The sequence below is a fragment of the Faucicola sp. SE7633 genome, assembly GCF_059264685.1.
Map to the genome: position 1 here is coordinate 1 of NZ_JCADBW010000017.1, position 48,167 is coordinate 48,167.

Below are 48,167 nucleotides of genomic sequence, written 5' to 3' on the forward strand. Positions count from 1 at the left end.
AATAAGGCTCGTCACCTTGGGTTAATGCAATTTCATACCAGTACTTTGCTTGCTAGCATAGTGCATAATTTAAAAACTGCCCTAGGCTTGAAGCGAAAATATGGGGTCGCTTAGGGTTATTGTGTCTGTTGGTTGGTAAAACTAGCCAATAGACGTTAATTTACGGCAATTTAGGAGGCTTTTATGCCAATTCGGTGACTTTTTTCGCTTCTTTAACACCAATTCCTGTTTTTAGTTGAGTTTGAAATTGGTGTCGAGAGATGGTCGCTGGTTTGTGCAAAGGTCTCTTTAATAAAATCGTTAAAATAATGCTTAGCACCAACATGCTGATAAATGGGGCATACACGCGCACGTTTTTGTTTTGTGATTCATAATGCACGTCGCCTGGCAGGTGACCAAACCAACCCAATGCATTAGGAAATACCCACATCACAAGTCCCACCAACAACAGCACCGCACCAACCACCAAGAATATTTTTGCCATTTTATGCTCACTTTATCATCTGCTTATGATGATGTTGTCATCAGATTGACTAACTTTTTTACTAACTTTATTGTAGACAAGTTGTGTTCAATGATTTGTTATTTAAGCGGTGTAATCGTTTGAAATTTTTTGACAGTTTTGTGATTTTTGTGTCGGTTTTTTCATTTTTTTGTCATCTTAGCCCATTACACTGTCGCAGTTTTTAATCGATAATTTTTAACGGATTTAACTTTAATCGGTTAATCATTACCGTTCATCAAAATATTTTTGGCAAGCATGTCTTTTTTATCAAAAATTTTTAATGCAATAACCAAAGTTTTAGCCAGTTAAAACTTTGGGTTTTTGTTGTGGGTCTGGATGGTCACAGGTAGGTAACCATCCAACGCGGTGAGCAGCATGGGTACAACGTAATTGGGCAATGGTAGGTGTCGGGCGGTCGTTATGAAGGTATCGGGCTTTAGTTTTACAAGCTTAGCGTCACGGGTGCTAACGATTTTGCTGCTGGTGTTTGTGGTTACACTGGCGATTGTGTATTTTATTATTGAGCAACGCGCCAAGCCTGAGGTGACAGACTTGGCATCTAAGGCCGTCATCGCAACGGGTGATGAGGCGGTCAATGGCATTATGGCGGATTTGGTGCAGATTGATAGCTTGTCAGATGCCGCGGCACGTCTAAGCGAAAGCCTGCCCAAAGATGCCGCGCTAATCAACACCAGTATCGGGCATTTGTTTGCCAATACCGAAGATCGCGTGATTGGCGGTGGGCTTTGGTATGACCCAACCATGTACCGTGCCGATGCCGAAGAGCAAGCTTTTGCATGGCGACGCGACAACAACGGAGCGATGCAGCCAAACCCAAGCTACGCTGACATCAACCCTGCCCGCGGCGGTAAAGGCGTGGTCAATGTGTTGGGGCTGACAAACGACGACACGGCCACCCCCAACAGCGCGGCAAATGGTGCGCCTGCCCAGATGGCAACGCCGTATTACCGCGATTGGTGGTATGTGCCTGCCATGTACGCCAACCATGACCACTGCGTATGGAGCCGTGCGTATATCCAAGCCGACAGCAAATTGCCGATGGTGACCTGTGCGCGCGCGATTTTTAACCCCAACACCCAAGGTTTTGAGGGTGTGTTGAGCTTTGATGTATTGCTTGAAAACCTGCAAGCCACCGTCAAAAAATGGCAAGACAAAACGGGCGGCTATGCGTTTTTGGTCGATATGAACAACAACTTTTTGACCTTTCCTGATGAGTCACTGGTCAAACAAGTCACCCAAGCCAATCCGCAAGGCGAGATGATGGACGTCAGCAGTTTTGCGCAAAAACACCCCAACTTTACACCGATTGCCCAAAGCCTTGAGCGCATCAACACTCAGCTGATTGATAAAGCCAAAAAGATGGATACAGGGCGGTTTGAGCACATTTCAAACAACATCGTCAGTAGCACCAATTTGCAGCGCACCACACAAAAAGAAGCCGATATCCTAACCGCGCTGTTGTTCACCAATGCGCAAGAAGACATTGATTTAAGCCAAGAGCATTTTGTCGAGCGCGTCGCATTGGATGATGATTTGTTGCTCAATCAGCCCTCAACGGCGTTTGTGTTCTCCATGCCGTTTATCAACTGGAAAATGGTTATTGTCAAGCCCAACAGCGAGCTTGTGGCATTTGCCAACGATTTGGGGCGGCAATTGTTCTGGTGGATTTTGCTGAGTATCATTCCGATTATGGCACTTAGCTGGTATTTGGTACGCCGTTTTGCCACCAATCCGCTACGCCGCGTGGCAACCGAAGTCGATGAAATGGGTGAATTGATTGAGCGCAAGCGCTACACCGAGCTTACCAAACACCAACTGCCTGAAGAAAATGTCAGTGAAATCAACACGATTTCTCGCGCGATGAACAATTTGATTCATCGCGTGGTCGAAAACGAGGGCGCACTGGCGGTGGCGTATGCTGATTTGGAAGCGGCCAACGAGGGCTTGGAGCAAAAAGTCGCCGAGCGTACTGAAGATTTGCAGATGGCGCTCAAAGAGCTAAAAGCCTCACAAGTGCAACTGGTGCAGTCTGAAAAAATGGCAACGCTGGGTCAGATGGTGGCAGGTGTGGCGCATGAAGTCAATACACCGCTGGGCTATGTGCGCAGTAACTTAGATTTGATTGGCGATAACCTATCGCGCTATGACGAATTGGTCGCCAGCACGTTTGCCCTAAAAGAACTGATGGCGGACGAGGCAGCCAACAATGACGACGTGGAAGCCGCACTCACAACAACGCTCAACATCAGCGATGATATCGTCAATGACCAAGTGGCAGATGATCTCAACGGCTTGATTGATGATGCCAAGTTTGGTGTGGAGCAGATTTCTGAATTGGTGGTCAATTTGCGCGACTTCTCACGCCTTGACCAAGCCAAGGTCAAAGAAGTCAATATCAACGACTGCGTACAAAGCTCCTTGACGATTGCGCGCAACAACATCAAGTACTTGGATGTGACCACCGATTTGCAAGCGACCACACCAATTAGCTGCAACCCATCGCAAATCAACCAAGTGCTCTTAAACCTATTCAACAACGCTGCGCAAGCCATGCCCGAGGGGCATCAAGGCAACATTCATATCAAAACTTATGAAAGCGCGGATGATGTGTTTGTCGATGTGGCGGATAACGGCACGGGGATGCCACCTGATGTCATTGCCAAGATTTTTGAGCCGTTTTTCACCACCAAAGCAGCAGGCGAAGGCACAGGTTTGGGCTTGGCGATTTCTACCCAAATCATGGAGCAGCACGGCGGTGCGCTAAGCGTTGAGTCTGAAGTGGGCAAAGGCACATGTTTTACCTTGCGCCTGCCTAAGCAACGTGCCGCCCAGAACACCGCGCCTACCAGCCAAGCCAAGCTATTGATTAGCGAGTAGCCGCGCTTTAACTGTATTTGCCCATCAACATCGAAGGTTAGCTTTAGCCTTCGATTGATTTTTTAGCCGACTAACTGCCAGCGACTGCTGAAACCGACAGATTACCGAGGAAACCATGGACACCAAACCTAAGATTGCGTTTATCGACGATGAAGAGCGTATTTTACGCAGCTTGCGGATGCACTTTCGTGATACCCATGACGTGTTTATCACCACCGATCCCGACCAGTTGATCGAATATCTAAAAAACAACGACGTGCAAGTCGTCGTTAGTGACCAACGTATGCCACAAAAGCTTGGCGTTGAGGTGCTCAAAGATGTCAAAGAAGTATCACCGCACACCGTGCGTATTTTGCTGACAGGCTATGCCGATTTGAACGCGGTGGTCAATTCCATCAATGAAGGTGAAATTTATCGCTACATCACCAAGCCGTGGCAAACCGACCAGCTCAAGCATACCATCAACCAAGCTACTGACATCGCGCTACAAACCAAGTCGGTGTTTAGCGAGCAGCCACAGGTAACTTACCAAGACGTCAGCAACCGCCATGTGTTGGTGCTTGATGACCATGAAGCGGTATATCAGCAGATGCAAAACGCGTTTGGACAATATGACATCCAATGGGCAAACTCACTGGATCAGGCGCAAGAATTGCTGGAGAAAACCAAATTTGGCGTGATGATTAGCGATGTATCATTGGGCGGTGAAAACATCGCGCCGATTATTTATTCGCTCAAACAAAACTACCCCGATTTGGCAATTTTGGTTTTGACTGAATTTAAAGACGCGCACACACTGATTGATTTGATTAACAAAGGACAAGTGTACCGTTATTTGCCGCGCCCGACCAATTTGGCATTGCTGCAGCTGAGCATCCAACGCGCATTTGAGCATCACGAACAGCTGGTTGCTCAGCCCAAACTACAAATGCGCCACCAAGTCGCCGAGGTCAGCGAAACCGAGAAACGCAGTTTTTCGGACAAGGTCAAGGGCTTTTTGTCACGTTTTCGCGGCAAAAAAACGCAAACCGCTTAGTACCAGCGGCTTGCCATCAGCGTTTATGGGTCGCCTATAAGCGCTTTTTTGTGTTATTTTGGCACAGTTAGGCGCGTGATACGACACGGCTTTTGTTTAATTTTAGCCAAGTTAAAGATATATTTCTTAATGTTGGTTAAGAAATGTCACCAATTAACCATGACACTTGCGCACCAAGACGTAAACCTTTTACACTAATTCAAAACAATAAGTTATCGATGTGTGGGTGGCTACACCCACCGACCTGCCAGTATTTGTCTAGGCAATTGTAAAGCTTTTATTTAAAAAACGTTTATTTAAAATAAATGCTAAGCCAAATACCAGCGTTTGACAATTTTCATCCATTATTTTTTAGCCAGCATTTTTAGCCAGAGAACTTACTATGAACGCGCCCAATAGCGAACCCATCACGCACAGCGGTGAGCATATCACCACCGCCGATTTTAGTATGACTATCAACGGACAAACCTATGATTTAAAAGGTGTGGATACGCGCACATCGTTGCTTGATTTATGCCGCAACACCTTGGCATTGACAGGCAGCAAAAAAGGCTGCGACCACGGGCAGTGCGGTGCGTGCACGATGTTGGTCAATGGCGTGCGCGTCAATAGCTGTTTGACGTTTGCCGTCATGCACGATGGCGATGAGATTACCACCATTGAAGGTATCGCACCGCCCAATGATTTAGAAAACGACACCGCGCCTGCCAAATTAGCACCCATTCAACAGGCGTTTTTGGACAATGATGCGTTTCAATGCGGCTACTGCACATCGGGGCAAATCTGCTCTGCTACTGCACTGTTCAACGAACTGCGCGAACGCTTGCCCAGCTATGTTTCGGTCAATCTTGACCAGCCGCTGCCCGATGATTTGACCCAAGCCATCAACCAGCACGCGCTACGCCAAGAAATTCGTGAGCGTATGAGCGGCAATTTGTGCCGCTGCTCGGCGTACCCCAATATCGTGCGCGCCATTGAGCAAGCGTTTGCCATCGAGCTTGACGCGCTTAAGCCGACCGATTTGACCGACAACCAATCAACCACGGAGGCAGATGTATGAAAGCCTTTGCCTATGAGCGTGCGCAAGACGTGCAGGACGCGGTTGCCCGTGCGCGTGACAGTATAACGCCTGTGCGCAGTTATTTTATCGCAGGTGGTACCAATTTGATCGACTTGATGCGCTATGACATCGAGCAGCCCGAGCGTTTGATTGATATTACCCATTTACCACTCAATGCCATTGAGCCTACCCCCGAGGGTGGTTTAAAAATCGGCGCGTTGGTCAGCAACACTGCCCTTGCCAGCCACCCAACGGTACGCCGCGATTATGCTGTGTTGTCACGCGCGTTGTTGGCAGGTGCGTCACAGCAGCTACGCAACAAGGCAAGCACGGCTGGCAATTTACTTCAGCGCACACGCTGCAATTACTTTTATCAATCCGACAGCCCATGCAACAAACGCCAGCCGCATTCTGGCTGCCCTGCCAAAGGCGGCGCACACCGTCAGTTGGGTATTTTGGGCATCAGCGATGCGTGTATCGCCACCCACCCATCGGATATGGCGGTTGCCATGCGTGCATTGGGCGCGCAGGTTGTTATCGCGCGTGCCAATGGTGAGCAAGACATCGTTGAGTTGGGCGAATTTTATCGTTTGCCCGAGGATACGCCACACATCGAGAACATTTTGCAAGCAGGCGATTTGATTACCCATGTGATTTTGCCGCCGCCTGCCCCATCAGCACAAGACAGCGTCCACGCTTATGACAAGGTACGTGACCGTGCGTCTTACGCGTTTGCTTTGGTATCCGTGGCATCGGCGATTGCCCACGACAACGGCAAAATCACCGCGATTCGACTGGCGTTTGGTGGTCTTGCCCCCATGCCGTGGCGTGATGCAGCGGTTGAGGATGCGCTGTTGGGCACGACTGGCGATGCGGTCAGCATTGAATACGCCGTCGCGCTATTACTCAAAGACGCGGTAACCGACGCGCAAACTGAATACAAAGCCATGTTGGTTCAACGCTTGCTACATCACGTTGTCACGCGTGCGCTGGCCACCCCAGCAGGTGTATCACCGCTATCTAGCGGCGTGAGTGATGTCACAGATCACCCGCTAAACGATCACCAAACCACCGCCAATGCAGCCGACCAACACGGAGGTGACGCATGAACTTGACCGATTTACTCAGCAATCATCAAGACTTAAGCAAGCAACAAAAGATGGATGAACCCGTCGATTCGCTGCTTGATAAAACCGCCAGTCAATTGGTTGGTAAGCCAATTAACCGCATTGATGGGCATTTAAAAGTCGCTGGCAAAGCACCTTACACGGCTGATTACGTCTTACCCAACATGGCGTACGGTGTGATGGTGGGTGCTACCATCGGTAAAGGCAAGGTCAAAAAAGTGCACGACAACACCGCACTTGCCATCGAAGGCGTGATCGCTGTCTTGCATGATGAGCTGTTTTTGCGCAACCCCCAACAAGGCACGGTCAAGAGAGCACCTGCCCAAACTGCCAGTGAGGTATTTTATCATGGGCAGCCGATTGTGTTGGTGGTCGGTGAGACACTAGAAGCAGCCCAACAAGGCGCGGCGGCATTGCAGATTGATTATGACAATGACGAGGCGCATGGGCATTTTGACTTTGAACAAGAAAAACCCCACAGCCAGTATATCAACTGGGTGACCGACAAAAACCAATATATGGGCAAGCCTGAAAAAACCTTGCCAAAAGCAGACGTTAGCGTTGATGTCACCTACACCACCCCAAGCCAAAGCAACATGGCAATGGAGCCACACGTGTCATTGGCCCAATGGCAAGATGGGCGGTTGGTATTGCACACCGCCAACCAAATGATTGGCGCAAGTCATGTGCAACTGGTCAAAGCCTTAAAAATCAAAGACGATGAAGCGCGCATGCTATCGCCGTATGTCGGTGGCGGGTTTGGTGCAAAATTGGGTATTTCATCGGAGTCTGTTATGGCGGCCTTGGCAGCCAAACAGCTTGATCGCCCTGTGTTGGTGGTGATGACACGCGCGCAGGTCATGGAATCAACCGTGCGCCGCAGCAACACTGAGCAACGCATTGGTTTGGGCGCAGACGCAGATGGCACGCTGCACACCGTGATTCATAACAGCTATGTATCAAGCTTACCAAGTGAGTTATTCTTTGAGCCGTGCGCGGTTTCCACGCATTTTTTATATCAAGGCGAAAACCGCGAAGTCAAATACCGCATGGTACGCATGAATCAAGTCTTATCAGGCTCAATGCGCGCCCCTGGTGAAGCCGCTGGACAACTTGCCCTAGAATGCGCAATGGATGAGTTGGCACATAAGCTTGATATGTGCCCAGTCAAATTACGCATTCACAACGAGCCTAAAGAAAATCCAAGTACAAACGTACCGTTTACCGCGCGTAAACTGGTCGAATGCATGCAGCATGGCGCGAAAGCATTTGGTTGGGACAATCGCCCTGCCGTCGCTAGCCGTATGGAAGGTGATTGGATGATTGGCTATGGCATGGCAGCTGCCGCGCGTAGCGACCAAGTCATGGCATCAGAGGCACGCGTTAGCCTAAACTTGGCAGGTACCGACACAGGCGTGCAAGCCATCGTCGAAACCGACATGACCGACATCGGCACAGGCACCTACACGATTTTGGCACAAATCGCTGCCGATTTATTGGGCTTGCCAATCGATTGCGTGGAGGTCAAATTGGGCGACAGTGACATGCCCACAGCCGCAGGCTCGGGCAGCAGCGCAGGCGCGAGCAGCTCAGGCAGCGCGGTGTATCTTGCCTGCCAAGCACTGCGCGAAGAGATTGCCAAGCTTGCCGATATCCCTGACGATATTTTGCAGCTTGCCAATGGCTGCGTGTACCCACAAGGTGAGCATGAGGCAAGTTTAGCTGAAAAATTAAGCGAAAAAATTGCCGACACCGTCACCGAAACTGTCAGCGATCTTAGCGAGACCATCAGCACCGCCGTCAGTGAGCTTGCCGAGCGCGTCGGCTTGACCGATGGCAATACGCAAAACGATGACCAGCAAGACGAACAAGCCACAGCAGCCCCGAGTAGCACCACGCTAAAGCACTTATTGAGAGAACATGCACCGCACGGCTTGTCAGCCCGAGGCAGTATTAAACCTGGTAAAAACGCCAAAACCCACCACCGTGCAGGCTATGGCGCGCACTTCGTTGAAGTTGGCGTGCACCGCGTAACAGGTGAAGTGCGTGTGCGTCGTATGCTAGGCGTGTTTGCTGCAGGGCGAATTTTAAATGAAAAAACCGCTCGTTCGCAGTGCATCGGCGGCATGACGTTTGGTGTGGGCGCGGCATTGATGGAACAAATGATGTACGACACCCGCAACGGACGACTATGCAACCACGACTTTGCCGAATACCACGTGCCAACCAACGCCGATATTCCTGACCTTGAAGTAGTATTTTTACCCGAGCGCGATGAATACGCCAACCCATTGCACGCCAAAGGTATTGGTGAGTTGGCGTTGTCGGGCGCTGGTGCAGCAATCAACAACGCGGTGTTTAATGCAACGGGTATTCGCGTGCGCGAATACCCGATCACCGCCGATAAACTGTTGGCGCAATTGCCATTGCTGTAAGAAACGACCAAGTGTTACGGGCTAAGCGCCGTAGACTCATTGTTATCCAGCGCTTTTTTATCAACCCCAATGACGCTAAGCCTGTACTTAGCGTCATTTTTCTTAGCTGTTTAAAAAAATTTTTGAAAAAATTGCAACGTTGTAAGGTTAAAAACCGTGCAAACTTTTTATGATACGCTAACCAACCTAGCACCCGACGCGCTCAGCGATGTGGTCGTCGCCACCGTCGTGCAAGTAGAAGGCTCTGCCTACCGCCAACCTGCAGCGCGCATGGTGATTTTTGCGGACGGGCAAAGCGTGGGCATGGTCAGCGGCGGCTGTTTAGAAAAACACGTGGTTCAGCGCGCATTTTGGCTGACCCGTGATGGCGCAAGCCTACAAACCTACCAAACCGACGCGCCCAGCGATGATGATTTGACACTCGCTGACATCGAGCACAATTTTGGCTTGGGCTGCCAAGGCACGGTGCATATTTTGTTTGAGCGTTTAAGCCATGCCAACGCTGCGCCACTGCTTGATACATTTGCCCAAGTCATGCACACGCGCGCGCCACAACGCATGGCAACGATTATTCGCGCCACGACTACCAACTGCGCCTTAGCAATCGGGCGGCATGTGGCATTGGCAGATGGTACGGATTTGGCGTGTGGCTTAGGTTTGGGTGATGGTTGGCGTTTGGTCAAACGCACACCTGCCAGCCGCAAAAGCCGTCATAGCATTGAGCATTGGCAGCAAACCAACATGACACAGGCACAGCAGTTTGCGGCACTTGTCGAAACCATCGAGCCGCCACCGCATCTTGTCATATTTGGGGCAGGGCAAGACAGCGCAGCACTGGTACAGCTGGCTAAATGGCAAGGCTGGCACGTCAGCGTCGTCGATGCACGCGCCGATCTGGCAAAACCTAGTCGTTTGCCATTGGCAGACGCGGTGCTGCATTTATCCCTTGATGACATCGAACACAATGCGCAACCTGTGCAAGATTTGCTCACCACCTACCCAAAAACTGCCGTGGCAATTTTGACCCACAGCCTGCGCCAAGACCAAGTTTGGCTCAAACACGCGCTGACCGCTAGCCCGTTGCCGTTGTATATCGGGCAGCTAGGCCCGCGCTATCGCACCGAGCAGCTTTTAACCGATTTGGCACACGCCTATCCCGAACTGCAACCAATTTTTGCACAGGCACAGCAGATATTGCACGCACCGATGGGTTTGCCGATTGGTGGCGACACGCCCGAAGCCGTCGCGCTCTCAACCGTGGCGCAAATTCAAGCCGCACTCAGTCAGCTTGCTGCCCCTACCTTGGCTTAATCTGATGCCGCGTTTGTTTGTCATCATTTTAGCCGCAGGTTTAAGCCAACGCTTGGGCATACCCAAGCAGTTAATCCACCAACACGGCATCAGCCTAATCAGCAAAACCGTGCAACAAGCACAAGCGTTATCCCCTGCCGCCATGCTTGTCGTCGCGCCTGCCTTAAATACGGCATGGGCAAAGCAGATATATGCCGAATTAGCTGGCTTATGCGTGACGATCATCGATAATCCGCAGCCATCTGCTGGCATGGCGCATTCGCTCAAGCTTGCCATTCATGTTTTGGCAAATACCACTTGCCGACGCGATGACCGCGTACTTATTTTGACCATCGACCAAGTAGCACTCACGGTAGACGATTTACACACGCTCAACCAAACGGCAGATAGCCATGAGCTCATGCTCAGCCGCTATGGCAAACAACCGATCTTAGGCGTACCTGTGAATTTATCGTGGGGATTTGTATACGATTCTGCTGCACGCCTACAAGGAGATAAGGGCTTGCGCGCGCTGTGGCAACAGCCAGCTGATTTGATTTGCAGCTGCTGTGGGGCAAATTATCGTTTAACAGCCGTAGACTTGCCGCATTTGGCGATAGATATAGACACCATGGCACAGTTTGATGGATTAAAACAGCGATTTAGTTTAACGTTGCCTGTTGTCTAGTTTTTACAAACATTAAAATAAAACTTAAAAGATTGTACGCCCATCAAGGCTCGAACTTGAATCTGTCGCTTAGGAGGCGACTGCTCTATCCTGTTGAGCTATAGGCGTAGGTGGATGATTTTAGCACAAAATCGCGCCAAAATCATGCACGCTATGTTGTGGCGTTATTTTGTGGCAACATGGCGTCTTTTTGTCAAAATTTTAGCCAACAATACCTGTCGCGTCAAATACTTAGCCATCAGCTATTTGTGGATTTTAAGCAAATTTGGCACAAAATTTCTTGCCAAAAACGGTATAATAACCGCCCAAATCAGTTTTAGCAGTAACAAGAATAAGGTACGGCATGGCATTTGTGCATTCTGGTATTCACAGCGAATTTTCGATTACCGATTCGATCGTGCGGATTGGTGAGCTGGTCAAAGCCGCCAAAGCCGATGGGCAACTGGCGTTGGCATTGACCGATGCGTCTAATTTGTACGCCGCTGTCAAATTTTATCGTGCGTGTCTGTCGGCAGGGATCAAGCCTATCATCGGTGCTGAAGTGTTTGTTGATGATGACACGCAAATTGTTACCTTGCTGGCAAGCGACCAAACTGGCTATCGGCATTTGACCCAACTGGTATCGGTGGGTTATACCGATGGCAAAGTATTGGGCAAGCCGATTGTGCCGCGTGAGGCAATTTTTGCCAAACAAGCAGGCGTGATCGCGCTTTTGACCGAAAAATCTGCCGTCGGGCATGCGATGTTGGCAGGCAATGAAACGCGTGCCGATAGCTTACTAACACAGTGGCAGGCGGCGTTTGGTGATCGCGTGTATTTGGCGATTAAACGCACCCAACGCCCCCACGAGGATGTGTTTATTGAGCAAGCGCTGCGCATGGGCGCGGCGTTTGATGTGCCCATTATCGCCCACAACGATGTGCGTTTTTTGACTGCCGAGGACTTTGAGGCGCATGAAGCGCGCGTGTGTATTGCCAATTCGCACGTGCTTGCCGACCCCAACCGTCCGCGTGATTATTCCCCTGAGCAGTATCTTAAAACGCAAGCGCAAATGGCGCAGCTGTTTGATGACATGCCTGCGGTGATTGATAACACACTGGATTTAGCCAAACGCTGCAACGTTACTTTGTCATTGGGCAAGCCTGATCTGCCTGTGTTTCCTGTGCCCGAAGGTGAGACGATCGAGACGTTTTTTCGCCAAACAGCGCAGCAAGGGCTTGAGGCGCGGCTCGATAAGCTCTACCCGACTGACCAACGCGGTGATGACTGGGCAGCCGTGCGTAAGCCGTACGATGAGCGGTTGGATTTTGAAATCAACACGATTTTGCAGATGGGCTTTCCTGGTTATTTTTTGATTGTGATGGATTTTATTCGCTGGGCAAAAGCCAACGATGTGCCCGTGGGGCCAGGACGTGGTTCGGGGGCAGGCTCATTGGTGGCGTACGCGCTTAATATCACCGACCTTGACCCGTTGGCGTATGATTTGCTGTTTGAACGGTTTTTGAATCCTGAGCGTGTGTCGATGCCCGACTTTGACGTGGATTTTTGTATTGATGGGCGTGACCGCGTGATTGATTATGTCGCGCAAAAATACGGGCGCGATGCGGTGTCGCAAATCATCACCTTTGGCACGATGGCGGCAAAAGCGGTGGTGCGTGACGTGGCGCGCGTGCAAGGCAAATCGTATGGTTTGGCGGATAAAATCTCCAAACTCATCCCCAAAACCCCTGGTATGACGCTGGCAGAAGCGGTTAATCAAGAGCCGCAACTCAAAGATTTGCTCAATAATCCCGATAATTTGGACTATGAAGATGCCAATGAAATTTGGGAAATGGCGGTGCGCCTTGAGGGTATTACACGCGGTGTGGGTAAACACGCAGGCGGCGTGCTGATTGCGCCCACCAAAATCACCGATTACAGCGCGATTTATTGCGATGAAGACGGGCATCGCGTTAGCCAGTTTGACAAAGACGATGTCGAAGCTGTCGGGCTGGTCAAGTTTGACTTTTTGGGCTTGCGCAACCTGACGGTGATCCACGCCGCTGTGCGCAATATCAACAAACGCCTACAAGCACAAGGCAAGCCACCGCTGGATTTGGACACCTTGCCGCTTGATGACCCCGATGCGTATGACTTGCTACAGCGCACACACACCACGGCGGTGTTTCAGCTAGAAAGCTCGGGCATGAAAAAATACCTTGGCAAGCTGCAGCCGACCAACATTGAAGACGTGATCGCCATGTGTGCACTGTATCGCCCCGGCCCGTTGGATGCAGGCATGGTGGATATGTACATTGACCGCAAACATGGACGTGAAGAGGTACACTACGACCACGAGCGTCTTGAGCCGATTTTACGAAATACCTACGGCGTGATTGTGTATCAAGAGCAGGTCATGCAGATTTCTCAGGCAATGGCAGGCTATAGCCTTGGTGGAGCAGATATGCTGCGCCGCGCGATGGGTAAGAAAAAACCTGAGGAGATGGCAAAACAGCGTACCATTTTTGTCGATGGGGCGATTGCACAGGGCATTGACCAAGAGCTGGCAGGTGGTGTATTTGACCTGATGGAAAAATTTGCAGGCTATGGGTTTAACAAATCGCACTCGGCGGCGTATGGCGTGTTGGCATACCAAACCGCATACCTAAAAAGCCATTACCCTGCCGAATTTATGGCAGCGGTGATCAGCTCAGACATGAACAACACCGACAGCGTGGTGTTTTTTATCAACGATTGTCGAGAGAATTTTAAACTCACTGTAGAAAACCCCTCGGTCAATGTGTCTGACTGGCAGTTTGTGCCCAAAAATCACTCGACTATCACCTATGGCTTGGGCGGTATCAAAGGCGTGGGTGAATCGGCAGTTGAATCCATCGTACGGGCACGCACAAAAGGCGGTAATTTTAAAGATTTGTACGATTTTTGCCAACGTGTTGATACCAAAAAAGTCACCAAGCGCACGTTGGAGGCGTTGATTAAAGCAGGCTGTTTTGATGACATGGCAACCAACTTACGCGCTGATTTGCCTGCCGAACGTGGCTTTGATATTCGTGGCGCGTTGCTGGCGCAGATTCCGCACGCCATGCAAGCGGCCGAACAACAGCGCAACAATGACAGCATGGGCATTCAGGATTTGTTCAGCGATATTCAAGCCGTCACCGCCGCGCCACCTTTGCCGCGCACGCCCGTTTGGACAGAGGGCGAACGCCTAAAAGCAGAAAAAGACACGCTCGGCTTGTTTTTGACAGGTCACCCGATTGACGACTATCGCAAGGAGCTGACGCGCTATAGCAAAGCCACGCTTGGCAATTTGTCCGAAACCAGCTACGGCGAAACAACGATGTTTGCAGGGTTGGTGATGGACGTGGCAAACTTTGGCAACCGCTCGGTGATTTTGCTGGATGATGGTAGCGCGCGCATTGAAGTCAGCTGCTATGCCGAACGCTTTGCCCGTGTCAAAGACAAGCTTAAGCCTGATAGTGTGATCATCGTTGAAGGCAGCGTGCGCGAACGCGATGGCAAAACCTATGCCAGTTTGCAAGACGTTTTGACCTTGGCCGAGGCGCGGCGGCGCTGGCTAAAACGCTTGTCGGTACGCATTGCCAGCGATAACGTGGCGCTGCTCCATGAGCTGCAAGCCTTACTTGCGCCACACGATACCCAAGCGGCAGGCATTGCGCTGGGTTTGTCGATTTATCACAACTGCGCCCATGGTCAAATCGCCGCCGAATGCACACCGCCGCAGTGGCAGATTTTGCCCGATGAAGACACGATTGGCAAGCTTAAGGCGGTGGCAGGGCAAGATTTGCGGTGGGAGTTTGCTTAGTGACTTGCGCTGTCTGCCGTGCCATCGGCTGCCAGTAGCACGTTTTCGCTTAAGGCAACGGTGTGAAAACCGCCATCAACAAACAGTGTCTCACCCGTGATACCCGATGCCCATGGTGAGAGCAAAAATACCGCAGCGTTGCCCACCTCCTCGATGGTGACGTTGCGTTGTAGCGGTGCGATTTTGGCATTTGCGTCAAGCATTTTGCGAAACGACTTGATACCGCTGGCAGCAAGGGTGCGAATCGGCCCTGCCGAAATTGCATTCACCCGAATGCCGTCTGCCCCCAACGAACTTGCCAAATAGCGCACGCTGGCCTCAAGGCTTGCCTTTGCCAGCCCCATGACGTTGTAATTTGGCAGCACCTGTGTGCTGCCCAGATAGGTCAAAGTCAATAACGCCCCTTGGCGTTTGGCCAGTAGCTCGCGGCTGGCTTTGGCAAGCGCGATAAAGCTGTAGCTACTGATATCATGCGCGATGGCAAAACCCTCGCGCGTGGTCACCTCGGCAAAGTCACCGTCGAGCTGCTCGGCAGGGGCAAAGCCAATCGCATGCACCACACCATCAATGCCGTCACCCCAATGCGCTGCCACCTGCGCAAAACATTCGGCAATTTGCGCATCACAGGTGACATCACACGCCAGCACCTGCTCAGCACCAAACGCTTGTGCCGCAAGCTCAACGCGTTTTTTGATTTTGTCATTGGGATAAGTCAAAATCAATGCCGCGCCCTCACGGTGCAGCGCCTCAGCAATACCCCACGCGATGGACAACTTACTGGCAATCCCTGTGACAACAAAACGCTTGCCTTGTAATAACATGTTGTTTTCCTTGCTAAAATCTAAAAATGTATTGAAAATAAAAAGGCGGTTGGTGGACCGACAACGCTATGAATCAACGCGACCGGGTCTGGCGGTTACAAATTTCACTTTACAATTCGCGCCAAATCGTTAAGCTATAGCCACTTTTTGGCATTGCCGCGCGTTGTGCTGCCACAAAACCACGCGCCGCTTGCCAGTTTCACTGAATTTAAGCCAATAAAAACCCTTATCATACCATGATTGACCCGACGATTTATAGCCAGTTACTCACCGCGATGGGCGAAGACACCCAACGCGCAGGGCTGATTGACACCCCGACCCGTGCCGCCAAAGCGATGGAATTTTTGACCCAAGGCTACACGCAAACGCTGGATGAAGTGACCAATCAAGCACTCTTCCCAACCGACAACAACGAGTTGATTTTGGTAAAAAATATTGAGTTTTATTCGATGTGTGAACACCATTTGTTGCCGTTTTATGGTGTGGCGCATGTGGGTTATGTGCCCAATGGGCGCGTGTTGGGGCTATCAAAAATGGCGCGTATCGTTGATATGTTCGCCAGACGCTTACAAATTCAAGAAAACCTAACCCAACAGATCGCGCAGGCGGTGATGGATGTGACAGGTGCGCAAGGTGCGGCGGTGGTGATGGATGCAGCGCATATGTGCATGATGATGCGTGGGGTGATGCGCCAGCAAGCGCGCACGCGCAGCGTGGCATTGCTTGGCACGATTAAAACCGACCCACAGGCGCGGCAGGAGTTTTTGGCGGCGTTGCCGAGTGTGGACTAACTGATCACCTAATTTTTACCTTTTTGAATTTAAGAAGCTATGAATTTAGCAATCTTTCTTAGGTCTTAAGATTAAAACTCACTATCAGGGATAGTAGTTGTTTGCATATTACCATCTGCCACTTTATATAAAGTCATAGTAATATCGCTAAATTGCGTACCAGCATAGCTTTCAATTTCTTGAACTTCAAAGGGTTCGGATTTGGCTATTTGGTCAGTATCTAAGTCTTTATAACGAATATCATAATTACCTTTTGTTACGTCACGCAATATCAGCCCACCGTGTGCAGGTATGAAAAAATAGCGAACAGCTTTCGGTGTATCAACATCCAAGTAATACAACTTTCCAAAGATATCCGAATCATTTTGGGAATTATCAACTGTGATAGTTGATAGCCCATTAGTATTTAACTTGGGATAACCGTCAAGATGTTTCGGACGATTGGGAAAAGGTTTACCATTAGGTGCTAAACGGGTTTTAGAAACTTTAGGCTGCGGAGTATCAGCTTCAACCGACACATATTTTTGGTTATCAGATGATTGGCTAGTATTTAACATCGTTGAATCAGCGGTCAAAGCTCCGACATCCTCTACAATAGGAGCGGTTATTGGTTCTGGTTCTTTTTGACAAGATGAACGTAAAAAGATCAAGCCAATAATTAAAATTATAGTACTTGGAATTAAGAATTTCTTAACCATTGTAATCGATGTTTTCAACAACCCTACATATAAATTTTTGATGGACTTTCCAAATCTCTGAGAGCCTCTTTTTAGTGAACCACCAATATCGCCATAATTAACACTAATTGTAATATGTTTCTGAGATGCAACAGAATGGTTTTGAACTGTTGAATTCAAATTTTGTCTATCTAGCCAAGCGTCATATTCTCTACGCTGTATTGGATCTGACAATATTTGATAGGCTTGATTTAACTGCATCATCATATTGTTGGCAAATGTTTTATCTGTCGCACTAGCAAAGGCAAATTTGTCAGGATGATATTTTTGTGACAGAGTTTTGTAAGCGGCCCGAATAACCTCGGGCGGCGCACTTCTTGAAACATTCAAAATGTCGTAGAAATTTGGCGGCTGCATAAAACGTTACTCTAAGTCTCTAAAAAATATAACGTAACATTTTTTACCCAAAAGGACAATTCAGAACAACTTTACTGTAGCACAAACTCACGCAATGCCAGTACTTTATCACGCAGTTTGGCTGCTTCTTCAAACTTCAAATCGCGCGATAACTGTTTCATTTGTTTTTCTAGGCGATTAATTTCTTTTGCCAACAAGTCAGGTGAGCGCAAAATCTCGATATCAACATCAGGAAACGCGTTGGTTGTTGTGATGACTTGGTTGTCATTGACCGCTTCGATCTCGCCTGTGTCAATTTTATCGGTAATCTGACGTTTGGCAGACGTCGGCGTGATGCCGTGTTCTTTGTTGAAGGCGATTTGCTTGGCGCGGCGGCGTTCGGTTTCTTCAATCGCTTTGTGCATGCTCGGCGTGATGGTGTCGGCGTACAAAATCGCCTTGCCATTGACGTGGCGGGCAGCACGTCCGATGGTTTGAATCAGTGAGCGCTCAGAGCGCAAAAAGCCCTCTTTGTCCGCGTCAAAAATCGCCACAAGGCTGACCTCGGGCATGTCTAAGCCCTCACGCAGCAGGTTGATACCCACCAACACATCATGCACACCCGTGCGCAGCTCGTGGATGATTTTCATGCGCTCAACAGTGTCGATGTCCGAATGCAGATACGCCACTTTGATGTTGTATTCTTTGAGGTAACTGGTTAAATCCTCTGCCATGCGTTTGGTTAGCGTGGTAATCAGCACGCGTTCATCCTTGGCTTTGCGCAGGTTGATTTCTGACAGCACGTCATCAACTTGGGTCAAAACAGGACGAATTTCAATGACAGGATCAACCAAACCCGTTGGGCGCACAACCTGCTCAACGACTTGTTCGCTGTGCTCAAGCTCATACTGCGCTGGTGTTGCCGAAACAAAAATCGTCGCAGGCGCGATACGCTCCCATTCTTCAAACATCATCGGGCGATTGTCCACCGCCGATGGCAAACGAAAGCCGTAATTCACCAAGGTTTCTTTGCGGCTGCGGTCGCCTTTGTACATCGCGCCAATTTGCGGCACGGTGACATGGCTTTCATCAATAAACAACAGCGCGTCGGGCGGAATATAGTCAAATAGCGTTGGCGGCGCTTCACCTGCCGGCCGGCCCGACAGATGGCGCGAATAGTTCTCAATGCCATTACAGTAGCCTAGCTGCTGAATCATCTCAAGGTCATACTGTGTGCGCTCCTTGATACGTTGGGCTTCTATCAGCTTGTCATGGGCGCGAAAATACTCTAAGCGCTGCGCCAATTCCTCTTTGATGGTTTCAGAGGCGCGTTCAAGTTTTTCGCGTGGGGTAACGTAATGCGATTTGGGGTAAATCGTCACGCGCGGTACGCTGCGCACGGTTTTGCCTGTCAAGGGGTCAAACCATGCGATTTTTTCAATTTCATCGTCAAACATGCTGATACGAACGGCCAGCTGCTCAGACTCAGCAGGGTAAATATCAAGCGTTTCACCGCGCAAGCGATACGTACCGCGGCCAAAATCCAGCTCGTTGCGCGTGTATTGTAGCTCAACCAACCGCTTGAGCATGGCGGTGCGATCCACACGGTCACCAACGACGATGTGCAGTAGCATTTTTAGATAGCTTTCGGGGTCACCCAAACCATAGATCGCTGATACCGAGGCGACAATGATCGCGTCACGGCGTTCTAGCAAGGCACGGGTTGCCGATAGGCGCATTTGGTCGATGTGGTCGTTGATCGCGCTGTCTTTTTCAATAAATGTGTCAGAGGCAGGCACATACGCTTCGGGCTGATAGTAGTCATAGTAACTGACAAAATACTCAACGGCATTGTGCGGAAAAAACGCTTTAAACTCGCCGTATAGCTGGGCGGCTAGGGTTTTGTTGTGCGCCATGATGATGGTCGGGCGTTGGCACTCGGCAATCACCTTTGCCATGGTGTAAGTTTTGCCTGAGCCTGTCACACCAAGCAATAGCTGCCCGTGCATGCCTTGTTCTACGCCTTTGACTAATTTGGCGATGGCTTGCGGCTGGTCGCCTGATGGCGCAAAATCGGTGACCATCTCAAAGGCGCGGCTAGAGATTTGCGTGCCACTGGCGTTTACGCCTGTGATTTGGGCGGCTTCTTGGATTTGGCGAGACAGTTGGTTGAGTTGGCGTTCAGAACGTGAGCTTTGGGGTGGTCGCATGGTCAATCTTCTTATACTATCAAACTGGTAGGCATTTAATGGGGGTTTTAGGCGCGTTTAAAAGGTGGTAAAACACAAAATCGGTTGTGGTATGATAGGTCGGTGGCAAGCACTTGCCAACTTGGTGCGATCGCCGTACGCTTGCCTTTAGCATTCAATCGATGCATTGATCAATTAAAAAACCACACTTATTCTGCCAATCGAGACATAACCCATTTATGACCACCCTACACCTACCCGAGCCCTTGCCACAACTGCTTGAAGCCTACTTGCGGCAAGCGCTGCCCACGCCTGTCACACTTGACCCCGATGTTATCGCCTATCGCTGGCAGACGCGTCCCACGGGCGGTGGTGAGCTGATTGCGCTAAATATCGCCTCAAATCTGACGCTTGCGGACTTACTTGGCATTGACACACAAAAAACCAAGCTGGTGCAAAACACGCGCCAGTATCTGGCTGGGTTGCCTGCCAACCATGTGCTGATGACAGGCAGCCGCGGTGCAGGCAAGTCGTCGCTGATTCGCGCGTTGCTCAATACCTTTTATCATGATGGCTTGCGGATGATTGAAGTGGCGCGTGATGATTTGGTGATGCTTGAGCCGATTCGCCAAGCGGTGATTGAGCTGGGTAAACGCGTGCCCAACCACGGTTGCCGTTACATTGTGTACTGCGACGATTTGGCATTCAACGCGCAAGATGAGAACTACCGTACGCTCAAAAGTATTTTGGACGGTGCGCTTGATTCAGAGCAAGACCAACTGCTGGTCTATGCCACCAGCAATCGTCGCCATCTATTGCCGCAGCTGATGAAAGACAATGTCAGCATCTACAATGGGCAAACCGATGAAGTCAATCCGTATGAAACGATTGATGAAACCGTGTCACTGTCTGACCGTTTTGGCTTGTGGCTGACCTTCCACCCCATGCCGCAGGCGCAATATTTGGCGATTGTCGGGCATTATTTGGTGCGTGCAGGGGTGGCGTTTGATGAGGCAGCGCAGGCAGCGGCTTTGACGTGGGCAAGCACGCGCGGCGGACGCTCGGGACGGGTGGCATTTCAGTTTAGTCGGCATTGGATTGGGCAAACGCGCTTGGGTCATGCCGATGCGGTAAATTGATTTTTGGCTAAATGGCCGCATTGAGAAGCTAAACACTTGATGAAATCTAAGGTTTAGCATGTCTCAATTACCTTTTAACCCCGTTGTGCAATCTGCAGGCGTCCCCGATCTGGATCTTAGCCGCGATGCGCTGGCCGCACGTGAAGCCCGTCGCGCCAAGCTACAACGCCAAGCGCAAGATATCGTTGCCATTGCCACGCTACAAAGTCATTCTGCGCTTAATTGCTTGCATAAAATCAACGTGGCAGGCGGCACGACCGAAAAAGCCTACCGTGCGGTCAATCAGCGCATCATCGATGACCAAGACGCGCACGGAGCGTATCACGCGATTGCAATGGCGCAAACCACGCCCGATTTGCCGTTTGATGTGCCTGTGCTGCTTGATATTGTGCTGGCGCGTGGCGATGGCGATTTGCAGCTACGTACGCTCAAGCTGTTTGATAGCCAGCCTGTCAATGCCGAACCCATCGCCCGTATTGAGCAGGCGATTTTGGCGGCAGGCGATAAGCCAACGATTGCGGCATTGCAAGCGCATTTGGCAGGGCGGCAGGCCATTTAATCCCGCTACCTCCCGCTACTTATTATTGCAAGACCTTAACGTCCAACTGGGCGTTAAGGTTTTTTATGGTCGCTTTGATTGACGGTTAGCACACTACTGGCAACGAAACGTGATGGTGTATTCATAATCATCATCGCGCGCGATGGTGGTTTTTTTCATGCCGACGATACCACCCAACACGCCGATGGCTTGGTCTGCCACGCGTCCCATGTTTTCATCCAGCACACCGTTGTAGCGGTAGGTGTCTGATAGCACAATCGGTGTGCGGCGGCGGCATTGCTGGCGCGCGTAGTTGAGCGCGTTGGTCTGGGCTGCGACTTTGGTTTTGCCAAGCCCTGTGGTTTCTAGCACGTTGTTGGCGCGTTGGATGACAGGCACGGCGGTTTGGGTGGATTGGCACGCGCTAAGCCCCATAACGCACGCCAAGGCAGGCACGGCAGCGGCGATTTTTAACAACGGGTTGTTTGGTTTTGACATAGCAACATCCTGACTTTAAACTGCGCTTAGTGTGCCCAAATTCCCCACAATGCGCAACCTTAGCCCAGCCGCGCTTACAATTTTTAAAGCGCAGGCAATCATGCAGCCAATGTCATCGCGGTATATTTGCCGTATTGCCCTAGCTATTTTGGGCAAAATTCGCTAGGATGTTGCTAAATTTTTGCAAATTGCCAAGGCGTTTTTGCCGCGCCAAATTGCGCAGCTTGGGCTATTTTTTGCGCCAAAACGAATAACACACATCAACCTAATGGATTTAAAGGACATCTATGCTAACCGCACCCCATTCGATATTAATTGACGCGCCTGCTGGCAAGCTTGAGGTGGATGCGCTGTGGCACGCTGACCAGCCCCAAGGCACGGCGGCGCGTGTGGCGTTGTTGTGCCATCCCAACCCCGTCGAGCAAGGCACGATGATGAACAAGGTGGTGACGACGATGTACCGCTTTGCGCGTGATGCAGGTATGCACGTGGTGCGCTTTAATTTTCGCGGTGTCGGACGCTCAACGGGCAGCTACGGGCATATGACAGGCGAGATTGACGACGCGCTGGCGGTGCTACGCTGGATTGGGCAGCAGACTGACGCGCGCCAATTGTGGCTGGGCGGATTTTCGTTTGGTGGTTATGTGGCGATGCGCACCGCAGAGCAGGTGGCACAAGATAGCGCATTTGCTGACTTTCGCTTGACGGATTTGGCTTTGATTGCGCCATCGATTGAAAAACATCCGATCGATGCGGTGCGCCTGCCTGCCGATAAGACATTTTTGATTTATGGTGAAAATGATGAGTTGGTCGCGCCCGACGCACTGGCAGCCTTTGGCGAGCGGTTTGGTATTCGTGCGCGTGTGTTTGCCGATACGGGACATTTTTTTCATGGCAAATTGGGTGAGCTTAAAACCACGCTTGAAGAATTAAGTTCGATTAACGGTTAAATTGTATTTGACAGACCATCAAAATTAGGAAAACACCTTGCACGCCAATAGCCCCTTACAGCGTTATGAAGCCGCTTTACAAAGTGGTGCGTTTCAGCCCGATGCCCAGCAGCGCCAAGCGATGACGTATTTGGACGGCATTTATCATGCGCTTTTAGCCAATCGCAACAAAAAATCAGGCTTGTTGAGTTTTTTTAAGCGTGTTGAGCCGCCCAAAGGTCTGTATATGTGGGGCGGTGTGGGGCGCGGCAAGACGTGGATGATGGATATGTTTTTTGACGCGCTGCCAGCCGATGGCAAGCTGCGGATGCATTTTCATCATTTTATGCAAATGGTCAATCGGGAGTTGCACAGCTTACAAGGGCAAGCCGACCCACTTGAGACAGTCGCCGATCGCATTCATCAAGACGCGCAAGTGATTTGTTTTGATGAATTTTTTGTGTCAAATGTATCGGATGCGATGATTTTGGGCGATTTGTTTGGCATGTTGTTTGCCCGTGGTATCACACTGGTGGCTACGTCAAACATCGCGCCTGATGGCTTGTATAAAGACGGGCTGCACCGTGACCGCTTTTTGCCAGCGATAGCGGCGCTGGAGCGTCATTGCGTGATTATGAATATTGACAGTGGCGTGGATTATCGCTTGCGCCTGTTGCAGCAAGCTGAGTTGTATGTGTCACCGCTGACGGCTGATAACGCTGGGTGGTTGGCACAGCGGTTTGACGCACTGACCAACAACCAGCCTGTGACGCGTGAGCCGCTGACGATTAACGGGCGACAAATCACGGTGCATGGCTACACGCAGGATGTGCTGTATGTTGAGTTTCGTAGCGTGTGTATGCAGCCGCGTTCTGCCAGTGACTTTATCGAGCTTGCCAACCGCTTTGCCACCGTACTGGTAGATAATGTGCCTGCGCTCAATGACAACCTCGCTGATCCAACGCGGCGATTGATTTATTTGGTTGATGAGTTTTATGACCGCCGTGTCAAGCTGTTGGTGCGCGCCGAGCAGTCGATTTTGGAATTATACCAAGGCACAAAACTGGCGTTTGAAATCGAGCGTACGCGCTCACGCTTGCTTGAGATGCAATCAACGGATTATCTACAAGCTGAGCACCGCGTCGCCCAAAGTGATTTGCAAGACCAAGTGATTTAAAGGACATCGGTATGTATTCGATCCATCCCGAGCGGCATTTTAGTGAGCGCAACAACTGGCTGCGTGCGGCGGTATTGGGCGCAAATGACGGGCTGATCTCCACTGCCAGCTTGTTGATGGGTGTGGGGGCAGCCCAAGCCGATAGCCATACCCTACTTTTGACAGGGCTTGCGTCACTGTGCGCAGGCACGGTGAGCATGGCGGCAGGGGAATATGTGTCGGTGTCGTCACAGTCGGACACACAAAAAGCGGACTTAGCCAAAGAAAAATACGAGCTGACCCACAACCCCGAGCGCGAATTGGTCGAGCTGACACACATCTATACCCAACGCGGCTTGTCGCCAGCATTGGCGCATGAGGTTGCTGTTGCCTTGACCAAGCATGACGCGCTTGAAGCCCATGCGCGTGATGAAATGGGTTTGACCGAGACGGCAGAGGCCAATCCGCTTCAAGCCGCCGTGGCATCGGGCCTGTCGTTTACGGTGGGCGCGATTTTGCCGATTTTGTGCGTGTGGCTATTGCCGCAGGGTGATTTACTGATGGGGCTGGCCGCGGCAACATTGATTGGCTTGGCGTTGCTAGGCTGGCTATCGGCTTATCTAGGCGGTGCTAAGCCATTGCCTGCGATTGTGCGCATTGTGGTGTGGGGCGCGCTGGCGTTGGGTATCACCCATTTGGTTGGGCGGTTGTTTGGCGTGGATGCTGGTTAGAGGTAACACAATACACCAAAAAATATGCTTAAATTATATTGTTTATCAAGTGCTGTTGTCGTTAAGCTGATAGTCATTTGATCAGTGATTGCTTAGGATGCCTATGATGACTACCATACTTGCTGTTTTGCTGTTCATTGCTGCCTTGGTTTGGCTTTGGTATTTTATCAAAACCTTAATTATCATCTTTAGGCACAGTGTTTTGATGGGTATTTTAGCCGTGCTATTCTCTCCGTTGGTGCATATTATTTGGTACTTATCCAACAAGGATCGACTGATGACCAATGAGCGGCTAGTCTTTAGCCGTTTCTTTATCGTTTATGCCATCGCGCTTGTCTTAGGCTTTGCGTTTGGCTATTCGTATATGCCAGATGTGGTAGCCACCACCGCACCCAGCACACAGCTATAAATTCGGCTAAAATATGCTATTATTTTTGTCACTAAAACTGATTCAACCCAAACCTGATAAAACTTAACTAACCACCATGCATACCGATGAATTTTTTGATTTGATTGCCTCACGTCGTTCGATTGGTAACCTCAATGCGCCTGCGCCCAGCCACGCGCAGGTTGAACGCGCTATCAGACTTGCCTACACCGCGCCCGACCACAAATGTTTGCAGCCGTTTCGCTTTATCGTGCTAGAGGGCGATGCGTTGGCGCGACTGGGCGATACGCTGCACCAAGCTATGCTTGATACGGGCGAAACCGATGCCAAAGCCTTGGACAAAGCGCGCAATATGCCTTTGCGCGCGCCAATGGTCATCACCTGCGTCACCGCGTATCAAGACCACCCCAAAGTACCACCGTATGAGCAGCTGCTGGCAGCAGGCGCAGCGGTACAAAATCTGCTGCTGGCTTTACATGTGATGGGCTTTGGTAGTGTGTGGCGCACAGGCGCGTTGGCTGACAGCGCGGCAGTCACGCGGTTTTTTGATTTGGATGCTAACAACCGTGTGGTAGGCTTTATTTATGTCGGCTCAACCGATGTGCAAATGCCTGCGCGCGCGCCGCTGGATTTAAGTGATTTGCTGGATTATTGGGCATAATCGGTTTTGATTGAGCCCAAACCCAGCCCGTTGGCTCACTTGTATCATTTTGATTACAATTTTACCACCCGACACCTTAAAAAGAGCAGCCACCATGCCAAAAGCCATGCGATTTTATCGAGGACGTTTTAGGTGCACGACAATTTGCCTGAGCCGCTGGCGCAAGAAATTTTTAAGACAATGCCAAGCCCGTGCCAGAGCCGCGCGGTGCATTTCATTTTGCCGATTAGATGACATCATTGCCAAAGGATTGCCATGAAAAAGCCCCAACTGCCCACACTGGTAGAAAACCTAGAAAAACTTTCGGCAAATCGGCAAAAAGCCAGCAAACTCTTTGCCGACGTGCTTGACAAAACCGTCAAAAAAGTCAAAGCCGATGAGACCACGGACGATACAGACGCGATGACAGCGGATGCTGACAATGCGCCTGCACGTGTCAATACAGGCAGCGCCCTGCGTATCACGGTGTTGGGCGGTGGCAGTTTTGGCACTGCCATGGCAAATTTGGCAGCCAAAAACGGGGCACAAGTCACGCTGTGGGTGCGTGACAAGCGCAGCGTACGCGCCATGCAAAAAACCCGTATCAACAAAAAATACCTGCCCGATTTTGTGCTGGATGATGGCTTGGTGTTTAGCCATGATTTAGCCAGCGCGGTACAAAGCTGCGATATCGTGTTTGTCGCTGTGCCCAGTAGCGCGTTTCGTGAGACCATCCAAAAAATCGCCCCATTAATTAGCGCGCAAGCGGTGGTCTCTTTAACCAAAGGCATCGAAAAAGACACCTTCGCGCTGATGAGCGATATCATCCGTGAGGAGCTGCCCAACGTGGCGTTTGGCGTGATGAGTGGCCCAAACCTTGCCAAAGAAATCATGAACAATATGCCATCGGCAACGGTCATCGCCAGTGAATCCGAAGCCCTGCGCCATGCTGTACAACACGCATTACACAGTGCGTTTTTTCGTGTGTTTGCCAGTGATGACGTTATTGGCGTTGAGCTTGGTGGCGCACTCAAGAATATCTATGCCATCGCCATGGGCATGGCGGCGGCGTATGACATCGGCGAGAACACCAAAGCCATGCTCCTGACGCGCGCACTGGCAGAAATGAGCCGCTTTGGCGTACAAACGGGTGCTAACCCCTTGACGTTTTTGGGGCTATCGGGGGTGGGCGATTTGTACGCCACCTGCTCCTCAACGCTAAGCCGCAATTATCAAATCGGCAACATGCTTGGCAAAGGCATGAGCCTTGAGCACGCGGTCAAAAAATTGGGGCAAACCGCCGAGGGTATCAACACCATTGCCCAGGTCAATGACAAGGCAAAAAAATCTGGCATTTATATGCCGATCACCCATGCGTTGTATGATATTATTTATCAAGGGCAAGCACCGCTTACCGTCGCGCTCAATTTGATGGAAGCAGGGTTTCGTAGCGATGTTGAGTTTGTCATGCCGCACCAACCCATCGCCGCGCCGCGTTTTTAAGGCAAACATCATTCACCAAAACAATCAATAGGTCAGTTATGCAAATCATTTTGGTCAGACACGGTGACGCAGGCGCGTACACCCAGCCCGACAGCGAACGCAACCTATCCGAACTTGGCAAAGCCCAAGCCCAACAAACCGCCGACTGGCTAGCGGCACACCATCAACCAACGCTGTTTATCCACAGCCCGTACAACCGCGCGGCGCAAACTTGCGAGATTTTGCACAATGCGTTGGTAAACGCCAAGAACGTGCCTGTGTGGGTCAATGGTGACATCACACCCGATGACGATGCCAAACAAGCGGTGAATTCATTGACCGCCCAGCTAGAGCAAATTGATAACCTTGCAGACGCGTGCGTGGTGGTGGTGTTTCATATGAATATCATCGCCAATGTCACGGCAATTTTGTCAGGCAGCGAGCCAGATGACTTTAGCCTTGCCGAAGCGCGCGTGTTGCACACCGAGGTGTTCGCGCCTGACCTTGCCGAATTGGTCGCGCGCTTTGTACCGCAAGTTTGAGTTTGTCAGCAAGGAATCATGAAGCGGTGATACACGTTTGGCAACCCAATCCAAATGCGGCGTTGCGCGTTTGGCAGGCAACCACGCAAACTTGGCAAGCGGCCGACAGCTGGCAAGAGGTCAGCGCGTTGGCGGCATTGCAAGATAACAAAAACCGTAGCAAGTCGGTATGCTTGTACTTTCCTAGCGTGTATTTGCTACAACTAGCCGTCGAACTCAGCGCGCAGCAGCTTAAAACCTTGGGCGAAAATGGGCGGCGGTATTTGTTTGAGGACAGTAGCATTGGCGGTGTCGATGATTTAATCATCAAAAGCCGCGCGTATGCCCGCCCAAGCGACAAAGCTGCGCCCTCATCCAGCCCGCCAACGATAGATGACAAAGGCGAGCATCAAGCCGACACCGCGCCAACCCCAGACGCGCAAACGCTATTATACGCCTTGCATGATGCTGACCGCGATGCTTGGCTGGCGGCTGCGTCTTTGGCAGGTATTGATATCAACGCGATGTTGCCTGATTTTGTCTTGTTGCCAGCTGTGCCAGATACTGACCCAACAACCCATGCCGCGGTATGGTATCAAGACGCTGATACCCAGCTTTTGACCTACACCCTGCCCCACGCGCCCCAACCGACGGGGTTGGCGGTCAGCCATTTGCCCTTGGCTTTGGCAAAACTAAACTTAAGTCGGCTGTATGTTTGCGGTACGCTTGATGAGGCGATGCTAGGCACGCTGGATATCGCTTATCAACCATTGGCAGAGCCGCCGCACCCTGTGGCAACGCCGCTGCGTCACGCGCTGAATTTTGCCCAAGCCACCCGTGAACGCGGACTATCGGCGTATGCCAAAACCATTTTGGCAGTGAGCGCGCTGGCACTCATCACAAGTTTAACGGTTGATGGGATGCGCCTGTGGTACTACCAAAAGGCGCAAAAACGCGCACAGGCCATGCTCACCACGCAATACCGTGACTGGTTTCCCAATGAACGCCTCAATCCGCGCCTATCGGTGCAGCGCCAACTGGCAGGCAAATTGGTCAATACACAAGCTTTGCCATCTGCAAGCCTGCTAGGAACGTTAAGCAGCGTTGCGCCGATTTTGCAGCAAAATCAACTGGTTGCTGAACAGCTTAACTACCAAAACAACAACATTCAGCTGACATTGGGCGCGCCAAATATGGATCACGTCAATCGTGCGGTGGCAGCATTGGCGGCACAAGGGGTCAAAGCCAAACTTGGCAATGCCAGTCATGCGCCTGTATTCGCGCCCAGTGATACGCCAAACAACCCTGTTGCCCCCGATACCCCCAACACGCGCGCAACGCTTGAGATTCAACTCTAATTTGGTCTTTATTTTGGTTTAATTCGCTTTATGCCTGTCATGCCTGCTAAGCTTTCGTTTCGCTCACCCCTTGCGCCCGTCGGTGCTGCCCTACAACGCACGGCCGCGCCACTGCGCCAACGCTATAGTCAGCTAGCACCACGCGACCAAATCGCCTTGGCGGTGCTGACGGTGTTTTTGTTAATTTTGGCCATCGGGCTTGGTGGCTGGACACTGCACCAGCGTGCCAATGCGCGTGAAGCCGCGTACAACAGCACGTTAAATGACTTGTTTTGGCTACGCAGCCAAGCCAGCAACATCAATCCCAACCAAAGTAGCCCCCAAGACCTGCAAACAGCCGTGCAAGAGGTGCTAGCAGGCGCAGGTATAGACGCGCAAATCGCGCCCAATGCCGATGGTGTGGAAGTGGCGTTTCGTCATGGGCAAACGCCTGTGATCAACAACGTGCTTAACCAGTGGGTGCAGCGTGGGCTTGTGATTGAGCGTTTGCAAATCACTCAAACCGCACCTGACGCGCTAAGCGTGCAGGCACTGCTTAAACAGCCGCAATAAAAAAACCTGCTTGGCAAGCAGGCTTTGTCATCGCATCATCTAACCGCGTCAAAGGTTGGTATCAACGCTGGACCCACTGACGGATTTTTTCACGTTCGGCAGGGGTGGCTTTAAGCCATAGGTTCATGAACTGGTCAAGCGTGTCCATATTGGCAGGGGTGGCAGCGGCGGTATGGGTATTGCTGGCCACCGCTGTGCTGGTGTTGGCAGCTGTCGGATTTGACTGCCCTAAAGCAGGAATGCTGCTGCCCGATTTGCCTTCTAGCGCGTCGATGGTTTGTTGATTAGACGCTACCGCGTTGCTGCTTCCACCAAAGATGCCGCCCAACGCTGAGCTTAGACCGCTAAAAATCCCACCTTCGCCACCGCCTTGCGCCTGCTGGCTGGCGATGGTTTGGCTGTTGCTATCCACCAAGGCAAGCGTGGGTTTTTTGGCATAGTCTTTGGCGCGGCTGTAGGCTTCAGGCTGATTGGCCATGACCAACGTGTAGGTGCGGTTATCTTGCAGCTCAACGGGAATACTGACGTTGTCTGAGCGCAAGATATCGTGCTCATCACCGCGCAGATCATACAAACGTTGGTATTTGGCCGTGATGACGTGTTTACCGGGTTCTAGCGTGAACGTGCGCGTGGGGTCGCGGAACATACTGGTTTTAACCTCTTGCCCGTTGATTGCGGTGACCACCACATTATCACCGACGTTTAGCGTCACCTGCGCGACAGCAGGCGCACTGACCGCCGCTAAGCTGATACAGGCGGCAACACGCAAGCCGTTTGACACTTTTTTGACACGCATCAATTTAACACTCATAAAACTTCCTTGGTATGCAATTAAAGTTTGATTACTCAATCCGCTGGTTACAAAAAATGTAGGGTTGTCAGTCAGGGCGCTTGATTGCTGACAAGGCATGTTTGGTAAAAATCTTTGCACAAAACAATGCCACGGGTTTAAAAATCCAGCCAATCCCCCTGCGCGTTGTGGTCTTGTTCGGGTGTTAAATCGCGCAATTCATCAAGCAACGTGCGTTCATCAATCAGTTTCATCGCCGCTTGCACCTTGGCCTTGGTCACGTGCACGCGCTCAAGGTTGGTGAACATCGGCTGCACAGCTGCCAACACCTCAAGCATTGCCCCAATGCGCTTGGGACCTTCATCAAGCAAGTAGTCGGTAATGCGTGGATCAAATTGCCAGTTGCGCCGCTTGAGCACTGCCTGCAAAATCAGCGCGCGGTCACTGCGCTCATTGCCCGTTGGCAATGGCACCAACAGCGATTTTGCCAACCGTGATGTTAAATCCTGCAAGCTAAGATCAAGCTGCCCAAACGGCTTACGGCTGGCAAATACCAACAAAACCTGTTCATCTTGTCCACGCTCGCGGCTGCGGTTGATAAGATGAAAAATCGCCTCTTGCCAACCTGCGTGCCCCTCGATGGCATCGATGTCATCAACGGCGATGACATCCATGGTTTCAAGCCCACCTACCACTTGTGGATCAAGCCCAACCAGCTCGCGCATGGACAGGTAGATCACCGATTTACCCAGCTCGCGAAACGATTCGCCAATGGCGGCCAACAGGTGTGATTTGCCCGTATCCGCCTCGCCTTGTAGGTAGAGCTGATTGACCAAGCCAACATGCGCTTGTCGCACCGCATCAATCACGGACAGCCAGCCTGGCCCCGCAAAATCGCTCAAACTTGCGTCTTGTTTGATGTATAAGTCTAGGCTAAGTTGGCGCTGCGTCATCGCTGGTGGTTGTTCCTCGCCCAACGCAATTTTACAATGTGAATCGACTTGTTATTTATTCACCGCGTGTTGGCCGTATTGGCACAGCCATGGCGGATTATGCGTTGGCAATTTGCGGTTATTATACCAATTTTGGCAAGCAAAGATAGCATGGCTAGCCATCGGTGTGCAAATTTTTGTCATTCAGCAAGCATCAGACCTACCACCCAAGCCTTGCCAGTGCTGACAAACTTGCGTATGATACGCGTAACGTTTTGACAAATAAACCATTATGTTATCTCATTTGCCACCAAATTCTTTTGCCGTCTGTCGTTGGTTGGGCGTATCTGCCGCTGCGTGTGCTGTTGTTTTGACAGGGTGCGACCGTATCAACGCGCCTGCCAACACCAACAGCGACGCATCGTCTGTTACCCATGTGGCGCGTAACCGCACGCCCACGGCGAGCACGACCGCCGCACCTGCGCCACAAAATGGCGATGTCATCATTGCTGATATGCCTGCCACGCTGCCACCTGCGGTGGTGGGGCTCAAAAAAGCGGATTTTCCTGTGTATTTAGAGGGTGTGCCCAGCCTGCTGCATCCTATCGTGCCGTCTGTGTCTGCACAAAGTAGCTACACCAATGCCAAGCGCGGCAACACGCCTGCCAACTATTTTCAGCAAACCGCGCCTTATACCTTTAGCGCGAATGTGTATAATCTGGTGTTTGAAAACATCAAAACCCGTAGTGCCAAGCGTTTGTTTTCCCAAGACAATTATTTAATCAAATCCGTGTTTTATCCCTATGTGGATGGGGCAAAAACACCCAGCGACGCGCTTGCCAATGACCCGACTCGTGCTGCGGACACAGCCAATCTGACCACCCCAACAGACAAAAAACTGCTCGGGCATTTTATTTATGAAGTCAAAGAGTTGCCCGACGACAACGACAGCAAAACCAACATCGATGACCAGCTGGCGCTTTACATGAGTGATGACACGGGCAATCATTTGACCAAACTGCACCCGATTGACCAGTACGTCAAAACTACCTATTGGCTGCCAGAGGTGCAGCGGTTTTATTTCACCACCCAAGCCGATACCAACGGCGATGGGCTGATTAACGAAAATGACCACATTTATAATTATGTCATTGATTTTGCTGCCACGCGTGACGCGGTCAATGGCTACCGCGCGCCGACGGTGCTGGCGTACAATTACAACCCGTAACCCTCTGATTTAAGATAACCTATTGTAAAAAAGCCATTTTAACAAATAAGCCGTGCGCACGTATCTGCCTACGGGCTTAGGCAAGCGGCGCACCGCGATTTTTTATCACCACGGCATTGACCGTATGTTTCCCAGTTTTTTCTCAACAAATAAAAAATCCCGTGTGATAACGGGATTTTTTATGGCTCAAGCAAATGACTAGACTGTAGTCTTATAGCTTGCTGGTCAATTCTGGCAAGACATCGAAAATATCGCCTTCTAAGAAGTAATCTGCCACTTGTGAAATTGGCGCTTCTGGGTCGTTGTTGATGGCGACGATGACTTTAGAGTCCTTCATCCCTGCCAAGTGCTGAATCGCACCTGAGATACCTGCTGCGATATACAAGCTGGGTGCGACGATTTTACCCGTTTGACCAACTTGTAGGTCATTGGGTACATAGCCTGCATCAACCGCTGCGCGTGATGCGCCCATTGCCGCGCCCAATTTGTCCGCCAATGGCTCGATGTATTTGGTGAAGTTCTCACCGCTACCCAGTGCGCGTCCGCCTGACACGACGATTTCTGCTGAGGTCAATTCTGGGCGGTCAGATTTTGCCAACTCTTCACCCACAAAGCTTGACTTGCCTGCGTCGCCACCTGCGCTGATTTCCTCGATTTGTGCCGAACCGCCTTGCGCTGCTGCCGCATCAAACGCAGTACCGCGCACGGTGATGACTTTTTTGGCTTCGGTGTCTTTGACAGTGGCAATGGCGTTGCCTGCATAAATTGGACGCTCAAAGGTTTCTGCGTCGATCACGGCTGTGATGTCTGATACCATATTGACATCTAATAGCGCGGCCACGCGTGGCATAAAGTTTTTGCCTGTGGTGGTGGCTGGGGCAATAATATGGCTGTAGTCGCCTGCCAATGACACGACCAACGCGGCGATGTTTTCGGCAAGTTGGTTTTCAAAGGCGGGGTTTGACGCGCACAGTACGCGGCTTACGCCTGCCACTTGGCTGGCTTGTTGGGCAACGTCTTGGCAGCCATTGCCTGCTACCAATACGGTGATGTCACCGCCAATTTGGCCAGCTGCGGTGACCGCGCTTAAGGTGGCTTTTTTTAGCTCTTGGTTGTCGTGCTCGGCATAGACTAAAATGCTCATGTTGGAATCCTTTTCAAATATCAAATATTAAAATCTACACGTATTGGGTTTGTTGGGTCTTAGATGACTTTGGCTTCATTTTTTAGCTTGTCAATCAATTCATCGACTGAGCCCACGCGCACGCCTGCTTGACGCTCAGCAGGTGGGGTGACCTTGACCACTTGGATGTTGGCATCCGTGCTAACGCCATAATCAGCGGGCGTTTCTTCATCGAGTGGCTTTTTCTTGGCTTTCATGATGTTAGGCAGCTTGATAAAGCGCGGCTCGTTTAAGCGCAAGTCGGTGGTGATGACGGCTGGCAATGGCAAGGCAACGGTTTGTAAGCCGCCGTCGATCTCACGGGTGACGGTTGCTTTGCCGTCGGCGATTTGTACTTGAGAGGCAAAGGTCGCTTGCCCCACATCAAGCAATGCTGCCAACATCTGCCCTGTTTGGTTGTTGTCATCGTCGATGGCTTGTTTGCCCAAAATCACCACATCGGCGTTTTCTTGCTCGGTGATGGCTTTTAGGATTTTGGCAACTTGTAGGGGGCGCACGGTGTCATTGGTTTCAACCAAAATACCACGATCTGCGCCCATCGCCATCGCGCTGCGGATTTGTTCTTGCGCTTCTTTAGGGCCGATTGAGACAACCACGATTTCGCTAATCACACCTGCTTCTTGCAAGCGCACCGCTTCTTCAACGGCAATTTCATCAAATGGGTTCATGGACATTTTGACGTTGGTCAGCTCAACGCCTGTTTGGTCAGCTTTGACCCGAACTTTAACGTTATAATCCACAACACGCTTCACGGCGACTAATGCTTTCATAGCTTCCTCTTTGCTCTTAATTAAAAAAAACAAAACCTATGGCAGGTTTTTTGTGATTAAATAAAACATTCGCTCACGGTGGTCTTGATTTTACACAAGTTCACCGCGGCGTTCAAATAGCCAATCGTGCGCCCGTTGCGGTTATTTTATGCGTCCCTGTATCTTACCTAAAGTCTATGACATAAAATGTGTGCGCCGCAAAATCGGCTTGCCCATGCAGTGCCGCGCTGGTTGGTCACGGCTGATGACCTACAACCATTTAGCTGCCTTATGTTGCGCTAACTGACGCGACAAATCAAGGCTTGGCGGTGAATCCTAAGTCATGGTTTTGTTGATATTTTGCTAATTTTGTGCCGTAAAATGACTTGACAAGACTTTTTTTAGGTGTCATATCTGCCACAGGTTAGCCAACGGGCAGACAAACTTTGGCCGATATCACGCGGTTGGGGGCAAAAATTCATCCAACACGCGGTTTAAAAACAAAAACCCCGTCTCGGTGCAGCGAATACGCGCGGCATCATCAGCCATCAAGCCTTGCGCGCCCAAGCGTGATAGCGTCGGCGCGATGGTATCCAGCGCCAAACCTGTGCGCGTCTGCCAAAACGCACGCGGTACGCCATCTTTGAGGCGCAAGGCATTGAGCATAAATTCAAACGCCAGCGCGTCCTCATCAATGCGCTGCCAGCCGACTTTACCGTGTGTGCCGTGCGCGGTGAGGTAGTCTTTGGGCAAACGGGTTTTGCTAAAACGAAACACGCCATCGGGCCTTGTGATTTTGGCGTGCGCGCCTGCGCCAATCGCCAAATAATCACCAAATTGCCAGTAATTGAGATTGTGGCGGCATTGTTGGTCTGATGTTTGCGCCCATGCTGACACCTCGTATTGGGTAAAGCCGTGTGCTTGTAGCGCGGCTGTCCCCTGCTCGCCTATCGCGTCAAGCGCGTCCTCATCGGGCAAGGTGGGCGGTGCACGGTAAAACACGGTATTGGGCTCGATGGTTAGCTGATACCACGATATATGCGGCACTTGTAAATCAAACGCTTGCTGCAAATCTGCCAGCGCGTCAGCAAGGGTTTGGCTGGGCAAGCCGTGCATCAAATCAATGTTTAGACGGCTAAAGCCTGCGTCCTGTGCGGCTTTGACCGCGTCCACCGCCTGCGCACGGCTGTGAATACGACCCAAGGCTTGTAGTTTATCGGGCGCAAAGCTCTGCACGCCCAACGACAACCGATTGATACCCAAATCTAAATATTGACCAAACGGCGCGTGCTCAACGGTGGCAGGGTTGGCTTCTAAGGTGATTTCACAATCCGCGCTCAGCGTCAGCCGCTTGGCAATGCCATCAAACAGCCGTGCATAGGCAGAAATCGGCATCAGCGATGGCGTGCCGCCGCCAATAAATATTGACGTGATGACACGCCCTTGCACCAAAGTCAGCTGGCTGTCCAAATCCTGCAGCAGGGCATCGGCATACGCGGCAAACTCCGCCTGACCGTTTAGGGTGTGTGAATTAAAATCACAATACGGGCATTTTTTGACACACCACGGCACATGAATGTACAGTGCAAGCGGCACATTGGCAGGATTTAATGAGACAGGATTTGACGAAAAACGCTTTGACACGGTCATGGGCTCAAGATGGCAGCACACCGCACGCCAACCGCTTGAGGCTTATTAAGGCCGATTAAGGCTTAGTTAGCCCGTGGGCGGCATGTCGTGCGGCATGGTGGCTTGTTAGTTTGGCATACATTGGCTAAAGTTGCAGGTTTACGGCAACAAGTGATAAAGCGTCGGTTTGCTATCAAATTGCACCGATTGGGCAGCCATCGCTAAATGGCACGCTGGCTTTAGTGCTGGTTTTGGCGCGGTTCAAAGGCGTGCATGACCTCAGGCAGCTTAGCTGTTGCCGCGTCCAACGCCCCTGCCACCATGCGCTGGCTCAATGCTTGGGTAGCAGCTTGTGCTGATTGCGCCAAGCCAAGTTTTTCGGCAAACGTGGGCTTACGGCGCGAATGGATGGCATACACCTGCTGGCTTGCCATTTTAGCCAGCAGATAGCTGTCTGAGGTTTGCAAATCATCCACCAGATGACGCGCCAACGCATCCTCACCGTACCAATGCTCGCCTGTGGCAACTTGGGCAACGTCTAACTGTGGGCGAAAATTGCGCACAAAATCTTGAAACAGCTTGTGGGTCTGCTCAAGTTCTTGTTGGAATTTTTCTTTGTCTTCAGCATCGTTTTTGCCAAACACCGTCACGGTGCGCTTGTATTTGCCTGCGGTGAAGACATCAACATCGATGTCATGTTTTTGCAAAAACTCATGAAAATTTGGCACTTGCGCCACCACCCCAATCGAGCCGACCACCGCAAACGGCGCAGCCACGATGTTGTCAGCCACGCACGCCATCATGTAGCCACCACTGGCGGCAATTTTATCCACACAAATCGTCAAGCTAAGCCCAGCGTCTTTGATGCGTACCAGTTGTGCCGCCGCCAAGCCATAGCTGTGCACCAATCCGCCAGCGGACTCAAGGCGCAACACCACCTCATCGCCTGCTTCGGCAACGGTCAATAACGCGCTGATTTCCTCGCGCAGCTGCTGCACGGCGGTGGCTTTGATATCGCCATTAAAATCCAACACAAACACCTTGTGCTGGCCATTGCCACGTTTTGGCAAATCGGTCAGCGCGCGCTTGAGCAGTGTTTTTAAACTTGGCTTATTGCCAATTTCTAGCATCAGCTGCTGTTTGCGCTGGTTTTTGATTTTATTTAAATGGGTGACTTTGATGTCAAGCGGATTTTTGCTGTTTTGAAATAACATGGTGATGACCCAATTGCGCTAAAAAAGAAAAATTTTGTCCAATATACGTTAATTTAACACATTTTAGTAGGCATCAAGGCGGGCAATTTCAAGTTGTACAGACAAATTTTAACCGCAAACATTTTAGCCGCAAACATTGAGAAATCACCATAAAAACGGCATAATAAGCGTTTGCATGATTTTTGCCAAATCAGACAGGTGGTTGTCATCGCAAGGTGATGGCAAAACATTGCCGCTGCTTGTCCTAGGATTGTTGTTGATTGGTAATGGGCAAATTTTAGCTAAATTTTTATTTAAAAACAGTGAGATAGCGTTGTATGATGCGGACACAGTATTGCGGGCTTGTTGATGAACAGCTGATTGACCAAACCATCACCATCTGCGGTTGGGTGCACCGTCGCCGTGACCACGGTGGGGTGATTTTTTTGGATATGCGCGACCGTGAGGGCTTGCTACAAGTTGTGGTCGATCCTGACACGCCTGAGGCGTTTGCCACTGCCGATGCTGCGCGCCCCGAATATGTGCTTGCCATCACAGGGCGCGTCCGCCGCCGCTATGCTGGCACAGAAAACCCCAACATGACGAGCGGTCAGGTTGAGCTACTTGCCAAGCACATCGACACCATCGCCACCGCAGACACGCCGCCGTTTCCACTCAATGATGAATTCACCAACGTGTCTGAGGAATTGCGCCTTAAATACCGCTTTTTGGACATGCGCCGTCCTGAGATGCAAGAACGCATGAAGTTTCGCGCCAAAGCCACCTCAACCATCCGCCGTTATTTGGATGACCACGGCTTTTTGGATGTTGAAACACCGATTTTGACCCGTGCAACACCTGAGGGCGCGCGCGATTATTTGGTGCCAAGCCGTGTGTCAAACGGTGAGTTTTATGCTTTGCCACAATCGCCACAGCTGTTCAAGCAGTTGTTGATGGTGGCAGGTTTTGACCGTTATTACCAAATCGCCAAGTGCTTTCGTGATGAGGACTTACGCGCTGACCGTCAGCCAGAATTCACCCAAATTGATATTGAAACCTCATTTATGAGTGATGAAGATATCATGAATTTGGCAGAAGGGCTGATTAAAGACTTGTTTAACACCATGCTGAATGTGGAATTTGACGATTTTCCACGGATGACGTACGCCGATGCGATGCGTGACTACGCTTCAGATAAGCCCGATTTGCGTATTCCGCTCAAACTGGTCGATGTCGCTGACATCATGCAAGATGTTGAATTTAAAGTCTTTTCTACCCCTGCCAATGACCCCAAAGGGCGTGTGGTCGCGCTACGTATTCCCAACGGGGCACAAATCACCCGTAAGCAAATTGATGAATACACCAAATTTGTCGGTATTTATGGTGCAAAGGGTCTGGCGTATATCAAGGTCAATGACACAAGCAAAATCAACAACGGTGTTGAGCAAGAATCGGGCCTACAATCGCCGATTATCAAAAACATGTCCGATGCGGTGTTGGTTGAGCTTATCAAACGCACCGAGGCACAAGACGGCGATTTGATTTTCTTTGGCGCGGACAAAGCCAAAATCGTCAATGACGCGATGGGCGCGCTGCGTGTCAAAATTGGGCACGATTTGAACATGGCGACGTGTGAATGGGCACCGCTGTGGGTGGTGGATTTTCCGATGTTTGAAGAAACCGACGATGGCAAATGGACCTCGGTACACCATCCATTTACCCGCCCTAAAGGCACGGTTGAGGAGATGAAAACCAGCCCCGAAACCGCGCTGTCTATCGCCTATGACATGGTGCTAAACGGTACCGAAATTGGCGGCGGCTCGCTGCGTATCAACACGCTTGAGATGCAAAAAGCGGTATTTGAAGCACTGGGCATTGATGAAGCTGAGGCTGAAGAAAAATTTAGCTTTTTGCTCAACGCCCTAAAATACGGTGCGCCGCCTCACGGTGGTTTGGCATTCGGGCTTGATCGTTTGATCATGCTAATGGTAGGCGCAAGCTCAATCCGTGACGTGATTGCCTTCCCAAAAACCAAAACCGCAGAATGTCCTTTGACCGACGCGCCTGCGCCTGTCGATGCCAAGCAACTGCGCGAATTGGGCATTCGTCTGCGCGAAAAAGACAAGCCTGCCTCATAAGCCAAGCGTTTTGCTAGACTTAAACCCTGTCAAACCGCTAAGCGTTGCCTTGCGTCATGTGCCGCTAACTGTGTTAAACGGCATGGCACGCACGGCAAGCTGGGCGGTCAATGACGTAAGCCAACTGACCATCAAGCGCGTGATTGGCTACAATCTTGCGCTTGCCTACCCTCATCTGTCGGCGCAAGCACGGCAACAGCTTGCTGAGCAAACGCTGACTAACCAATACCTCAATGCGGCGGCTGCGCTTAAAAGCTGGGTCATGCCACCTGATTGGTCAGTTCGGCAAATCCGCGCCGTGCATGGGCAGCAGGTGCTTACTGACGCGCTGGCAAGCGGCAATGGGGTGCTTGCCATCGTACCACATTTGGGCTGTTGGGAGATAATGAACGCGTGGCTTAATCAGTTCGCCCCGCCGACCATCATGTACAAACCGACAGACAGCGCGACTGTAGATGCGCTGATGCTACAAGGGCGTGAACGCGTACGGGCAACACTGGTACCGACCGATGCCCGTGGCGTCAAAGCCGTACTACAAACCTTAAAACAAGGTGGCTTTAGCATTGTACTGCCCGACCACGTACCTGAACCAAGTGGTGGGGTGGTGGTGCCGTTTTTTGGCGTGCCTACGCTGACTGGTACACTGACGACCAAACTTGCCGCACGTACAGGCTGCCGTTTGGTTGGCTTGTCGTGTTTGCGTGGCGACGATGGTTTTGTGGTGTATTGCGATGATTTGACGGATGCAGATTTGTGGGCGCGTAACGCTGTCGTCTCAACCGCTGCGCTCAACCGTGCCATCGCCACCATGATTGCGCGCGACCCTGCCCAATACGTTTGGGGTTATCGACGTTTTAAGGGTGTGCCGAACTTCAAGGGGATTTATCGCAAAGACTGGCACACGGTGCAACACGCGGTGGCGCAATTTCATGGCATAACGAACATCGCGTCGCCCAATCGGCATTTGGTATAACACGGTATTTTTGCCAATTTAGGCCGTTAGCGATGTGAACAATTAGACAGATGCCCCTAAACAGGTGCGCCCAAATGACCGCCCACCCCGTCTGTGGCAAGTTTAGCGTTTAGACGCTCTAGGCGTGCCAGTGTGCCAACATCCACCCAATCTTGCGCCAGCAATTCACCCGTGACCTTGCCGTCTTGCATGGCGGCTTTGAGCAGCGGTGCTAGTGACTGTGTCGCGCCCGCAGGCACGCCATCAAGCAAGCGCGGTGATAACACGCTAATCCCTGCAAACGTGTGCTTGGGCGCACCAGCCGCCGATACGCGCCCATCGTGCAGGGCAAAATCGCCGTTGGGGTTGTGGGTGGCTTGGTCCGTCAAAAGTAGATGCGCAAGGTTGGTTTGCAACTCATGGTGCAACAACTGACTAAAATCCAGCGGTGTCCACACATCGCCATTGACCAACAAAAACGGCTCGTCTGCCAACTTGCCTGTGGCTAAGGCTTGGCGAATACCGCCTGCGGTCTCAAGCGGCTCATCGGGCTCAATTGACCAATGAATCTTCACGCCAAACGCTTGCCCATCGCCCAAAGCCGACAGCAGCGCGTCTGCCAGCCATGACACATTGATGGCAACCTCTGTGATGCCTGCGTGTTTGAGCGCGCGCAAATGCCACGCTATCAGTGGCTGTCCGCCAACGCTTACCAAGGGTTTGGGCGTGGTCAAGGTCAGTGGACGCAGGCGCGTGCCCTTGCCCGCTGATAAAATCATGGCTTGGCGAATCATGGTAATTGTTTTAGCCTTATTTCTTAAAGGTTTGTTTTTTTAAGGGTTTTTAGGGTTTTGACTGAGAGATTGTTTGTGTAAAGGCAGGCGCTACAGCGGTGTTGAGCCACGCGTCAAACTCAGCAAATACCCCGCCTTGTGATTGGGCAAGCCAGCGTGTTTCTAGCAACGTATCTTGCAACACGCGCGGCAAGTTTGCCAAATACCGTGCCTTGCCATCGCGCTGATACAAGCGCACAAAAATGCCCAAAATCTTTAGATGACGCTGTAGCCCCATGGTCATGGTATCAAGGTCAAACTGGTGTTTGGTCAAATTTGGCAGTTGCGGCTGCACCATCGCAAAAAATTCAGCAAACCACGCGTCAGTTTGTGCCGCGTTCCAATCAACGTACGCATCACGCAGCAATGACACGATGTCATAGCTGTACGCGCCCACCACCGCATCTTGAAAATCAATCACGCCCAAATCCTGCGGCAAAATCATCAAATTGCGGCTATGAAAATCGCGGTGTACCACCACCTGCGGCTGCGCGGTGACTTGCGCGATAATTGCAGCTTGCACCGCCTGCCATTGCGCCAGGCTAAAATGCGTGTCATCAAACGCCACACCGACATACGGCAAAAACCATTCGCTAAACAACAGCATCTCACGGCGTAAGCGCGCGTCGTCATAATCGGATATGCTGGCGCGCGCTTGGGCCACGGGGATATGCTGCAATCGACAAATCACCTGCATGGCCTCACGGTAACGCTGGGCGGTGGGCGCGTCTGCCGTGCCTGCGTCGCTGTGGATGACATCGGCAAAATCCGTGCCGCCAAAATCCTCTAGCACGATAAAGCCTTGCGCCTCATCAACCGCAACCAAATGGGGCACATGCACCGCACCTGCCATCAGTTTATCCACGGCGACAAATTGGCTGACGCTCTCTTTGTCGGGCGGCGCGTCCATGACGATATAGGGCTGCTCGCCTGCTGGCGTGTGCACGCGTAGCCGATGATAACGTCGAAAACTGGCATCACCTGCCAGTGCGACCGTGTCAAACGCTGCGCCATCAAATACGCGCGTAAGCCATTGCGCCATTGCTTCAGAACGTGCGTCTGCACGCGCTGTCTGTGTGTCATCCATGGTTGTGTTACCGCTGTACCGTTACTGCTCGTTAAAAACCGCTATGCTACCGAAAAACGCCGCGCACAACAAGGACAAAATGCGCGGCGAGGTTTATTTACATTTCTCTGCACACGACAAAAAATCAGCCCCAACCAATTTTCACGGGTTTAGGGGTTAAAAAACTGACCAACTGTCGAAATACAGCCTTATCATTATTCAACAACACCAAACGCAAGCCCTCAATCAACAAATCCAAGCCTAATGCAAATAAACTGGCTTGAGGGCGACCGTTTGACTTGGGCTTACGTTTTAATGGTCTTTGCTTATCTTGATGAATACCGACATGATAAGCCCAACAAAATGCTAAAGCATTGACTGCCACTAACTTACTTACCCTATCCATCTTAGTCAAATGCGTCTCTTCAAGATTAAAACCACGACCTTTAAGACAAGCAAATAAACCCTCAATCTCCCAACGCTTAGCATAAATTGTCATCGCATCAAGGGTTTGTAGCTGATTGGTTGCTACAATCACTAAACCATGGTCTTTATCACGTTTGGCAAATACTCGGACAGCACAGCCATCAACGACCAGTATCCGTCCATGTCTATAGGTCTCAAAGGCAGTAACATGACGAAATAGTTCTTTAATCTGTACCAATTTGCCGTGATGGTTCACAACTTTGCTGTTTTTCTTGATACGAATAGCAAAAGGTATGTGATGCTCTGTTAGCCAGTTAAACCATCGTTCACCAACAAATTCTCTGTCTGCCAGTATCATATCAATGTTGTGTTTACCAAACTGCTTGATAAAGCGTTCAATGAGTTCGGCTCGCTCAAGGTGGTTTGTGTTACCCCGTTTGTCTAGCATGTCCCAGTAAAGTGGTATGGCAATGCCCTTATAGACTACCCCTAGCATAAATAGGTTGATGTTGCTTTTCCCCCATTTCCAGTTGGTGCGGTCAATGGTAAGCGTAACCTTGCTAAGTCCAAATAGCCGATATAGCAATATGGCTAGTTGGTCATAGTCGATGACAGCACTGGCGATAAATCGCTGTAGCCTGCGGTAGTGACTGTCCGTCTTGCCACTATTAAGTAGGTGCCTTGCTATTTTTTTTTAGATTACTGCTTTGGGCGGTAATTAGGGCGATTATCATGAGGCTTAAACAGGTAATTCTTGCCTTGTTCATTGTAAGGTTTTGGGTTAATATTTCACTGAGTCTGTTAAGGTTTGGCATAATGGTGGTTCGTGAGAAAAATTGTTATTATGCTATTGCTTTAACAGACTTTTTCGTTTTTTTGTCGTGTGCTGAGATAAAAGCGGGAAATTATGTTACTTTTTAACCATCTAAAACAGATCGATATTCAGGATATTGCTGTTTTTTTAACACTAATGCGACTCCAAAGTGCTAAAAGAACAGCTGAGGAACTAAATGTAAGTCAATCTACAGTAAGCTACTGCTTGAAAAAATTAAGGTTTTGTTTCGACGATATATTATTTACGCCTAATGATAATGGCATGTTACCAACTGTAAGAGCTCAATCTATTTTACCTTATATGCAATTAGCATTAGATTCCATAAACCAGTGCGCTGAAATAGACAAGAGTTTATCTAATCAAGCTAAAGTTTGGCGTATTTCTGCACCAGAATATTTTGAGCTCAGTATCTTACCTTGCATTTTGAAAATAATAGCTACAGAAAACTCAAATAATTCATTACATGTTCAAAAACTGGCACAAGATTTACCTCTTGAACAGTTATTCACTGGGGATATTGATGTTGCCTTTGGATTTGGTCCAGGCTATCACCGCCTGCATCCTAACTTAAAATGGGAGTCTATAGTTAATGACGATTTCTATTGCTTAACTACCTATAGACAGGAAAATAACAACATGATGGACATCGACTATTTTTGTAAGTCACCACATGTGTTTCCGACTCCTTGGCAGTCAGATGAGAACATGATTGATGGGTGGTTAAAAAGGATGGGCAGGAATAGAAGAATTTTGACAAGTGCCAATTCATATCAAGCATGTATCAATATAATAACTCAAGTTCCTGCCACCTTATCTATACCTAAAAAATTAGTTCCTTTTCTTAATATTCCAGACGGTGTAGACATTCTTTCCCCACCTTTGGGTTTTCCAAATTTCACATTAGATATGATATGGCCCAAATCTAGAACAAAGAGTCCAGCCGTCATGGAATTAAGAAAGATAATTTCCCAGTTAAATACTAGGTTGTAATCTCACTCACTTTATCCTGTTGCAAGTTAAAAATGGGCATATAAACTTATGGTCAAAACTATTTATAATATTTAGCTTTTAGGTATGATACGCCCAAGACATAACATAAAAATAAACCAAGAAAAATGCTTGCTACGGTTGAGCCATTTTCGATTTTAATAGAACTAACTAAATGCGTTACAATAGACCCAAAAGCTATCATTAGACAACCTTGTAAGCTTGCCACCGAACCTGCACGCTCTTTAAATAATGACATTGATACACTCATCGCATTTGAAAAAATCAGTCCTTGAGAAAAGGCAATAATAATTATTCCACCAAGCAATGTCTTCAAATCCATTAAGTTTTGATTAAAAAGTGTAATAATTATACCTATTAAAAATATTACTCCGCCTACAATAATTAAACGACTTGACTCAAAATAATTGATTAACACTCTATTAAGCAATGTGCCTAATAAATAAGCTAACCCTACGATTAATGCGGTTGTACCAAAATACTTGGCAGAATAACCAAGTTTTTCCTGAACAATATAAGTTCCAATTACATTCCAAAGTAAAAAGGAGGAAAAACTTGCTCCAAGTATTACGACAGCTGACATAAAACGTTTATCAGCAATAATAGGTTTAAAACCTTTGATAACATTAGCAATAGGCATTCTATTTTCGAAAGATAAAGATTCTTGTAACTTCAGGCTCACTAACGCTAAAATCGAAGCTCCGTAAATCGCATATAAAACAAAATTATAACGCCATCCCCAATGAACCTCTATCAGACCTCCAATATAAGGCGATATCACAGGACCTAGACCAAATGCTAAACTTAAATAAGTGATTGCGACTACAAATCGTTTACCAGTAATGTTATCTACTAACAATGCTCTTGCCACAACTTGACAAGAACCGATAGCGAATCCCTGAAAAGCTCTTGCTAAGAGCAGAATGGCAATTGAATTAGAAACCACAGCGAGAATACTACCTATTTCAAAAATGACGAGACCAAATATTACTGTAGTCTTACGACCAACAGAATCTGCCATTACGCCAAAAAAAAGTTGCCCTATTGCATAAAACAACAAAGTTATGGTTATGGTGTTTTGCATCATGGATGCAGATGCCGAAAATTCAGCTCCGATTGAAGGTAAGCTTGGTGCATACAAGTCAATAGCAATGCCACCTAGACTGTTTATAAAAGGAGCTAAAAAGACGATAAAATCTTCATACTTTTTTCTTTCCATCATTTTGAAAAACCTCTTAAATATAAGCCAAACCTGTTTAAAAAAGACGAGTTTAGGGAAACAAGCAGGTGTCATCTGCTTGCTAAGTTAAGGAATATAAATAGTTTCTTTGGTGCAAAAGAAAGATTAGTAGTGAATTGAAAACTTAGTTGGCGAGAACCTTAAACACATTAATAATAAAATGACTATACCAGCTAGCATAAAAATCCAAGCTGGCTGTAAGTAGTGAGATTTATCGATAAAATAACCACCAATAAAGGGAAAAGCTCTATCATCTTAGTTTGATACATTTTCATTTTCCTTAGGAATAAATTTTTGAAATAAACGCTAATTCTATTTCTTTCCGTTTTGGTCTACCCGTAACCGTATAAAATTTATTTCTAAAATCTTGGATGTCATTTATAACTACAAGAAATCTTTGAACATTTGCCCAAGGTATACGTCTTGTGTAACGTATATTTCTTTCTTCAAACATTTTCCTTATTTCTTTCGGCAACTCGAATAAGACTTTTTGTCCATCACATAAGGTTGTTTCAGAACCTTTGGTTGCTGCTTCTAAACAATAGAACCATTGCAAATCAGGATTAAATGGAAGATTGCCATTCTCTTGATGTAATCCCATTTCAAATATTCCAGCATTAATCTCCGCTGTATTGCTTGTAGATGCTTTTCTAGCTGGGTCAAATGTAACTTTTGAGGAATGTTTTTTAATAATTTCATTAAATTCTTCTAATGAATAATTAAAACATCGATATATCACTGCCTCAGTATTTTTCAAGTCATCATAAAGTTCCTTTGTTGTAAATAAATTAATGACTTTTGCTTGACTATCCTCCCCCAATATTCGTTCAAAACCGTAAAATGGGAGTGGCTCTCTAATATAATCATTTTCAATTATCATACTCATACTACTTAACTCCATATTAAAGTTCATTATTAATGCTTTAACTTACTAAACATTAGTAACAAAATATCAAATTAAGAGTTATATAAATTTTAAGTTTTAAAAAATATGATTTAATTTTTAATAACAGAGCATTTACGACATAATTTGATTTGAGGAAATACATAACACCTATCGATAATTAGCGGTAGATATTCCAATTAATCAAGCTATAATTTATGTGTCTAGAACAGAGTTTTAAAAACATTCGAATTTGCTAAAAATATTCTCTGCACACGACAAAAAATCAGCCCCAACCAATTTTCACGGGTTTAGGGGTTAAAAAACTGACCAACTGTCGAAATACGGCTTTATCATTGTTCAACAACACCAAACGCAAGCCCTCAATCAACAAATCCAAGCCTAAAGCAAATAAACTGGCTTGAGGGCGACCGTTTGACTTGGGCTTACGTTTTAATGGTCTTTGCTTATCTTGATGAATACCGACATGATAAGCCCAACAAAATGCTAAAGCATTGACTGCCACTAACTTACTTACCCTATCCATCTTAGTCAAATGCGTCTCTTCAAGATTAAAACCACGACCTTTAAGACAAGCAAATAAACCCTCAATCTCCCAACGCTTAGCATAAATTGTCATCGCATCAAGGGTTTGTAGCTGATTGGTTGCTACAATCACTAAACCATGGTCTTTATCACGTTTGGCAAATACTCGGACAGCACAGCCATCAACGACCAGTATCCGTCCATGTCTATAGGTCTCAAAGGCAGTAACATGACGAAATAGTTCTTTAATCTGTACCAATTTGCCGTGATGGTTCACAACTTTGCTGTTTTTCTTGATACGAATAGCAAAAGGTATGTGATGCTCTGTTAGCCAGTTAAACCATCGTTCACCAACAAATTCTCTGTCTGCCAGTATCATATCAATGTTGTGTTTACCAAACTGCTTGATAAAGCGTTCAATGAGTTCGGCTCGCTCAAGGTGGTTTGTGTTACCCCGTTTGTCTAGCATGTCCCAGTAAAGTGGTATGGCAATGCCCTTATAGACTACCCCTAGCATAAATAGGTTGATGTTGCTTTTCCCCCATTTCCAGTTGGTGCGGTCAATGGTAAGCGTAACCTTGCTAAGTCCAAATAGCCGATATAGCAATATGGCTAGTTGGTCATAGTCGATGACAGCACTGGCGATAAATCGCTGTAGCCTGCGGTAGTGACTGTCCGTCTTGCCACTATTAAGTAGGTGCCTTGCTATTTTTTTTTAGATTACTGCTTTGGGCGGTAATTAGGGCGATTATCATGAGGCTTAAACAGATAATTCTTGCCTTGTTCATTGTAAGGTTTTGGGTTAATATTTCACTGAGTCTGTTAAGGTTTGGCATAATGGTGGTTCGTGAGAAAAATTGTTATT

At 49.4% G+C, this 48,167-nt stretch carries 41 protein-coding genes, 1 tRNA gene and 1 pseudogene; 25 read left to right on the forward strand and 18 right to left on the reverse strand.

The window, feature by feature from the left end; genetic code table 11:
- Positions 1–114 (forward strand): annotated as a pseudogene (locus tag AC5L4R_RS07355) (IS5/IS1182 family transposase); the annotation flags it as partial.
- Positions 115–181: 67 nt separating this feature from the next.
- On the opposite strand, the gene AC5L4R_RS07360 reads toward AC5L4R_RS07355, so the two are convergent.
- Positions 182–484 carry a DUF2905 domain-containing protein gene (locus AC5L4R_RS07360; protein WP_494473286.1) on the reverse strand — a complete coding sequence of 101 codons (303 nt, stop codon included), beginning with the start codon at positions 482–484 and terminating at the stop codon, positions 182–184.
- Between the two features lie 441 nt (positions 485–925).
- On the opposite strand from AC5L4R_RS07360, the gene AC5L4R_RS07365 reads away from it, so the two are divergent.
- The 7 genes from AC5L4R_RS07365 to AC5L4R_RS07395 all read left to right on the forward strand — a co-directional run bounded on the left by AC5L4R_RS07365 (position 926) and on the right by AC5L4R_RS07395 (position 11,039).
- Positions 926–3,403 (forward strand): sensor histidine kinase, encoded by a 2,478-nt coding sequence (locus AC5L4R_RS07365; protein ID WP_494473287.1) that lies wholly within the window; start codon positions 926–928, stop codon positions 3,401–3,403.
- Between the two features lie 115 nt (positions 3,404–3,518).
- On the forward strand, positions 3,519–4,439 hold the full coding sequence (locus tag AC5L4R_RS07370) for a response regulator (RefSeq protein ID WP_494473288.1): 921 nt from the start codon (positions 3,519–3,521) through the stop codon (positions 4,437–4,439).
- A gap of 382 nt (positions 4,440–4,821) precedes the next feature.
- Positions 4,822–5,499 (forward strand): (2Fe-2S)-binding protein, encoded by a 678-nt coding sequence (locus AC5L4R_RS07375; protein WP_494473289.1) that lies wholly within the window; start codon positions 4,822–4,824, stop codon positions 5,497–5,499.
- Positions 5,496–6,608, forward strand: coding sequence for an FAD binding domain-containing protein (locus tag AC5L4R_RS07380; protein ID WP_494473290.1), 1,113 nt, complete (start codon positions 5,496–5,498; stop codon positions 6,606–6,608). Before AC5L4R_RS07375 ends, AC5L4R_RS07380 begins: the two co-directional genes overlap by 4 nt.
- Entirely contained in the window at positions 6,605–9,061 is a 2,457-nt protein-coding gene (locus tag AC5L4R_RS07385; RefSeq protein ID WP_494473291.1) for a molybdopterin cofactor-binding domain-containing protein, read from the forward strand. Before AC5L4R_RS07380 ends, AC5L4R_RS07385 begins: the two co-directional genes overlap by 4 nt.
- Before the next feature lie 156 nt (positions 9,062–9,217).
- The gene (locus AC5L4R_RS07390; RefSeq protein ID WP_494473292.1) at positions 9,218–10,372 is read left to right on the forward strand and encodes an XdhC family protein; all 1,155 of its coding nucleotides are present in this window, start codon (positions 9,218–9,220) and stop codon (positions 10,370–10,372) included.
- A gap of 4 nt (positions 10,373–10,376) precedes the next feature.
- Positions 10,377–11,039 (forward strand): nucleotidyltransferase family protein, encoded by a 663-nt coding sequence (locus AC5L4R_RS07395; RefSeq protein ID WP_494473293.1) that lies wholly within the window; start codon positions 10,377–10,379, stop codon positions 11,037–11,039.
- A gap of 35 nt (positions 11,040–11,074) precedes the next feature.
- On the opposite strand, the gene AC5L4R_RS07400 is transcribed toward AC5L4R_RS07395, so the two are convergent.
- Positions 11,075–11,147: transfer RNA gene (locus AC5L4R_RS07400), tRNA-Arg, on the reverse strand.
- A 235-nt stretch (positions 11,148–11,382) separates the two neighbouring features.
- Here AC5L4R_RS07400 and dnaE point away from each other — a divergent pair.
- Complete coding sequence (gene dnaE, locus AC5L4R_RS07405) at positions 11,383–14,865, forward strand: DNA polymerase III subunit alpha (protein ID WP_494473294.1); 3,483 nt, start codon at positions 11,383–11,385, stop codon at positions 14,863–14,865.
- Here dnaE and AC5L4R_RS07410 read toward each other — a convergent pair.
- A complete protein-coding gene (locus tag AC5L4R_RS07410) occupies positions 14,862–15,686 on the reverse strand; it encodes an enoyl-ACP reductase FabI (protein ID WP_494473295.1) in 825 nt (274 codons plus the stop codon). The two genes, dnaE and AC5L4R_RS07410, sit on opposite strands and share 4 nt — an antisense overlap.
- 236 nt (positions 15,687–15,922) lie before the next feature.
- Between AC5L4R_RS07410 and folE the strand changes: the two genes are divergently transcribed.
- Positions 15,923–16,477, forward strand: coding sequence for a GTP cyclohydrolase I FolE (gene folE, locus AC5L4R_RS07415; protein WP_494473296.1), 555 nt, complete (start codon positions 15,923–15,925; stop codon positions 16,475–16,477).
- A gap of 71 nt (positions 16,478–16,548) precedes the next feature.
- Here folE and AC5L4R_RS07420 read toward each other — a convergent pair whose 3' ends face one another.
- Both AC5L4R_RS07420 and uvrB read right to left on the reverse strand, forming a co-directional pair.
- Positions 16,549–17,571, reverse strand: coding sequence for a J domain-containing protein (locus AC5L4R_RS07420; protein WP_395143978.1), 1,023 nt, complete (start codon positions 17,569–17,571; stop codon positions 16,549–16,551).
- A 71-nt stretch (positions 17,572–17,642) separates the two neighbouring features.
- Positions 17,643–19,760, reverse strand: coding sequence for an excinuclease ABC subunit UvrB (gene uvrB, locus AC5L4R_RS07425; protein ID WP_494473297.1), 2,118 nt, complete (start codon positions 19,758–19,760; stop codon positions 17,643–17,645).
- 218 nt (positions 19,761–19,978) lie between these two features.
- Here uvrB and AC5L4R_RS07430 point away from each other — a divergent pair, with 218 nt between their 5' ends.
- Together AC5L4R_RS07430 and AC5L4R_RS07435 are read left to right on the forward strand one after the other, a co-directional pair.
- On the forward strand, positions 19,979–20,878 hold the full coding sequence (locus AC5L4R_RS07430) for an ATP-binding protein (RefSeq protein ID WP_494473298.1): 900 nt from the start codon (positions 19,979–19,981) through the stop codon (positions 20,876–20,878).
- 58 nt (positions 20,879–20,936) lie between these two features.
- Positions 20,937–21,437: a hypothetical protein gene (locus AC5L4R_RS07435; protein ID WP_494473299.1), complete on the forward strand. Its 501-nt coding sequence runs from the start codon at positions 20,937–20,939 to the stop codon at positions 21,435–21,437.
- A gap of 93 nt (positions 21,438–21,530) precedes the next feature.
- Here AC5L4R_RS07435 and AC5L4R_RS07440 read toward each other — a convergent pair whose 3' ends face one another.
- Entirely contained in the window at positions 21,531–21,914 is a 384-nt protein-coding gene (locus tag AC5L4R_RS07440) for a hypothetical protein (RefSeq protein ID WP_494473300.1), read from the reverse strand.
- Between the two features lie 287 nt (positions 21,915–22,201).
- On the opposite strand from AC5L4R_RS07440, the gene AC5L4R_RS07445 reads away from it, so the two are divergent.
- The 9 genes from AC5L4R_RS07445 (at position 22,202) to AC5L4R_RS07485 (ending at position 29,671) form a co-directional block, all read left to right on the forward strand.
- On the forward strand, positions 22,202–22,864 hold the full coding sequence (locus AC5L4R_RS07445; RefSeq protein WP_494473301.1) for an alpha/beta hydrolase: 663 nt from the start codon (positions 22,202–22,204) through the stop codon (positions 22,862–22,864).
- Positions 22,865–22,901: 37 nt separating this feature from the next.
- The gene (zapE, locus tag AC5L4R_RS07450) at positions 22,902–24,020 is read left to right on the forward strand and encodes a cell division protein ZapE (protein ID WP_494473302.1); all 1,119 of its coding nucleotides are present in this window, start codon (positions 22,902–22,904) and stop codon (positions 24,018–24,020) included.
- 11 nt (positions 24,021–24,031) lie between these two features.
- Positions 24,032–24,730, forward strand: a complete 699-nt coding sequence (locus AC5L4R_RS07455) for a VIT1/CCC1 transporter family protein (protein WP_494473303.1) — start codon at positions 24,032–24,034, stop codon at positions 24,728–24,730.
- 103 nt (positions 24,731–24,833) lie between these two features.
- A complete protein-coding gene (locus AC5L4R_RS07460) occupies positions 24,834–25,139 on the forward strand; it encodes a hypothetical protein (RefSeq protein ID WP_494473304.1) in 306 nt (101 codons plus the stop codon).
- Positions 25,140–25,215: 76 nt separating this feature from the next.
- Positions 25,216–25,779, forward strand: a complete 564-nt coding sequence (locus AC5L4R_RS07465) for a nitroreductase family protein (protein ID WP_494473305.1) — start codon at positions 25,216–25,218, stop codon at positions 25,777–25,779.
- A gap of 255 nt (positions 25,780–26,034) precedes the next feature.
- Positions 26,035–27,261: an NAD(P)H-dependent glycerol-3-phosphate dehydrogenase gene (locus AC5L4R_RS07470; protein ID WP_494473306.1), complete on the forward strand. Its 1,227-nt coding sequence runs from the start codon at positions 26,035–26,037 to the stop codon at positions 27,259–27,261.
- Between the two features lie 38 nt (positions 27,262–27,299).
- Positions 27,300–27,782, forward strand: a complete 483-nt coding sequence (sixA, locus tag AC5L4R_RS07475) for a phosphohistidine phosphatase SixA (protein ID WP_494473307.1) — start codon at positions 27,300–27,302, stop codon at positions 27,780–27,782.
- A 26-nt stretch (positions 27,783–27,808) separates the two neighbouring features.
- Complete coding sequence (locus AC5L4R_RS07480; protein WP_494473308.1) at positions 27,809–29,119, forward strand: type II secretion system protein L; 1,311 nt, start codon at positions 27,809–27,811, stop codon at positions 29,117–29,119.
- Positions 29,120–29,158: 39 nt separating this feature from the next.
- The gene (locus AC5L4R_RS07485) at positions 29,159–29,671 is read left to right on the forward strand and encodes a type II secretion system protein M (protein ID WP_494473309.1); all 513 of its coding nucleotides are present in this window, start codon (positions 29,159–29,161) and stop codon (positions 29,669–29,671) included.
- Positions 29,672–29,732: 61 nt separating this feature from the next.
- On the opposite strand, the gene AC5L4R_RS07490 is transcribed toward AC5L4R_RS07485, so the two are convergent.
- Together AC5L4R_RS07490 and AC5L4R_RS07495 are read right to left on the reverse strand one after the other, a co-directional pair.
- Positions 29,733–30,482, reverse strand: coding sequence for a DUF2057 domain-containing protein (locus tag AC5L4R_RS07490; RefSeq protein WP_494473310.1), 750 nt, complete (start codon positions 30,480–30,482; stop codon positions 29,733–29,735).
- A 137-nt stretch (positions 30,483–30,619) separates the two neighbouring features.
- Positions 30,620–31,414: a DnaA ATPase domain-containing protein gene (locus AC5L4R_RS07495; RefSeq protein ID WP_494473311.1), complete on the reverse strand. Its 795-nt coding sequence runs from the start codon at positions 31,412–31,414 to the stop codon at positions 30,620–30,622.
- Positions 31,415–31,685: 271 nt separating this feature from the next.
- Between AC5L4R_RS07495 and AC5L4R_RS07500 the strand changes: the two genes are divergently transcribed.
- Complete coding sequence (locus AC5L4R_RS07500) at positions 31,686–32,621, forward strand: hypothetical protein (protein ID WP_494473312.1); 936 nt, start codon at positions 31,686–31,688, stop codon at positions 32,619–32,621.
- Positions 32,622–32,832: 211 nt separating this feature from the next.
- Here the strand turns inward: AC5L4R_RS07500 and AC5L4R_RS07505 are convergent, their stop codons facing one another.
- From AC5L4R_RS07505 to sohB, 4 genes are all read right to left on the reverse strand, one after another.
- Entirely contained in the window at positions 32,833–33,765 is a 933-nt protein-coding gene (locus tag AC5L4R_RS07505) for an electron transfer flavoprotein subunit alpha/FixB family protein (RefSeq protein WP_494473313.1), read from the reverse strand.
- A 59-nt stretch (positions 33,766–33,824) separates the two neighbouring features.
- Positions 33,825–34,574, reverse strand: a complete 750-nt coding sequence (locus AC5L4R_RS07510; protein ID WP_494473314.1) for an electron transfer flavoprotein subunit beta/FixA family protein — start codon at positions 34,572–34,574, stop codon at positions 33,825–33,827.
- A gap of 435 nt (positions 34,575–35,009) precedes the next feature.
- Positions 35,010–36,203 carry a radical SAM family heme chaperone HemW gene (gene hemW / locus AC5L4R_RS07515; protein WP_494473315.1) on the reverse strand — a complete coding sequence of 398 codons (1,194 nt, stop codon included), beginning with the start codon at positions 36,201–36,203 and terminating at the stop codon, positions 35,010–35,012.
- 218 nt (positions 36,204–36,421) lie between these two features.
- Positions 36,422–37,396 carry a protease SohB gene (gene sohB, locus AC5L4R_RS07520; RefSeq protein WP_494473316.1) on the reverse strand — a complete coding sequence of 325 codons (975 nt, stop codon included), beginning with the start codon at positions 37,394–37,396 and terminating at the stop codon, positions 36,422–36,424.
- Positions 37,397–37,713: 317 nt separating this feature from the next.
- On the opposite strand from sohB, the gene aspS reads away from it, so the two are divergent.
- Positions 37,714–39,513 carry an aspartate--tRNA ligase gene (gene aspS, locus AC5L4R_RS07525; protein WP_494473317.1) on the forward strand — a complete coding sequence of 600 codons (1,800 nt, stop codon included), beginning with the start codon at positions 37,714–37,716 and terminating at the stop codon, positions 39,511–39,513.
- Between the two features lie 10 nt (positions 39,514–39,523).
- Positions 39,524–40,486 (forward strand): lysophospholipid acyltransferase family protein, encoded by a 963-nt coding sequence (locus AC5L4R_RS07530; RefSeq protein WP_494473318.1) that lies wholly within the window; start codon positions 39,524–39,526, stop codon positions 40,484–40,486.
- 56 nt (positions 40,487–40,542) lie between these two features.
- On the opposite strand, the gene murU is transcribed toward AC5L4R_RS07530, so the two are convergent.
- From murU to AC5L4R_RS07545, 3 genes are all read right to left on the reverse strand, one after another.
- Positions 40,543–41,259 carry an N-acetylmuramate alpha-1-phosphate uridylyltransferase MurU gene (murU, locus tag AC5L4R_RS07535; protein ID WP_494473319.1) on the reverse strand — a complete coding sequence of 239 codons (717 nt, stop codon included), beginning with the start codon at positions 41,257–41,259 and terminating at the stop codon, positions 40,543–40,545.
- A gap of 49 nt (positions 41,260–41,308) precedes the next feature.
- Positions 41,309–42,385, reverse strand: a complete 1,077-nt coding sequence (locus AC5L4R_RS07540) for an aminoglycoside phosphotransferase family protein (RefSeq protein ID WP_494473320.1) — start codon at positions 42,383–42,385, stop codon at positions 41,309–41,311.
- 124 nt (positions 42,386–42,509) lie between these two features.
- Complete coding sequence (locus AC5L4R_RS07545) at positions 42,510–43,478, reverse strand: IS4 family transposase (protein WP_494473323.1); 969 nt, start codon at positions 43,476–43,478, stop codon at positions 42,510–42,512.
- Between the two features lie 219 nt (positions 43,479–43,697).
- Between AC5L4R_RS07545 and AC5L4R_RS07550 the strand changes: the two genes are divergently transcribed.
- Positions 43,698–44,615 (forward strand): LysR family transcriptional regulator, encoded by a 918-nt coding sequence (locus tag AC5L4R_RS07550; RefSeq protein ID WP_494473321.1) that lies wholly within the window; start codon positions 43,698–43,700, stop codon positions 44,613–44,615.
- Positions 44,616–44,673: 58 nt separating this feature from the next.
- Here AC5L4R_RS07550 and AC5L4R_RS07555 read toward each other — a convergent pair whose 3' ends face one another.
- The 3 genes from AC5L4R_RS07555 to AC5L4R_RS07565 form a co-directional block, all read right to left on the reverse strand.
- Positions 44,674–45,855, reverse strand: a complete 1,182-nt coding sequence (locus AC5L4R_RS07555; RefSeq protein WP_067238282.1) for a multidrug effflux MFS transporter — start codon at positions 45,853–45,855, stop codon at positions 44,674–44,676.
- A 298-nt stretch (positions 45,856–46,153) separates the two neighbouring features.
- Positions 46,154–46,759, reverse strand: coding sequence for a TauD/TfdA family dioxygenase (locus AC5L4R_RS07560; RefSeq protein ID WP_494473322.1), 606 nt, complete (start codon positions 46,757–46,759; stop codon positions 46,154–46,156).
- A 283-nt stretch (positions 46,760–47,042) separates the two neighbouring features.
- Positions 47,043–48,011, reverse strand: coding sequence for an IS4 family transposase (locus AC5L4R_RS07565; RefSeq protein WP_494473323.1), 969 nt, complete (start codon positions 48,009–48,011; stop codon positions 47,043–47,045).
- Positions 48,012–48,167 lie beyond the last annotated feature (156 nt).

What these genes read in the sequence shown, in the direction of transcription:
- AC5L4R_RS07360 (WP_494473286.1), bottom strand. Translation starts at nt 484, where the DNA reads ATGGCAAAAATATTCTTGGTGGTTGGTGCGGTGCTGTTGTTGGTGGGA.
- AC5L4R_RS07365 (WP_494473287.1), top strand. Translation starts at nt 926, where the DNA reads ATGAAGGTATCGGGCTTTAGTTTTACAAGCTTAGCGTCACGGGTGCTA.
- AC5L4R_RS07370 (WP_494473288.1), top strand. Translation starts at nt 3,519, where the DNA reads ATGGACACCAAACCTAAGATTGCGTTTATCGACGATGAAGAGCGTATT.
- AC5L4R_RS07375 (WP_494473289.1), top strand. Translation starts at nt 4,822, where the DNA reads ATGAACGCGCCCAATAGCGAACCCATCACGCACAGCGGTGAGCATATC.
- AC5L4R_RS07380 (WP_494473290.1), top strand. Translation starts at nt 5,496, where the DNA reads ATGAAAGCCTTTGCCTATGAGCGTGCGCAAGACGTGCAGGACGCGGTT.
- AC5L4R_RS07385 (WP_494473291.1), top strand. Translation starts at nt 6,605, where the DNA reads ATGAACTTGACCGATTTACTCAGCAATCATCAAGACTTAAGCAAGCAA.
- AC5L4R_RS07395 (WP_494473293.1), top strand. Translation starts at nt 10,377, where the DNA reads ATGCCGCGTTTGTTTGTCATCATTTTAGCCGCAGGTTTAAGCCAACGC.
- dnaE (WP_494473294.1), top strand. Translation starts at nt 11,383, where the DNA reads ATGGCATTTGTGCATTCTGGTATTCACAGCGAATTTTCGATTACCGAT.
- AC5L4R_RS07410 (WP_494473295.1), bottom strand. Translation starts at nt 15,686, where the DNA reads ATGTTATTACAAGGCAAGCGTTTTGTTGTCACAGGGATTGCCAGTAAG.
- folE (WP_494473296.1), top strand. Translation starts at nt 15,923, where the DNA reads ATGATTGACCCGACGATTTATAGCCAGTTACTCACCGCGATGGGCGAA.
- AC5L4R_RS07420 (WP_395143978.1), bottom strand. Translation starts at nt 17,571, where the DNA reads ATGCAGCCGCCAAATTTCTACGACATTTTGAATGTTTCAAGAAGTGCG.
- uvrB (WP_494473297.1), bottom strand. Translation starts at nt 19,760, where the DNA reads ATGCGACCACCCCAAAGCTCACGTTCTGAACGCCAACTCAACCAACTG.
- AC5L4R_RS07430 (WP_494473298.1), top strand. Translation starts at nt 19,979, where the DNA reads ATGACCACCCTACACCTACCCGAGCCCTTGCCACAACTGCTTGAAGCC.
- AC5L4R_RS07435 (WP_494473299.1), top strand. Translation starts at nt 20,937, where the DNA reads ATGTCTCAATTACCTTTTAACCCCGTTGTGCAATCTGCAGGCGTCCCC.
- AC5L4R_RS07440 (WP_494473300.1), bottom strand. Translation starts at nt 21,914, where the DNA reads ATGTCAAAACCAAACAACCCGTTGTTAAAAATCGCCGCTGCCGTGCCT.
- AC5L4R_RS07445 (WP_494473301.1), top strand. Translation starts at nt 22,202, where the DNA reads ATGCTAACCGCACCCCATTCGATATTAATTGACGCGCCTGCTGGCAAG.
- AC5L4R_RS07455 (WP_494473303.1), top strand. Translation starts at nt 24,032, where the DNA reads ATGTATTCGATCCATCCCGAGCGGCATTTTAGTGAGCGCAACAACTGG.
- AC5L4R_RS07460 (WP_494473304.1), top strand. Translation starts at nt 24,834, where the DNA reads ATGATGACTACCATACTTGCTGTTTTGCTGTTCATTGCTGCCTTGGTT.
- AC5L4R_RS07465 (WP_494473305.1), top strand. Translation starts at nt 25,216, where the DNA reads ATGCATACCGATGAATTTTTTGATTTGATTGCCTCACGTCGTTCGATT.
- AC5L4R_RS07470 (WP_494473306.1), top strand. Translation starts at nt 26,035, where the DNA reads ATGAAAAAGCCCCAACTGCCCACACTGGTAGAAAACCTAGAAAAACTT.
- sixA (WP_494473307.1), top strand. Translation starts at nt 27,300, where the DNA reads ATGCAAATCATTTTGGTCAGACACGGTGACGCAGGCGCGTACACCCAG.
- AC5L4R_RS07485 (WP_494473309.1), top strand. Translation starts at nt 29,159, where the DNA reads ATGCCTGCTAAGCTTTCGTTTCGCTCACCCCTTGCGCCCGTCGGTGCT.
- AC5L4R_RS07490 (WP_494473310.1), bottom strand. Translation starts at nt 30,482, where the DNA reads ATGAGTGTTAAATTGATGCGTGTCAAAAAAGTGTCAAACGGCTTGCGT.
- AC5L4R_RS07495 (WP_494473311.1), bottom strand. Translation starts at nt 31,414, where the DNA reads ATGACGCAGCGCCAACTTAGCCTAGACTTATACATCAAACAAGACGCA.
- AC5L4R_RS07500 (WP_494473312.1), top strand. Translation starts at nt 31,686, where the DNA reads ATGTTATCTCATTTGCCACCAAATTCTTTTGCCGTCTGTCGTTGGTTG.
- AC5L4R_RS07505 (WP_494473313.1), bottom strand. Translation starts at nt 33,765, where the DNA reads ATGAGCATTTTAGTCTATGCCGAGCACGACAACCAAGAGCTAAAAAAA.
- AC5L4R_RS07510 (WP_494473314.1), bottom strand. Translation starts at nt 34,574, where the DNA reads ATGAAAGCATTAGTCGCCGTGAAGCGTGTTGTGGATTATAACGTTAAA.
- hemW (WP_494473315.1), bottom strand. Translation starts at nt 36,203, where the DNA reads ATGACCGTGTCAAAGCGTTTTTCGTCAAATCCTGTCTCATTAAATCCT.
- sohB (WP_494473316.1), bottom strand. Translation starts at nt 37,396, where the DNA reads ATGTTATTTCAAAACAGCAAAAATCCGCTTGACATCAAAGTCACCCAT.
- aspS (WP_494473317.1), top strand. Translation starts at nt 37,714, where the DNA reads ATGATGCGGACACAGTATTGCGGGCTTGTTGATGAACAGCTGATTGAC.
- murU (WP_494473319.1), bottom strand. Translation starts at nt 41,259, where the DNA reads ATGATTCGCCAAGCCATGATTTTATCAGCGGGCAAGGGCACGCGCCTG.
- AC5L4R_RS07540 (WP_494473320.1), bottom strand. Translation starts at nt 42,385, where the DNA reads ATGGATGACACACAGACAGCGCGTGCAGACGCACGTTCTGAAGCAATG.
- AC5L4R_RS07550 (WP_494473321.1), top strand. Translation starts at nt 43,698, where the DNA reads ATGTTACTTTTTAACCATCTAAAACAGATCGATATTCAGGATATTGCT.
- AC5L4R_RS07555 (WP_067238282.1), bottom strand. Translation starts at nt 45,855, where the DNA reads ATGATGGAAAGAAAAAAGTATGAAGATTTTATCGTCTTTTTAGCTCCT.
- AC5L4R_RS07560 (WP_494473322.1), bottom strand. Translation starts at nt 46,759, where the DNA reads ATGAGTATGATAATTGAAAATGATTATATTAGAGAGCCACTCCCATTT.